At 68.4% G+C, this 54,758-nt stretch carries 57 protein-coding genes and 1 tRNA gene (2 of these 58 cut by a window edge); 37 read left to right on the top strand and 21 right to left on the bottom strand.

What is annotated here, in order from left to right:
- The 3 genes from tfpB to AC3A6R_RS08420 form a co-directional block, all read left to right on the top strand.
- A protein-coding gene (gene tfpB, locus AC3A6R_RS08430) for a type IV pilus assembly ATPase TfpB (protein ID WP_487859414.1) crosses the window boundary here: on the top strand, positions 1-168 show its end. It extends 1,623 nt beyond the left edge of the window; the window shows 168 of its 1,791 coding nt (coding positions 1,624-1,791); its start codon lies beyond the left edge, outside the window; the stop codon is at positions 166-168.
- A gap of 144 nt (positions 169-312) precedes the next feature.
- Positions 313-801, top strand: a complete 489-nt coding sequence (locus AC3A6R_RS08425; protein WP_487859415.1) for a tripartite tricarboxylate transporter TctB family protein — start codon at positions 313-315, stop codon at positions 799-801.
- Positions 802-817: 16 nt separating this feature from the next.
- Entirely contained in the window at positions 818-2,329 is a 1,512-nt protein-coding gene (locus AC3A6R_RS08420) for a tripartite tricarboxylate transporter permease (protein ID WP_487859416.1), read from the top strand.
- Between the two features lie 127 nt (positions 2,330-2,456).
- On the opposite strand, the gene AC3A6R_RS08415 is transcribed toward AC3A6R_RS08420, so the two are convergent.
- Positions 2,457-3,383, bottom strand: coding sequence for a LysR family transcriptional regulator (locus tag AC3A6R_RS08415; protein WP_487859417.1), 927 nt, complete (start codon positions 3,381-3,383; stop codon positions 2,457-2,459).
- A 96-nt stretch (positions 3,384-3,479) separates the two neighbouring features.
- On the opposite strand from AC3A6R_RS08415, the gene AC3A6R_RS08410 reads away from it, so the two are divergent.
- The 4 genes from AC3A6R_RS08410 (at position 3,480) to AC3A6R_RS08395 (ending at position 7,957) form a co-directional block, all read left to right on the top strand.
- Complete coding sequence (locus tag AC3A6R_RS08410) at positions 3,480-4,460, top strand: tripartite tricarboxylate transporter substrate binding protein (protein WP_487859418.1); 981 nt, start codon at positions 3,480-3,482, stop codon at positions 4,458-4,460.
- Positions 4,461-4,502: 42 nt separating this feature from the next.
- Positions 4,503-6,116, top strand: coding sequence for a gamma-glutamyltransferase family protein (locus AC3A6R_RS08405; RefSeq protein ID WP_487859419.1), 1,614 nt, complete (start codon positions 4,503-4,505; stop codon positions 6,114-6,116).
- Positions 6,117-6,218: 102 nt separating this feature from the next.
- On the top strand, positions 6,219-7,133 hold the full coding sequence (locus AC3A6R_RS08400; RefSeq protein ID WP_487864241.1) for a DMT family transporter: 915 nt from the start codon (positions 6,219-6,221) through the stop codon (positions 7,131-7,133).
- A 32-nt stretch (positions 7,134-7,165) separates the two neighbouring features.
- A complete protein-coding gene (locus AC3A6R_RS08395; protein ID WP_487859421.1) occupies positions 7,166-7,957 on the top strand; it encodes an SDR family oxidoreductase in 792 nt (263 codons plus the stop codon).
- 15 nt (positions 7,958-7,972) lie between these two features.
- On the opposite strand, the gene AC3A6R_RS08390 is transcribed toward AC3A6R_RS08395, so the two are convergent.
- The 7 genes from AC3A6R_RS08390 to cyoA are packed head-to-tail and all read right to left on the bottom strand — an operon-like array spanning position 7,973 to position 14,857.
- The gene (locus AC3A6R_RS08390) at positions 7,973-8,539 is read right to left on the bottom strand and encodes a response regulator transcription factor (RefSeq protein WP_487859422.1); all 567 of its coding nucleotides are present in this window, start codon (positions 8,537-8,539) and stop codon (positions 7,973-7,975) included.
- On the bottom strand, positions 8,536-9,927 hold the full coding sequence (locus tag AC3A6R_RS08385) for an ATP-binding protein (RefSeq protein WP_487859423.1): 1,392 nt from the start codon (positions 9,925-9,927) through the stop codon (positions 8,536-8,538). The genes AC3A6R_RS08390 and AC3A6R_RS08385 overlap by 4 nt, the downstream gene beginning before the upstream one ends.
- Positions 9,911-10,777 carry an SURF1 family protein gene (locus tag AC3A6R_RS08380; RefSeq protein ID WP_487859424.1) on the bottom strand — a complete coding sequence of 289 codons (867 nt, stop codon included), beginning with the start codon at positions 10,775-10,777 and terminating at the stop codon, positions 9,911-9,913. Before AC3A6R_RS08380 ends, AC3A6R_RS08385 begins: the two co-directional genes overlap by 17 nt.
- A 10-nt stretch (positions 10,778-10,787) precedes the next feature.
- On the bottom strand, positions 10,788-11,171 hold the full coding sequence (gene cyoD, locus AC3A6R_RS08375; RefSeq protein WP_487859425.1) for a cytochrome o ubiquinol oxidase subunit IV: 384 nt from the start codon (positions 11,169-11,171) through the stop codon (positions 10,788-10,790).
- Entirely contained in the window at positions 11,168-11,815 is a 648-nt protein-coding gene (gene cyoC, locus AC3A6R_RS08370) for a cytochrome o ubiquinol oxidase subunit III (RefSeq protein WP_487859426.1), read from the bottom strand. The genes cyoD and cyoC overlap by 4 nt, the downstream gene beginning before the upstream one ends.
- Positions 11,808-13,814 (bottom strand): cytochrome o ubiquinol oxidase subunit I, encoded by a 2,007-nt coding sequence (cyoB, locus tag AC3A6R_RS08365; protein ID WP_487864240.1) that lies wholly within the window; start codon positions 13,812-13,814, stop codon positions 11,808-11,810. Before cyoB ends, cyoC begins: the two co-directional genes overlap by 8 nt.
- Positions 13,815-13,816: 2 nt before the next feature.
- Positions 13,817-14,857 (bottom strand): ubiquinol oxidase subunit II, encoded by a 1,041-nt coding sequence (gene cyoA / locus AC3A6R_RS08360; RefSeq protein WP_487859428.1) that lies wholly within the window; start codon positions 14,855-14,857, stop codon positions 13,817-13,819.
- Positions 14,858-15,035: 178 nt separating this feature from the next.
- Here cyoA and AC3A6R_RS08355 point away from each other — a divergent pair, with 178 nt between their 5' ends.
- From AC3A6R_RS08355 to AC3A6R_RS08340, 4 genes are read left to right on the top strand one after another with little or no spacing between them, the layout of a single operon-like run.
- A complete protein-coding gene (locus AC3A6R_RS08355) occupies positions 15,036-16,379 on the top strand; it encodes an MFS transporter (RefSeq protein ID WP_487859429.1) in 1,344 nt (447 codons plus the stop codon).
- A gap of 31 nt (positions 16,380-16,410) precedes the next feature.
- A complete protein-coding gene (locus tag AC3A6R_RS08350; protein ID WP_487864239.1) occupies positions 16,411-17,097 on the top strand; it encodes an HAD family hydrolase in 687 nt (228 codons plus the stop codon).
- A 22-nt stretch (positions 17,098-17,119) separates the two neighbouring features.
- On the top strand, positions 17,120-17,539 hold the full coding sequence (locus AC3A6R_RS08345) for a group II truncated hemoglobin (RefSeq protein WP_487859431.1): 420 nt from the start codon (positions 17,120-17,122) through the stop codon (positions 17,537-17,539).
- 37 nt (positions 17,540-17,576) lie between these two features.
- Positions 17,577-18,800 carry an NAD(P)/FAD-dependent oxidoreductase gene (locus tag AC3A6R_RS08340; RefSeq protein ID WP_487859432.1) on the top strand — a complete coding sequence of 408 codons (1,224 nt, stop codon included), beginning with the start codon at positions 17,577-17,579 and terminating at the stop codon, positions 18,798-18,800.
- Positions 18,801-18,803: 3 nt separating this feature from the next.
- Here the strand turns inward: AC3A6R_RS08340 and AC3A6R_RS08335 are convergent, their stop codons facing one another.
- The gene (locus AC3A6R_RS08335; RefSeq protein WP_487859433.1) at positions 18,804-19,472 is read right to left on the bottom strand and encodes a Smr/MutS family protein; all 669 of its coding nucleotides are present in this window, start codon (positions 19,470-19,472) and stop codon (positions 18,804-18,806) included.
- The gene (gene radC / locus AC3A6R_RS08330) at positions 19,472-20,149 is read right to left on the bottom strand and encodes a RadC family protein (protein WP_487864238.1); all 678 of its coding nucleotides are present in this window, start codon (positions 20,147-20,149) and stop codon (positions 19,472-19,474) included. The genes AC3A6R_RS08335 and radC overlap by 1 nt, the downstream gene beginning before the upstream one ends.
- A 120-nt stretch (positions 20,150-20,269) precedes the next feature.
- Here radC and AC3A6R_RS08325 point away from each other — a divergent pair, with 120 nt between their 5' ends.
- The 6 genes from AC3A6R_RS08325 to shkS all read left to right on the top strand — a co-directional run bounded on the left by AC3A6R_RS08325 (position 20,270) and on the right by shkS (position 25,781).
- The gene (locus AC3A6R_RS08325) at positions 20,270-20,713 is read left to right on the top strand and encodes an FKBP-type peptidyl-prolyl cis-trans isomerase (protein ID WP_487859435.1); all 444 of its coding nucleotides are present in this window, start codon (positions 20,270-20,272) and stop codon (positions 20,711-20,713) included.
- Complete coding sequence (gene ispH / locus AC3A6R_RS08320; protein ID WP_487859436.1) at positions 20,710-21,684, top strand: 4-hydroxy-3-methylbut-2-enyl diphosphate reductase; 975 nt, start codon at positions 20,710-20,712, stop codon at positions 21,682-21,684. Before AC3A6R_RS08325 ends, ispH begins: the two co-directional genes overlap by 4 nt.
- 2 nt (positions 21,685-21,686) lie before the next feature.
- Complete coding sequence (locus tag AC3A6R_RS08315) at positions 21,687-22,655, top strand: threonine/serine dehydratase (protein ID WP_487864237.1); 969 nt, start codon at positions 21,687-21,689, stop codon at positions 22,653-22,655.
- A 9-nt stretch (positions 22,656-22,664) separates the two neighbouring features.
- A complete protein-coding gene (gene serS, locus AC3A6R_RS08310; RefSeq protein ID WP_487864236.1) occupies positions 22,665-23,996 on the top strand; it encodes a serine--tRNA ligase in 1,332 nt (443 codons plus the stop codon).
- A gap of 62 nt (positions 23,997-24,058) precedes the next feature.
- Positions 24,059-24,148: transfer RNA gene (locus AC3A6R_RS08305), tRNA-Ser, on the top strand.
- Positions 24,149-24,362: 214 nt separating this feature from the next.
- The gene (gene shkS / locus AC3A6R_RS08300; protein ID WP_487859501.1) at positions 24,363-25,781 is read left to right on the top strand and encodes a surface-behavior sensor histidine kinase ShkS; all 1,419 of its coding nucleotides are present in this window, start codon (positions 24,363-24,365) and stop codon (positions 25,779-25,781) included.
- Between the two features lie 73 nt (positions 25,782-25,854).
- Here the strand turns inward: shkS and AC3A6R_RS08295 are convergent, their stop codons facing one another.
- From AC3A6R_RS08295 to AC3A6R_RS08265, 7 genes are all read right to left on the bottom strand, one after another.
- Positions 25,855-26,460 carry a response regulator transcription factor gene (locus AC3A6R_RS08295; RefSeq protein ID WP_487859502.1) on the bottom strand — a complete coding sequence of 202 codons (606 nt, stop codon included), beginning with the start codon at positions 26,458-26,460 and terminating at the stop codon, positions 25,855-25,857.
- Between the two features lie 76 nt (positions 26,461-26,536).
- The gene (locus AC3A6R_RS08290) at positions 26,537-27,874 is read right to left on the bottom strand and encodes a tryptophan--tRNA ligase (RefSeq protein WP_487864235.1); all 1,338 of its coding nucleotides are present in this window, start codon (positions 27,872-27,874) and stop codon (positions 26,537-26,539) included.
- Positions 27,875-27,892: 18 nt separating this feature from the next.
- Complete coding sequence (locus AC3A6R_RS08285; RefSeq protein WP_487859504.1) at positions 27,893-28,564, bottom strand: site-2 protease family protein; 672 nt, start codon at positions 28,562-28,564, stop codon at positions 27,893-27,895.
- A 43-nt stretch (positions 28,565-28,607) separates the two neighbouring features.
- Positions 28,608-29,243: an L-threonylcarbamoyladenylate synthase gene (locus AC3A6R_RS08280; RefSeq protein ID WP_487859505.1), complete on the bottom strand. Its 636-nt coding sequence runs from the start codon at positions 29,241-29,243 to the stop codon at positions 28,608-28,610.
- 16 nt (positions 29,244-29,259) lie between these two features.
- Complete coding sequence (locus tag AC3A6R_RS08275) at positions 29,260-30,237, bottom strand: DMT family transporter (protein WP_487859506.1); 978 nt, start codon at positions 30,235-30,237, stop codon at positions 29,260-29,262.
- Positions 30,238-30,247: 10 nt separating this feature from the next.
- On the bottom strand, positions 30,248-31,105 hold the full coding sequence (locus AC3A6R_RS08270; protein WP_487859507.1) for a 3',5'-nucleoside bisphosphate phosphatase: 858 nt from the start codon (positions 31,103-31,105) through the stop codon (positions 30,248-30,250).
- 97 nt (positions 31,106-31,202) lie between these two features.
- The gene (locus tag AC3A6R_RS08265; protein WP_487864234.1) at positions 31,203-32,312 is read right to left on the bottom strand and encodes a transporter; all 1,110 of its coding nucleotides are present in this window, start codon (positions 32,310-32,312) and stop codon (positions 31,203-31,205) included.
- A gap of 150 nt (positions 32,313-32,462) precedes the next feature.
- Between AC3A6R_RS08265 and ppk2 the strand changes: the two genes are divergently transcribed.
- Both ppk2 and AC3A6R_RS08255 read left to right on the top strand, forming a co-directional pair.
- Positions 32,463-33,374 carry a polyphosphate kinase 2 gene (ppk2, locus tag AC3A6R_RS08260; protein WP_487859509.1) on the top strand — a complete coding sequence of 304 codons (912 nt, stop codon included), beginning with the start codon at positions 32,463-32,465 and terminating at the stop codon, positions 33,372-33,374.
- A gap of 67 nt (positions 33,375-33,441) precedes the next feature.
- Positions 33,442-34,512 (top strand): extracellular catalytic domain type 1 short-chain-length polyhydroxyalkanoate depolymerase, encoded by a 1,071-nt coding sequence (locus tag AC3A6R_RS08255; RefSeq protein WP_487864233.1) that lies wholly within the window; start codon positions 33,442-33,444, stop codon positions 34,510-34,512.
- Here the strand turns inward: AC3A6R_RS08255 and AC3A6R_RS08250 are convergent.
- Both AC3A6R_RS08250 and AC3A6R_RS08245 read right to left on the bottom strand, forming a co-directional pair.
- Positions 34,463-34,987: a ribonuclease toxin HepT-like protein gene (locus AC3A6R_RS08250; RefSeq protein ID WP_487859511.1), complete on the bottom strand. Its 525-nt coding sequence runs from the start codon at positions 34,985-34,987 to the stop codon at positions 34,463-34,465. The genes AC3A6R_RS08255 and AC3A6R_RS08250 overlap by 50 nt on opposite strands.
- On the bottom strand, positions 34,980-35,315 hold the full coding sequence (locus AC3A6R_RS08245; protein ID WP_487859512.1) for a hypothetical protein: 336 nt from the start codon (positions 35,313-35,315) through the stop codon (positions 34,980-34,982). The genes AC3A6R_RS08250 and AC3A6R_RS08245 overlap by 8 nt, the downstream gene beginning before the upstream one ends.
- A 194-nt stretch (positions 35,316-35,509) precedes the next feature.
- Here AC3A6R_RS08245 and urtA point away from each other — a divergent pair, with 194 nt between their 5' ends.
- The 6 genes from urtA to AC3A6R_RS08215 all read left to right on the top strand — a co-directional run bounded on the left by urtA (position 35,510) and on the right by AC3A6R_RS08215 (position 42,637).
- Positions 35,510-36,778 (top strand): urea ABC transporter substrate-binding protein, encoded by a 1,269-nt coding sequence (urtA, locus tag AC3A6R_RS08240; RefSeq protein ID WP_487859513.1) that lies wholly within the window; start codon positions 35,510-35,512, stop codon positions 36,776-36,778.
- Positions 36,779-36,967: 189 nt separating this feature from the next.
- The gene (urtB, locus tag AC3A6R_RS08235) at positions 36,968-38,515 is read left to right on the top strand and encodes an urea ABC transporter permease subunit UrtB (RefSeq protein WP_487864232.1); all 1,548 of its coding nucleotides are present in this window, start codon (positions 36,968-36,970) and stop codon (positions 38,513-38,515) included.
- The gene (gene urtC, locus AC3A6R_RS08230; RefSeq protein ID WP_487859515.1) at positions 38,512-39,726 is read left to right on the top strand and encodes an urea ABC transporter permease subunit UrtC; all 1,215 of its coding nucleotides are present in this window, start codon (positions 38,512-38,514) and stop codon (positions 39,724-39,726) included. Before urtB ends, urtC begins: the two co-directional genes overlap by 4 nt.
- Positions 39,723-40,601, top strand: a complete 879-nt coding sequence (urtD, locus tag AC3A6R_RS08225; protein WP_487859516.1) for an urea ABC transporter ATP-binding protein UrtD — start codon at positions 39,723-39,725, stop codon at positions 40,599-40,601. The genes urtC and urtD overlap by 4 nt, the downstream gene beginning before the upstream one ends.
- A gap of 12 nt (positions 40,602-40,613) precedes the next feature.
- Entirely contained in the window at positions 40,614-41,306 is a 693-nt protein-coding gene (gene urtE, locus AC3A6R_RS08220) for an urea ABC transporter ATP-binding subunit UrtE (protein WP_487864231.1), read from the top strand.
- A gap of 80 nt (positions 41,307-41,386) precedes the next feature.
- Entirely contained in the window at positions 41,387-42,637 is a 1,251-nt protein-coding gene (locus AC3A6R_RS08215; RefSeq protein ID WP_487864230.1) for an MFS transporter, read from the top strand.
- Between the two features lie 26 nt (positions 42,638-42,663).
- Here AC3A6R_RS08215 and AC3A6R_RS08210 read toward each other — a convergent pair whose 3' ends face one another.
- A complete protein-coding gene (locus AC3A6R_RS08210) occupies positions 42,664-43,521 on the bottom strand; it encodes a LysR family transcriptional regulator (RefSeq protein WP_487859519.1) in 858 nt (285 codons plus the stop codon).
- 92 nt (positions 43,522-43,613) lie between these two features.
- Here AC3A6R_RS08210 and AC3A6R_RS08205 point away from each other — a divergent pair, with 92 nt between their 5' ends.
- The 10 genes from AC3A6R_RS08205 to AC3A6R_RS08160 all read left to right on the top strand — a co-directional run bounded on the left by AC3A6R_RS08205 (position 43,614) and on the right by AC3A6R_RS08160 (position 52,204).
- Complete coding sequence (locus tag AC3A6R_RS08205; RefSeq protein ID WP_487859520.1) at positions 43,614-43,991, top strand: tautomerase family protein; 378 nt, start codon at positions 43,614-43,616, stop codon at positions 43,989-43,991.
- Between the two features lie 127 nt (positions 43,992-44,118).
- A complete protein-coding gene (locus tag AC3A6R_RS08200; RefSeq protein WP_487859521.1) occupies positions 44,119-45,129 on the top strand; it encodes an aldo/keto reductase in 1,011 nt (336 codons plus the stop codon).
- A gap of 61 nt (positions 45,130-45,190) precedes the next feature.
- The gene (locus AC3A6R_RS08195; protein ID WP_487859522.1) at positions 45,191-46,144 is read left to right on the top strand and encodes a VTT domain-containing protein; all 954 of its coding nucleotides are present in this window, start codon (positions 45,191-45,193) and stop codon (positions 46,142-46,144) included.
- The gene (locus AC3A6R_RS08190) at positions 46,141-47,508 is read left to right on the top strand and encodes a cache domain-containing protein (protein ID WP_487859523.1); all 1,368 of its coding nucleotides are present in this window, start codon (positions 46,141-46,143) and stop codon (positions 47,506-47,508) included. The genes AC3A6R_RS08195 and AC3A6R_RS08190 overlap by 4 nt, the downstream gene beginning before the upstream one ends.
- Positions 47,505-48,158, top strand: coding sequence for a response regulator (locus tag AC3A6R_RS08185; RefSeq protein WP_487859524.1), 654 nt, complete (start codon positions 47,505-47,507; stop codon positions 48,156-48,158). The genes AC3A6R_RS08190 and AC3A6R_RS08185 overlap by 4 nt, the downstream gene beginning before the upstream one ends.
- Positions 48,159-48,163: 5 nt before the next feature.
- Positions 48,164-48,772, top strand: a complete 609-nt coding sequence (locus tag AC3A6R_RS08180; RefSeq protein ID WP_487859525.1) for a DUF938 domain-containing protein — start codon at positions 48,164-48,166, stop codon at positions 48,770-48,772.
- A gap of 50 nt (positions 48,773-48,822) precedes the next feature.
- The gene (locus tag AC3A6R_RS08175; protein ID WP_487864229.1) at positions 48,823-49,305 is read left to right on the top strand and encodes a C40 family peptidase; all 483 of its coding nucleotides are present in this window, start codon (positions 48,823-48,825) and stop codon (positions 49,303-49,305) included.
- A gap of 67 nt (positions 49,306-49,372) precedes the next feature.
- Positions 49,373-49,795: a hypothetical protein gene (locus tag AC3A6R_RS08170; protein ID WP_487859527.1), complete on the top strand. Its 423-nt coding sequence runs from the start codon at positions 49,373-49,375 to the stop codon at positions 49,793-49,795.
- A gap of 124 nt (positions 49,796-49,919) precedes the next feature.
- Positions 49,920-51,986 (top strand): carbon starvation CstA family protein, encoded by a 2,067-nt coding sequence (locus tag AC3A6R_RS08165; protein ID WP_487864228.1) that lies wholly within the window; start codon positions 49,920-49,922, stop codon positions 51,984-51,986.
- An 11-nt stretch (positions 51,987-51,997) separates the two neighbouring features.
- The gene (locus AC3A6R_RS08160; protein ID WP_487859529.1) at positions 51,998-52,204 is read left to right on the top strand and encodes a YbdD/YjiX family protein; all 207 of its coding nucleotides are present in this window, start codon (positions 51,998-52,000) and stop codon (positions 52,202-52,204) included.
- A 14-nt stretch (positions 52,205-52,218) separates the two neighbouring features.
- Here AC3A6R_RS08160 and AC3A6R_RS08155 read toward each other — a convergent pair whose 3' ends face one another.
- Positions 52,219-53,868 carry an ankyrin repeat domain-containing protein gene (locus tag AC3A6R_RS08155; protein WP_487864227.1) on the bottom strand — a complete coding sequence of 550 codons (1,650 nt, stop codon included), beginning with the start codon at positions 53,866-53,868 and terminating at the stop codon, positions 52,219-52,221.
- A gap of 254 nt (positions 53,869-54,122) precedes the next feature.
- Between AC3A6R_RS08155 and AC3A6R_RS08150 the strand changes: the two genes are divergently transcribed.
- A complete protein-coding gene (locus AC3A6R_RS08150) occupies positions 54,123-54,548 on the top strand; it encodes a sel1 repeat family protein (RefSeq protein WP_487859531.1) in 426 nt (141 codons plus the stop codon).
- Between the two features lie 127 nt (positions 54,549-54,675).
- A protein-coding gene (locus tag AC3A6R_RS08145) for a DUF1161 domain-containing protein (protein WP_487864226.1) crosses the window boundary here: on the top strand, positions 54,676-54,758 show its start. The gene runs 271 nt beyond the window's last position; 83 of the gene's 354 nt are visible here — the first part of the coding sequence; the start codon lies at positions 54,676-54,678; the stop codon falls past the right edge of the window.

Raw genomic sequence — 54,758 nt, 5'->3', positions numbered from 1 at the left:
AGCGAAGAGTTCAAGGGCCTGGTCACCAAGGAGCCCAACCTCTCGGGCCTGCGCCGCCAGGCCGTCGTCGACGGCATGCGCCCGCTGCGCCTCGCGGGCGCGCTGCGCGTGGCCGAAGGCGTCACCACCATCGAGGAAGTGCTGAGCGCGACGCCACCGCTGGAGTAGGCCCACGCCGCGGTGTTTTCCGCGAGGGAGCCCGCATTGGTGATCTCGGGTTATCCCTAGCACTTTCGTTAGTGGAATCCACATCGAGCCGGTCTCCGGCGGACTCGACAATCCCGCATCGAAATCTGTTCGAGGAGACTGTTCGTGAAAATCAAGAGTCAGAAAGACTTTTTCTCGGGTGTGATGTTTACGGTCGTGGGTCTGGCGTTCGCATGGGGCGCCACAACCTACAGCGTAGGCACCGGCGCCCGCATGGGACCCGGCTACTTCCCGCTGATGCTGGGCATCCTGATGGCCGTCATCGGCCTGGGGATCATGTTCAGCGGCATGACCGTCGAAACCACCGACGGCGAGCCGATCGGCAAGTGGGCCTGGAAGCAGGTGGTGTTCATCCTGGGCGCCAACCTCGCCTTCGGCGTGCTGCTCGGCGGCCTGCCGACCTTCGGCGTTCCGGCCATGGGCATGATCATCGCGATCTACGCGCTCGTGCTCATCGCGAGCCTCGCGGGCCACGAGTACAAGCTGCCCACCGTGCTGATCCTGGCCACCGTGCTGGCCGTCGGCAGTTACGTGGCCTTCATCTGGGCGCTGAAGCTCCAGATCCAGGTCTGGCCGACCTTCATCACCGGTTGAGACGAAAGCTGCGCTCATGGAATTGTTTGACCACCTCTCGATGGGTTTTGGCGTTGCCTTTACCTTCACCAACCTGCTGTACTGCCTCGGCGGCTGTATTCTCGGCACGCTGATCGGCGTGCTGCCGGGCATCGGGCCCGTCGCGACCATCGCGATGCTGCTGCCCGCCACCTATGCGCTGCCGCCCGTGTCGGCGCTCATCATGCTGGCCGGCATCTACTACGGTGCACAGTACGGCGGCTCGACCACCGCGATTCTCGTGAACCTGCCGGGCGAATCGTCCTCGGTGGTGACCGTGATCGACGGCTACCAGATGGCGCGCAAGGGCCGCGCCGGTCCGGCGCTCGCCGCCGCCGGCCTGGGCTCGTTCTTCGCAGGCTGCGTGGGCACGCTGATCCTCGCGGCCTTCGCGCCGCCGCTGACCGAGCTGGCCTTCAAGTTCGGCCCGGCCGAGTACTTCTCGCTGATGGTGCTGGGCCTGATCGGTGCTGTGGTGCTGGCTTCGGGTTCGCTGCTCAAGGCCATCGGCATGATCGTGCTGGGCCTGCTGCTCGGCCTCGTCGGCACCGACGTCAACTCGGGCGTCGCGCGCTTCAGCTTCGACATCCCCGAACTCACCGACGGCATCGGCTTCGTGGCGATCGCCATGGGCGTGTTCGGCTACGGCGAAATCATCGCCAACCTCTCGCGCCCCGACGAGGACCGCGAGGTGTTCACCGCCAAGGTCTCGGGCCTGTTCCCGACCAAGGAAGACTTCAAGCGCATGGTTCCCGCAATCCTGCGTGGCACGGCGCTCGGTTCCTCGCTCGGCATCCTGCCGGGTGGCGGCGCGCTGCTGTCGGCCTTTGCGGCCTACACGATCGAGAAGAAGACCAAGCTGAAGCCGGGCGAAGTGCCTTTCGGCAAGGGCAACATCCGCGGCGTGGCAGCCCCCGAGGCAGCCAACAACGCCGGTGCGCAGACCTCCTTCATCCCGCTCTTGACGCTGGGCATTCCGCCCAACGCCGTGATGGCGCTGATGGTGGGCGCGATGACGATCCACAACATCCAGCCGGGCCCGCAGGTGATGACCAGCAACCCCGAGCTGTTCTGGGGCCTGATCGCCTCGATGTGGATCGGCAACGCGATGCTCGTGATCCTGAACCTGCCGCTGATCGGCCTGTGGATCAAGCTGCTCACGGTGCCGTACAAGTTCCTGTTCCCGGCGATCGTGCTGTTCTGCGCCATCGGCGTGTACTCCACGAACAACAACACCTGGGACATCTGGATGGTCGGCATCTTCGGCTTCGTGGGCTACACCTTCTTCAAGCTGGGTTGCGAGCCTGCGCCGCTGCTGCTGGGCTTCATCCTGGGGCCGATGATGGAAGAGAACCTGCGCCGCTCGCTGCTGCTGTCGCGCGGCGACTGGAGCGTGTTCGTCACGCGCCCGATCTCGCTCGGCCTGCTGCTCGCTGCGCTGCTGCTGCTGGTGATCGTGCTGCTGCCGGCCGTGAAGGCGAAACGCGAAGAAGCTTTCGTCGAGGATTGACCCACCCCCGAAGCGGCGCACTTCGTGTCGCCGCCTCCCCCTCGAGGGGGCAACACCTGCGGCCCGGCAAAGCCGGTTCCGCGGTGTTCGCGAACATGCAACGGCGCCTTCGGGCGCCGTTGCCATTTCAGGGCTTGTTCGCCCTCGGGGGCTTCATGTGCTGCCTTGCCATCGCCAGGAAGGCCATCGCCGCAGGCGTGAGCGGATGCTTGGCGAGCCGGATCGCAACGACCGGGTATTCGAGCACCGGCCGTGTGACGGCGACGGCGCGCAGGTTGCCGGGCATCAGCACCTCGACATAGCGCGGCAGCAGGGCGACGCCTGCACCGGCCTGCACCAGGCCGAAGGCGGTCGAGAGCATCGAGACGTGGTGCACCACGCGCGGGTACACGTTGGCCATGCTCGAGAGCTGGCTGCTCACGGCGCGCCATACGTTGGCGTCGGGGTTCACGTGGATGAACGGCAGCGACTCCAGGTGCCGCGCATCGACCACCACGCGCTGCGCGAGCGGATGGTCGTCGCGCACGAAGAGCGCCATGCGCTCGGTGAACAGGGGCTCGGTTGCGAGCTCCGAGTGCTTCTGCCCAATGTCGGAGCCGAAGCCGAGGTCGGCCTCCTGCGAGAGGATGCGCGAGATCATCTGCTCTGCCGTGCTGTCGAGCAGCGTGGCCGCCAGCGTCGGGTGCGCGCGCGAGAAGCGCTCGAGCAGCGGCGGCAGCAACGCGCCCGCGGTCAGGTGGCCGACCGCCAGCACCACGCGGCCTTCGCGCAGTTGCGATTGCGAACGGCAGGCCTCGACCGATTCGTCGACCAGCCGCAGCGCGCGCACCGCGGTCTCGGCCATGAGCTGGCCTGCGCCCGTGAGCTGCAGCCGCCGCCCGCGCACCACCAGCGGCTGCCCGAGTTCTTCCTCGATGCGCTTCACCAGGTGGCTGATCGCGGGCTGCGTGAGCTGCAGGCGCTCGGCCGCGCGCGTGAAGCTGCCCGATTCGGCCACGGCCGCGAGCGCCCGCAGCTGCTGCAGCGAAACGGCTTCGGTGGCGGATCGTGTCATTAGTTCAGCTCATAGTCGAATAACCAGGATTATCTGGCTTGATGCGTGGCGGCTGCATAGCATGGGAGGTTTTCCTCAACGCGCCAGAATCCGCCCATGAAAAGAATCCAGTTCCTCCAAGCCCTTGCTGCAACTGCTGCGTTCTGCATGGCCGCTCCGACGGCGGCCCTGGCACAGGCTTACCCGGCCAAGCCGGTGCGGCTGATCGTGCCGTTCCCCGCGGCCGGTGCCACCGACCTCTTCGCGCGCACGCTCGGCCAGAAGCTGGGCGAAAAGCTCGGCACCACGCTGGTCGTCGACAACAAGCCCGGCGCCGGCGGCGCCATCGGCTCCGACCTGGCCGCGAAGGCGCCGGCCGACGGCTACACGCTGCTGCTGGCCACCACCAGCACGCACGCGATCGGCCCCGCCATCACCCGCAAGCTGCCCTACGACACGGTGCGCGACTTCACGCCCATTGCGCACGTGGGCGACGCGCCGAGCATCATGCTGGTGCCGGTCGACTCGCCCGCGAAGAACGTGCGCGAGTGGATCGACCATGCCAAGAAGAACCCCGGCCAGCTCAACTATGCATCGAGCGGCAACGGCACGATCGTCCAGCTGACCGCGGAACTCTTCAAGTCGCAGGCCGGCGTGTTCGTGACGCACATCCCCTACAAGGGCACGGCGCTCGCCATTCCCGACCTGATCACCGGCAGTGTCGACGTGCTCTTCGATTCGCTGCCCACGGGCATGCCGCACGTGCGCGACGGACGGCTCCGCGCGCTCGGCGTAACTTCGCTCCAGCGAAGCCCGCTCGCCCCCGAGCTGCCCCCCATCGCGGACACGCTGCCGGGCTTCGAGTCGAACACCTGGTTCGGCTTGTACGGGCCGAAGGGGCTGCCGGCCGACCTGGTGGCGCGCATCAACAAGGCGGCCAACGAGGCCCTCGCCGATCCCGAACTGAAAGAGAAGCTCTCGCGCCTGGGCATTTCGCCCGCCGCGCCCGGCACGCCCGAGCAATTCTCGAAGCTGGTCGCGGGCGATGCGGCCAAGTGGAAGAAGATCGTCGTCGATCGCAAGATTTCCAACGACTGACAGCCTCGCTCCCCAACCGTTCGTCCCCCCAGAAGGCACATCATGCAATTCGATTACGCGAACCCCTACCTCACCACCCGCATCCCCGTCTTCGCGCGCAACGTGGTGTCGACCTCGCATCCGCTCGCGTCGCAGGCCGGCCTGCGTATGCTGCAGCAGGGTGGCAACGCGGTCGATGCGGCCATCGCCACGGCGGCGGTCATGACGCTGGTCGAGCCCGTGAGCAACGGCCTCGGCAGCGATGCCTTCTGCATCCTCTGGGATGGCAAGGAACTGCACGGCCTCAATGCATCGGGGCCCGCGCCCAAGGCCTGGACGCCCGAGTACTTCAAGGCCAAGTACGGCGCCGACGCCACCACGCCGCCGATGCGCGGCATCGACTCGGTCAGCGTGCCCGGCGCGGTGCGCGGCTGGGTGGCGCTCTCCGAGCGCTTCGGCAAGCTGCCGTTCGCCGACCTGCTGGCGCCAGCCATCGACATTGCCGAGCGGGGCTACCTCGTGCCGCCGGTGGTGCAGCAGAAGTGGGCGGCCGCCACGCCGGTGCTGGAAGGCCAGGCGGGTTTCGCGCAGGCCTTCATGCCGCGCGGCCGTGCGCCCGAGGTGGGCGAGCTGTTCCGCTTCGCGGCCGCGGCACGCGCGCTCAAGGCCATTGCACGCACCAAGGGCGAGGCCTACTACAACGGCGAGATCGCCGAGGCGCTCGCCAAGTTCTCGAAGGCGCAGGGCGGCGCGCTCACCGTGGCCGACCTTGCGGCCTACCAGCCCGAATGGGTCAAGCCGATCTCGCGCGACTATCGCGGCCACACGCTGCACGAGATCCCGCCGAACGGGCAGGGCATCGCGGCGCTGATCGCGCTCGGCATCCTCGAGAAGTTCGACATCGCCTCGCTACCCGTCGATTCGGTGGCCTCGCAGCATCTGCAGATCGAGGCCATGAAGCTGGCCTTCGCCGACGTGTACCGCTATGTCTCCGAGCCATCGTCGATGACGGTGACCCCCGAGCAAATGCTCGATGACGCGTACCTCGCCTCGCGTGCGAGACTCATCGACGTGAAGAAGGCACAGGATTTCAAGGCCGGCAACCCCGTAAAGGGCGGCACCATCTATCTCACGGCCGCCGACGAGCGCGGCATGATGGTGAGCTTCATCCAGAGCAACTTCATGGGCTTCGGCTCCGGCTGCGTCGAGCCCGAATTCGGCATCAGCCTGCAGAACCGCGGCCACGGCTTCAGCCTGAATGCCGAGAGCCCCAACGTGGTGGCGCCCGGCAAGCGGCCGTTCCACACCATCATCCCGGCCTTCCTCACGAAGGACGGCCAGCCCGTGATGAGCTTCGGCGTGATGGGCGGCAACATGCAGCCCCAAGGCCACATGCAGACGCTGGTGCGCATGCTCGACTACCGCCAGAGCCCCCAGGCGGCCTGCGACGCGCCGCGCTGGCGCTTCAACGCCGGGCTCGAGATCAACGTCGAGGCGGCAATGAACGCGGACACCGTGCAGGGCCTGCGCGGCCTCGGGCACCAGCTCGACGTGATCAACGACTCCTACCAGGACTTCGGCGCCGGCCAGTTCATCTGGCGTGCGGGTGACCCGTCCGTGGAGGGTTACGTGGCCGCGAGTGACGCGCGCCGCGACGGCGTGGCTGCCGGATATTAGCCCACCCCCGATGCGTCTCACTTCGTGTAGCCGCCTCCCCCTCAAGGGGGCAACACCAGCGGCCCGGCAAAGCCGGTTCCGCGGTGTTTCCCGCACGAACCATTGAACACCACCACTCAAAAGAGCCTCGTTCCGGGCCTCATCCTCGCGTCGCTCGGCGCGATCGCGTTCAGCGGCAAGGCCATCATCGTCAAGCTCGCGTACCGCTACGGCGTGGACGCGGTCACGCTGATCATGCTGCGCATGCTGTTCGCGCTGCCGCTCTTCGCGGTGATGGCGTGGTGGGCCGGGCGCGGCAAGCCGGCGCTCACGCGGCGCGACTGGCTCGGCGTGATCGGGCTCGGGTTCTCGGGCTACTACCTCGCGAGCTTTCTCGACTTTGCGGGGCTCGCCTACATCTCGGCCAGTTTCGAGCGGCTGATCCTGTACCTCAACCCGACGCTGGTGCTGCTGTTCGGCTGGCTCCTGTACCGCCGCCGCGCGACGCGGCCGCAGGTGCTCGGCATGGTCGTGAGCTATGCCGGCGTGCTGCTGGTGTTCGGCCACGAACTCTGGAGCGGCGGCGACGGCAAGGGCGGCGGCGCGGCGGCATGGGGCGCGTTCCTGGTGTTCCTGAGCGCGGTGAGCTATGCGGGCTACCTCGTCTACAGCGGCGAATTCGTCAAGCGGCTCGGATCGCTGCGGCTCGTGGGCCTGGCCACCACCGTGGCGTGCGTGTTGTGCATCGTCCAGTTCGTGCTCATGCGGCCAGTCAGCGTGGCGATGCAACTGGCGCCCGAGGTCATCTGGCTGTCGGTGCTCAATGCCACGCTGTGCACCGCGGTGCCGGTGCTGATGGTGATGATGGCCATCGAGCGCATCGGCCCCGCCATGGCCGCGCAAACGGGCATGATCGGGCCCTTGTCCACCATCCTCATGGGCGTGGTCATACTCGACGAGCCGTTCACCGCGTGGATCGCGGCCGGCACGGTGCTCGTGATCGCGGGCATCTTCGTTTTCACACGCAAGGGGCGCTAGGTTCGGCGTCCCTGCAGTTCAGGAGCAACGACATGGATCTGGGTATTGCAGGCAAGACCGCACTGGTGTGCGGCGCGAGCAAGGGTTTGGGCTACGGCTGCGCCGAGGCGCTGGTGCGCGAAGGCGTCAACGTGGTGATCGTGGCGCGCGGCGCCGAGGCGCTGGAAGCGGCCGCGAAGAAGCTCGATGCGGCCAAGGGCGCGGGTGGCGCGTTCGTCAAGCAGGTGGCGGCCGACATCACCACCGAGGCCGGCCGCGCCGCGGTGTTCGCGCTCGGCCACGACTTCGACATCGTGGTGACCAACGCCGGCGGACCGCCGCCCGGCGACTTCCGCAACTGGGACCGCGAGGCCTGGATCAAGGCGGTCGATGCCAACATGCTCACGCCGATCGAACTCATCAAGGCCACGGTGGACGGCATGGCCAGCCGCGGGTTCGGGCGCATCGTCAACATCACCTCGAGCTCGGTGAAGTCGCCGATCGACATCCTCGGCCTGTCGAACGGCGCACGCAGCGGCCTGACCGGCTTTGTGGCGGGCGTGGCGCGCACCGCCATCGCGGCCAAGGGCGTGACGATCAACAACCTGCTGCCGGGCTCGTTCGACACCGATCGCCTCAAGGGCACCATGGCCGGCACGGCGCAAAAGACCGGCCAGGACTTCGACACCGTCTGGGAAGCCCGCAAGAAGAACATTCCGGCGAAGCGCTTCGGCACACCCGCCGAGTTCGGCGCGATCTGCGCGTTCCTCTGCAGCATGCAGGCAGGCTACGTCACCGGACAGAACGTGCTCGCGGACGGCGGCGCGTACCCCGGAACCTACTGACGCGACGGCGTCGCGCTACTTGACCTGCTGCTTGCCGAGCTTGCGCGCGAGCGTGCGCCGGTGCATGCCGAGCCGCCGCGCGGTCTCGGAGATGTTGAAGCCGGTTTCGGCGAGCGTCTCGTGGATGCGTTCCCACTCGAGCGTCTTGATCGAGGTCGAGCGGTTCGTCAGCTCGACCTCCGTGGTGCCGGCGGCGCGACCGAACGCGGCCTCGATGTCGTCGGTGTTCGAGGGTTTGGCGAGGTAGTGGCAGGCGCCGAGCTTGATCGCCTCGACGGCGGTGGCGATGCTCGCGAAGCCCGTGAGCACGACGATGAGCATCTCGGGAGCGTGCCGGTGCAGCCGCTCCACGCACGCCAGGCCCGAGGCTTCGCCGTTGAGCTTGAGGTCAACCACCGCGTAGCCGTAGCCCGATGCATCGCCCTGCAGCAGCAGCTGTTCGACGTCTTCGAGACTGCTGGCCAGCGCCACCGAATAGCCGCGGCGCTCGAACGAACGGCCCAGTGTTCGGGCGAAGGCCGCGTCGTCCTCGACGATCAGCAGGCGGCGGCCGGCGTCGGCGGCGGTGTCTTCGTCGGTCATGGGGTCTTAGCGCCGCTGGCGGCGATGGCGTGTTCGAGCGTGGCGTCGTCCTCTTCGTCGAGCACCACGGCCGCGAGCGGCAGCGTGATGGTCACGACCGCGCCGCCTTCGGCCCGGTTGCGCGCCGCGACGCGGCCGCCCAGTGTGCGCGCGACGTTCGCGACCAGGAACAGTCCGAGCCCGCCGCCGGGCCGGTTCTTGCTCGACTGGTAGGGCTTGCCGAACTCCTTCAGGATCGCCGGCAGGAAACCCGGCCCCGTGTCGGTGACCGTGAGGATCAGCGCATCGGCATCGTGCGCCACTTCGAGGCGCAGCCAGTGCGGCGAGGCTTCGAGGGCATTGTCGAGCACGTTGCAGACCATCTGCTTGAGGGCCGAGTCGGAGACCATGGGCAGGTCCTGGCCGAAGCGGTTGTCGTACTCGAAGGCTTCCACCGGGCGCGTGGTGCGCCATTCATCGACCAGCTCGTCGAGGAAGGTGCTCACCGTGGTTTCTTCGGACGATTCGCCGCGCGTCTCGCCAGCCGACAGCAGGATGCCGCTCACGATGCTCTTGCAGCGCTGGATCTGGAGTTCCATCTCGGCCACCTCGGTCAGGAGTTCGGGGTCGGAGCTGAAATGCGGCAGTCGCCGCCAGTCTCCGAGGATCACCGCGAGCGTGGCAAGCGGCGTGCCCAGCTCGTGCGCGGCGCCCGAGGCCAGGAGCCCCATGCGCACGATGTGCTCTTCTTCGGCGGCGCGCTGGCGCAGGTCGGCCAGCCGCTGGTCGCGGGCGCGCAGGTTGCGGCTGATGCGCGTGATGAACACCACCAGCAGCGCCGCATTGAGCGCAAAGCACACGAGCATGCCCTGGACATACGGGCTCCAGAGGCCGCGGTCGTGGTCGAGCGGCAGCGCGAGCGGGCGCGAGAACAGCGCCAGGCCCGCGAAGCAGGCACCGGTGACCACGACGATGGTCCAGGTGGACCAGGCCTTGAGCAGCACCGCGCCCAGGATGACCTGCAGCAGGTACAGGAAGACGAAGGGGTTGGTGGCGCCGCCGCTCAGGTAGAGCTGCGCGGTGAGCGTGGCGACGTCGACCAGCAGCGCGAGGAACAGCTCGCCGTTGGTCACGCGGCGGATCTGGCGCGATCGCAGCAGGCTCACGCCGTTGAAGAGCGCCAGGCAGGTCAGCACCAGCAGCATCTGGTCGAGCGGCAGCCGGATGCCGAAGCCGTAGTGCACCACGAGGATCGTGACGACCTGTCCCACCACCGCGAACCAGCGCAGCTGGATCAGCTGCTGCATGTTCTGGTGGCCGGTGGCGTTGTCCAGGCTCGCGACGCCCGCGCGCAGCGGGTGCAGCTCGCCGGCCACCGCGCTGGTCGTCGCTTCAGTCGCGGGGGGCATCGGGGGCTCCGGGGCGGGCGCTGGGGTCGGCGGCATGGGCCGCATTTTCACCGTTCGCGGCCGGCAGGCCCCGGCCGCGCCGCCGGTCGTCGCGCCAGACGAACCACGCCGCGCCCGCCACCATCAGCGCCAGGCCGTACCAGGTGATCGCGTAGACCAGATGGCTGTTCGGAAAGGCGACGACCGTCAGGCCGCCAGCGGGCCAGCCGGCCGCAGCGCCGGGCGGGGCCTCTGCCGCCGCGGCATCGACGAAATAGGGCGCCACGTCGGAGAGACCGCGCGCCGCGGCGATGGCCTGCACGTCGCGCGAGAACCAGCGGTCGGCGGCGGGATCGTTGCGGCGCAGGAAGCCGCCGCCGGGCTCGGTGATGCGCAGCAGGCCGGTCACGCGGGTTTCGCCGCGCGGCTCGCTCGCGGCGCGGGCGGCGCGCGTGCGGGCCTCGGGCGGTACGAAGCCGCGGTTCACCAGCACCACGCCGTCGGCGGTCGCGAGCGGCGTCAGCACCCAGAAGCCGGCGCCGAGCCGGGTGCTGGCCTGCACCAGCGTCTCCTTGTCGTGGAGAAAGGTGCCGGCGATGCGCACATGCCGGTATTCGTCGTTGGCCGTATTCACTTGCGGCCACTGGCTGCGCGCAGGCGGCGGCGCGGCCGGGGCATGCACGCGCGCCTCGACGCGTGCGATGAGATCGAGCTTCCAGGCGCGGCGCTCGACTTGCCAGTTGCCGAGCGCCACGAAGCCCGCGAATGCCAGCGCCGCGAACACCATGGCGACGATCCGCGTGGCCGCAGGGCGCTGGCGGCCGGCCGGCATGGCGGCGGGGGTGGGGCGGTCTGGCGGCGTGGCGGTCACGGCATCGGCGTCAGGGCATGTTCTTCATGTCGTGCACCGACATCGGCATCATGTTGGCGTTCATGTGGTACATGACCCAGAGCGATCCGGCCAGCGTGATCACGACGAGCACGATCGTGAAGATCAGCGCCAGCATGTTCCAGCCGCTCTCGGACTTGGCGTCCATGTGCAGGAAGTAGACCATGTGGACCACGATCTGCACCGCGGCCAGGCCGAGGATCACGAACGAGGTGGTGCTGGGCTTGCCGAGCACGTTGCCCATGACCAGCCAGAACGGGATCGCGGTCAGGATCACGGCCAGCACGAAGCCGGTCATGTAGCCCTTGAAGGTGCTGTGGCTCGCCGGGCCGTCGTCGTCGTCGTGGTGGTCGTCGTGTGCGGAGGCTGTCGTCATGCCATCGATCCCATCAGGTACACAAAGGTGAAGACGCCGATCCAGATGACGTCCAGGAAGTGCCAGAACATCGACAGGCACATCACGCGGCGGCGGTTGGCGGCGCTGAAGCCGTGCTTCGGCAGCTGGAACAGCAGCACCACGAGCCAGATGAGGCCGAAGCTCACGTGCAGCCCGTGGGTACCGACCAGCGCGAAGAAAGCCGACAGGAAGGCGCTGCGCTGCGGGCCCGCGCCTTCGTGGATCAGGTGCGCGAATTCGTAGAGCTCCAGGCCGATGAAGCCCGCACCGAGCAGGCCGGTCACGGCGAGCCAGGCGAGCGTGCCGCGCATGCGCTTTTTCTGCATCTCGAGCACGGCGAACCCGTAGGTGATCGACGACAGCAGCAGCAGCGCGGTGTTGACCGCCACCAGCTGCAGGTCGAACAGGTCGGCGCCCGAAGGCCCGGCCGCATAGCTGCGGCCCAGCACGCCGTACACCGCGAACAGGCAGGCGAAGATCAGGCAGTCGCTCATCAGGTAGATCCAGAACCCGAGCAGGGTTGCGTTCTCCGGATGGTGGTCGTTGCCGACGTGGAACAGCTCGAACACGGGCGGCTTGCCCGTCTGGTCGCTATGGGCGTGGAGTGCGGTGGTGTCAGACATGGGCGGTGGCCAGCAGGCGCGTGCGTTCGGTCTCGGTGCGGACGACGTCTTCAGCGGGGATGTAGTAGTCGCGCTTGTAGTTGAAGGTATGGACGATCACGGCGGCCACCAGGGCGACGAATGCCACGCCGGCAAAGAGCCACATCTGCCAGATCAGCCCGAAACCGCAGGCCGCGGACAGGGCCGCGACGATGAAGCCGGCGCTGGTGTTCTTCGGCATGTGGATCGGCGTGTAGCCTTCGAGCGGGCGCGCATAGCCGCGGCGCTTCATGTCGGTCCAGGCATCGTTGTCATGGATGCGCGGCGTGAACGCGAAGTTGTAGGCCGGCGGGGGCGACGAGGTCGACCACTCGAGCGTGCGGCCGTTCCACGGGTCGCCGGTGGTGTCGCGCAGCGACTCGCGGCGGATGAAGCTCACCACCAGCTGGATCAGGAAGCAGGCGATGCCCAGCGCGATCAGCACCGCGCCGAAGGCGGCGACCTGGAACCAGATCTGCAGCGAAGTGTCCTCGAAGTGGCTCATGCGGCGCGTGACGCCCATCAGGCCGAGCACGTACAGCGGCATGAACGCGACCCAGAAGCCCACCAGCCAGAACCAGAACGAGCACTTGCCCCAGAACGCATCGAGCTTGTAGCCGAAGGCCTTCGGGAACCAGTAGGTGATGCCGGCCAGCATGCCGAACAGCACGCCGCCGATGATCACGTTGTGGAAGTGGGCGATCAGGAACAGGCTGTTGTGCAGCACGAAGTCGGCCGGCGGAACAGCGAGCAGCACGCCCGTCATGCCGCCCACCACGAAGGTGACCATGAAGCCGATGGTCCACATCATCGGCAGCTCGTAGCGGATGCGGCCGCGGTACATCGTGAACAGCCAGTTGAAGATCTTCGCGCCCGTGGGAATCGAGATGATCATCGTCGTGATGCCGAAGAACGAGTTCACGCTGGCGCCCGAGCCCATGGTGAAGAAGTGGTGCAGCCAGACGAGGTACGACAGGATGGTGATCACCACCGTGGCGTACACCATCGAGGCATAGCCGAACAGGCGCTTGCCCGAAAAGGTGGAGACCACTTCCGAGAAGATGCCGAAGGCCGGCAGGATCAGGATGTACACCTCGGGGTGGCCCCAGATCCAGATCAGGTTCACGTACATCATGGCGTTGCCGCCGAGGTCGTTCGTGAAGAAGTTGGTGCCGACATAGCGGTCGAGCGAGAGCAGGGCCAGCACGGCGGTCAGCACCGGGAAGGCGGCCACGATGAGCACGTTGGTGCACAGCGCCGTCCAGGTGAAGACCGGCATCTTCATCATCGTCATGCCGGGCGCGCGCATCTTCACGATGGTGACCAAGAGGTTCACCCCCGAGAGCAATGTGCCGACGCCCGCGATCTGCAATGACCAGATGTAGTAGTCGACCCCCACGTCGGGGCTGTAGAGGATGCCCGACAGCGGCGGGTAGGCGAGCCAGCCGGTCTTGGCGAACTCGCCGACGAACAGCGACGCCATCACGAGGCCGGCGCCGAAAGTGGTCATCCAGAAGCTGAAGTTGTTGAGGAACGGGAACGCCACGTCGCGCGCGCCGATCTGCAGCGGCACCACGAAGTTCATGAGGCCCGTCACCAGCGGCATCGCCACGAAGAAGATCATGATCACGCCGTGCGCGGTGAAGATCTGGTCGTAGTGGTGCGGCGGCAAATAGCCCATGTTGTCGCCAAAGGCCACGGCCTGCTGCGCCCGCATCATCAGGGCGTCGGCAAAGCCGCGCAGCAGCATCACCAGGCCCAGCACGATGTACATGATGCCGATCTTCTTGTGGTCGATGCTGGTGAACCAGTCGCGCCACAGCGTGCCCCAGAGCTTGAAGTAGGTGAGCGCCGCCACGATGGCGAGCCCGCCCAGCACCACGGCCGCGAAGGTGGCGAGCAGGATGGGCTCGTGCAGGGGAATCGCCTCCCAGCTGAGGCGGCCGAAGATCAGCTTCGTCAGGTCAAGGTTCTCGAACATCGTCATTCTTCGGTGGTGCACATCGCGGTGACGTACTTGCGCCGGGGCGCCGCGGTGAGGAGGTCATCGGCCTGCCAGGCCGCCTTGGTGGCGACGTTGAATGCGCCGGGCTTGCCGAGGCCGCCGCTCGCATCGATCGCCATCATTTCGTGCATGCACATCTTGTTGCGGTCGACGCACAGGTTGAGGATGGCGCCATACAGGTCGGGCGCGACGCTGCCGTAATGGCGCACCGGCTCGCGCTCGGTCGGGCGCTCGAGCGTCTGCTGGTATTTCTCGCGGTCGAGCTCGCCGTCCTTGCCGGCCTTGACCTTCTGCACCCACTGGTCGAAGCCCTCATCACTGAGTCCGTGGAACTTGAAACGCATGCCCGAGAAGCCCGCGCCGCTGTAGTTGGCAGAGAAGCCCTCGAACTCGCCGGGCTTGTTGATGACCGCATGCAGCTTGGTCTCCATGCCCGGCATGGCGTAGATCTGGCCCGCCAGCGCCGGGATGAAGAACGAATTCATCACGGTGGAGGCGGTGAGCTTGAAGCTGATCGGCCGGTCGACCGGAGCCGCCATCTCGTTGACCGTGGCGATGCCCTGCTCGGGATAGATGAAGAGCCACTTCCAGTCGAGCGCCACCACCTGCACCTCGAGCGGCTTGACGTCGGCGGGCACCGGGCGCCCGGCCTCAATGCGGTCGAGCGGGCGGTAGGGGTCGAGCGTGTGGGTGCTGATCCAGGTGATCGCGCCGAGCGCGATGATGATCAAAAGCGGCGCGGCCCAGATCGCGAGCTCGAGCTGCGTCGAGTGGTCCCAGTCGGGCGCGTACTCGGCCTCGGCCTCCTTGCTCGACTGGCGATAGCGCCAGGCAAAGTAGAGCGTCAGCGCGATCACCGGGACGATGATGATCAGCATCAGCACGGTGGACACGACGATGAGTCGGCCCTGCTGGTTGGCGATGTCGCCGGACGGGTTCAGCAGCACCGTGTTGCAGCCTGCGAGCAGGGCCAGCGGGAGCAACAGGAGCCATCGGCGAAGGGATTTGGAGGTAGGCATGCCGAAAGAAGGTAGTGCGTGGGCTGCGCAAGGAACCCACAATCTACGACCAAAGGCGGCGGCCGGCCATTGGACGTTTTGTCCTATGGCGGGAATGTCCGTTCGGTGAGACGCTTGGCGCCTTGGTTCCATGGTCTATCCCTGTCACTGTCCGTGACACACCCGAATAAAGAACGCAATGACGACGACGTCCAGCATCCGTCCGCACGGGGCGCAGCCCGCGCCGAACACGTCTGTAAACGATGCCCCGCAGGGTGATGGGCATTCACATATCGCGCCTGGCGAGATCGCCGTGGGCGTGGTCATCGGCCGGGCGTCGGAGTACTTCGACTTCTTCGTTTACGGCATCGCCTCCGTGCTGGTGTTCCCGGCGGTGTTCTTCCCGTTCGAGGCGCGCCTCGAGGGAACTCTCTACGCCTTCGTGGTCTTTTCTTTCGCGTTCATCGCACGGCCGTTCGGCACCATCATCTCGATGGCGATCCAGCGGCGCTTCGGGCGCGAGGCCAAGCTGACCATCGCGCTGTTCATGCTCGGCACCTCCACCGCCGGCATCGCCTTCCTGCCGGGTTACGCGAGCATCGGCTTCACCGCGATCGTGCTGCTCTCGATCTTCCGCTTTGCCCAGGGCCTCGCGCTCGGCGGTTCCTGGGACGGGCTGCCGTCGCTGCTCGCGCTCAATGCACCGAAGAACCGCCGCGGCTGGTACGCGATGCTGGGCCAGCTCGGCGCGCCGCTCGGCTTCTTCGTGGCCAGCGCACTGTTCGCTTTTCTGTACGGCAACCTCTCGCACAAGGACTTCCTCGACTGGGGCTGGCGCTACACCTTCTACGTGGCCTTCGCGATCAACGTCGTGGCGCTGTTTGCGCGGCTGCGGCTCGTGGCCGCCGACGAGTATTCGCGCCAGCTCGAGGAGCGCGAGCTCGAGCCCACTGGGGTGATGGAACTGCTGCGCTCGTCGCAGGGTACCAACCTGCTGATCGGCGCCTTCGCGGCGCTCGCGAGCTACGCGCTGTTCCACCTGATCACGGTATTCCCGCTGTCGTGGATCACGCTGTATTCCGACCAGTCGATCACCGAATTCCTCGTGGTGCAGATGATCGGCGCGGTGCTCGGCGCCGCTGGCATCGTGGCATCGGGCCTGATCGCCGACCGTGTGGGCCGGCGCTTCACGCTCGGCGGACTGGCCGCGCTGATCGCGGTGTTCAGCGGCTTCGCGCCCACCCTGCTCGACGGCGGCCGGATCGGGCAGGACATCTTCATCCTGCTGGGCTTCGTGCTGCTGGGCCTGTCGTACGGCCAGGCGGCCGGCGCCGTGAACTCGAACTTCGCGCCGAGGTACCGCTACACCGGCGCAGCGCTCACGGCCGACCTCGCATGGCTCATCGGTGCGGCCTTCGCGCCGCTCGTGGCGCTGGGCCTGTCGGCCAACTTCGGGCTCGCCTACGTCAGCGTCTACCTGCTGTCGGGCGCGGTCGGCACGCTGGCCGCGCTGGGGCTCGACCGGGCGCTGGCGCGCGACTGACGGCGGGCCGGCAGGGCCCTAAGATGCGGCCATGTTCGCCGCCGCCATCTTCGACATGGATGGGCTGCTGATCGATTCGGAGCGGCCCATCATGGCCGCCTGGATCGAGGCCGCCCGCACGCTCGACATCGAGCTTTCGCAGAGTCACTACCTCCAGTGCGTGGGACTGGCCACGGCAGAGTCGCAGCTGATCCTGCGCACGCTGCTCGGCGGCGACGAGGCCTACCTGCACGCCATCGACCATGTCCGCAAGTGCCTGCAGCTGGAGCGCGCGGACGGCGTTCCGCTTTTTCCCATCAAGCCCGGCGCGGCCGAATTCCTGGGCGCGCTGCGCGAGCAGGGCACGCGCTGCGCCGTGGCGTCGTCGTCGACCAGCGCGCAGATCCAGGCCTGCCTCGGCAGTCTCGGCGTGCTCGACCATTTCGACGCTTTCGCCGGCGGGGACGAGGTGGCGCGCGCCAAGCCCGACCCCGCGCTCTACCTGCTCGCGGCCGCACGCCTGGGCGTCGAACCGGCGCAATGCGTGGCCTTCGAGGACAGCGAGTACGGCGCTCGGGCCGCCTTGGCCGCGGGCCTGCGCGTCGTGATCGTGCCCGACCTCAAACATCCGCCGGCGGCCATTCTCGACCAGGCCCTGCATGTGCTCGACTCGCTGCATGGCGCGATGGCGCACCTGCCGCGTTGGTTTCCGCATCCCATGGCCCGGATGCCGGAATAGGCGAGGAGGGATACTCCCCGCCATGCAGATTCACGAAAAGCCCCCCTTCGACACCCCGTTCGAGTGGATCGGCGGCGAACCCAAGGTGCAGGCGCTGGTCGACCGCTTCTACGACCTCATGGAGCTCGAACCCGCATACGTCGAATTGCGCGCGGTGCATGGCACCCACCTCGACAACGCCCGCCAGCGCCTGTTCTGGTTCCTCTGCGGATGGCTCGGCGGGCCGCAGCACTACACCGACCGCTTCGGCCATCCGATGCTGCGCGCGCGGCACCTGCCGCAAAGCATCGGCGGCCACACCATCGGCATCAAGGAGCGCGACCAGTGGCTCGCCTGCATGGACCAGGCGATGGGCGAGACCGGCGTGCCCGAGGGCCTGCGCGCCAGGCTGCGCGACTCCTTCTTCCAGACCGCCGACTGGATGCGCAACCGCGGCGGCTGAAACGAGACAACCACTTCCGAAGAAAGACCTTCGTCCAATGAATTCCATCGTCATCATCGGCGGCGGCCATGCCGCGGCCCAGCTCTGCGCCGGACTCGCCGAAGCGGGGCAGGGCGCACGCGTGCACCTGGTCTGCGAAGAGGCTTGCGAGCCCTACCACCGCCCGCCGCTGTCCAAGGCCTTTCTCAAGAGCCACGAGGAAACCACCCAGCCGCACAAGGCGCTCGACTGGTACCGCGACGCCGGCATCACGCTGCACCTGGGCGACGCGGCCGTGGCCATCGACCGCGAGGCGCGCACCGTGGGGCTGCGCTCGGGCGCGGTGCTGCCCTGGGAACACCTGGTGCTGGCGACCGGCACGCGCGCGCGCCAGATGCCCGACCTGCAGCCGGGCCTCGAGAACGTGGTCAGCCTGCGCGCGGCCGACGAGGCGCATCGCCTGCGCGCGTGCCTGGCCGATGCCGAGCGGGTCACCGTCCTCGGCGGCGGCTTCATCGGGCTCGAGGTGGCCGCGACGGCCCGCGCGCTCGGCAAGCAGGTGCGGGTGATCGAAAGCGCGCCGCGGCTGCTCGGCCGCGCGGTGTCTCCCGAGCTCTCGGCCCACGTGCTCGCGACGCACCGCGCGGCCGGCATCGAGATCGTGCTCGGCGCGCGCACCGGGGCGTTCGAGGTCGAAGGCGACCGGCTGCTGTCGGTCCAGGTCAACGGCGAACGGCAGCCGGTGGACCTGCTGCTGCTCGGCATCGGCGCGGTGCCCGAGACCGCACTGGCGCAGGCGGCCGGCATCGAATGCGCCGACGGCATCGTGGTCGACGGCCACATGCAGACCAGCGCGCCCGGCGTGCTCGCGGTGGGCGACTGCACGCGCTTTCCCGACCGCCGCGCGGGCCGCGCGCTGCGGCTCGAATCGGTGCAGAACGCCAACGACCAGGCGCGTACGGCGGTGACCACGCTCACCGGCGCGCCGCGCCCGCACGACGCGGTGGCGTGGTTCTGGTCCGACCAGGGCGCGCTGCGCCTGCAGATGGCCGGCCTGATGCCCGCCGAAGGCACGCCGGGGCTCGCGAGCGTGCGCCGCGCGGGGCCCAAGCCCGAGGCGTTCTCGCTGTTCCATTACGTCGACGGCCAGCTGGTGTGCGTCGAATCGGTCAACGCCCCGGTCGACCACATGATGAGCCGCAAGCTGCTTGAGGCCGGCCGCAGCCCGGCGCCCGACGCGGTGGCCGATGCGGCCGTGCCGCTCAAGAACCACCTGGCCTGAGGCTCAGCGGCGCGCGGGGGCCAGCAGCACCACCAGCGCGCCGGCACCGCCTTCGGCCGGCTTGGCCTGCACGAAGGCCAGCACCTCGTTCTTCTGGATCAGCCAGCGCTGCGTCTTGGTCTTGAGCACCGGCTGCCGGCCCGGCGAGCCGAGCCCCTTGCCGTGCACCACGCGCACGCAGCGCAGCCCCTTCTTGTACGAACTGCGGATGAAGCCGCCGAGCGCCTCGCGCGCTTCGTCGCTGCGCAGGCCGTGCAGGTCGATCTGCGCCTGGATGCTCCAGTCGCCCTTGCGCAGCCGCGCCGTCACGTCGGTGCCGATGCCGGGGCGGCGAAAGCTCATCGCGTCGTCGACGTCGAGCAGGGTCGTCACGTCGAACTCGTCGGACAGCGATTCGCGCAGCACGCGCTGCTCGTCGAGCTGGTGCTGCACGGGGATCGGCGCGGGCGGCTCGGGCATGAGCGGCACCGCGGCCTTGCGCTTGAGAGGCTCGGTCGCGCCGATGGCGCGCGTGAACAGGTCTTTCTCGGCCGCGCGCCGGCGCTCCGCCGCGGCCTGCGCAGCCGCCTCGGCGGCCTCGCGCTCGCGGGTTTCCGCCAGCGCGCGCTGAACCTGCTTCAGGTCGGAGAGGTCCTTGATCGGCGCCTGGCCCGGCGGCTTGCGCGACGCCATCAGAGCACCCCCGCCTCGGCCATCGAGAAGCCCTGGCCGGTGCTGACGATCACATGGTCGAGCACGCGCACGTCGACCAGCGCGAGTGCGGCGCGCAGCGTCTGGGTGAGCGCCTCGTCGGCCCGCGATGGCTCGATGCTGCCGCTCGGGTGGTTGTGCGACAGCACCACGGCGGCCGCCTGGTGGTGCAGCGCGCGCACCACCACTTCGCGCGGATAGACGCTGGTCTGGGTCAGCGTGCCGCGGAACAGCTCCTCGAGCACGATCAGCCGGTGCTGCGCGTCGAGGAACAGCACGGCGAACACCTCGTAGGGCCGCGATCCGATGTGCATCTGCAGGTACTGCTTCACGCTGTCGGGTGAATCGAACACGGTGCGCTCCTTGAGGCGCTCGGCCATGGCGCGGCGCGCGAGTTCGAGCACCGCGATCAGCTCGGCGCGCTTGCTGTCGCCGCCCATGCCCTTCACGACCTTGAGGTCTGCGGCCCCGGTCTGGAGCAGGCCCGAAAGCCCGCCGAAGCGTTCGAGCAGTTCCTGGGCGAGCTGGAGCACGTTCTTGCCGGCCACCCCGGTGCGCAGCAGCAGCGCCAGCAGCTCGGCATCGGCCAGCGCCGCAGCACCGCGCGCGATGAGCTTCTCGCGCGGGCGGGCGTGGGCGGGGAGGTCCTTGAATGCCATCGGGAAAATCGGGTGAAACCTTGGGAAACCTTCGAAGAGCGGGTGGAAGCCCCGGCTCCTTAAAATGCGGTCCAGTTTATCGGGACACCCACCTTGTCTTTGCCCACCTCCGCCGCACCCATGTCCCATGTCGTGACTTCCGCCTCTTTCCTGACCCTGCACTACCGCCTCTCGGGTCCGGCAGGCGACATCATCAACACCTTCGCCGACAAGCCCGCCACGCTCTCGCTCGGCACCGGCGAGCTCTCGCCGGCCGTCGAGCAGCGGCTGATCGGCCTCGAGGAGGGCACGCACGCCACCTTCGAGCTGCCGGCCGGCGAGGCCTTCGGCGAGCGCAACCCCGAGATGCAGCAGTGGGTGGCGAGAAAGCTGCTCGCGCAGATGGGCGACCCCGATGAGCAGTACGCGGTCGGCGACGTGGTGCAGTTCCCCACGCCCGACGGCGTCGGCAGCTACGCGGGCGCGGTGGTCGAATCGAACGACACTGCGGTGCGCTTCGATTTCAACCATCCGCTGGCCGGCCAGCCCGTGACCTTCGAAGTGAAGCTGATCGGGGTGCTATGAGCGCAGTGCCAGCCATCTCGGAAGTCCTCCTCGCCGAGCCGCGCGGCTTCTGCGCCGGCGTCGACCGCGCGATCGAGATTGTCGAGCGCGCGATCGCCAAGTTCGGCGCGCCGATCTACGTGCGCCACGAGATCGTGCACAACACCTACGTCGTCAACGAGCTCAAGGCCAAGGGCGCGATCTTCATCGAAGACCTGGCCGAAGTGCCGCCGGGCGCCACGCTGGTGTTCAGCGCCCACGGCGTGAGCAAGGCGGTGCAGCAGGAGGCGCGCGACCGCGGCTTCGAGATCTTCGATGCCACGTGCCCCCTCGTGACCAAGGTGCACGTCGAAGTGGCCAAGCTCGCGAAGGAGGGTTACGAGTTCATCATGATCGGCCACAAGGGGCATCCCGAGGTCGAGGGCACGATGGGCCAGCTCTCGAGCGGCATCCACCTGGTCGAGGACGTGGCCGACGTGGCGCGCGTGTCGCCCGGCCAGGCCGAAAAGCTCGCGGTGGTGACGCAGACCACGCTCAGCGTGGACGACGCGGCCGAGATCGCGGCGGCCGTGCGCGCGCGCTTTCCGAACGTGCGCGAGCCCAAGCAGCAGGACATCTGCTACGCCACGCAGAACCGCCAGGACGCGGTCAAGATCATGAGCCCGCAGGTCGAGCTCGTGATCGTGGTCGGCAGCCCCACGAGCTCGAACAGCAACCGCCTGCGCGAACTCGCCCAGCGGCTCGGCACTGAGAGCTACATGGTCGACTCGGCCGACGAGCTGAAGCCAGAATGGTTCGAGGGCAAGACGCGCATCGGCCTCACGGCCGGCGCCTCGGCACCCGAGGTGCTGGTGCGCGACGTGATCGATCGCGTGCGCGCGTTCGGCGCGGTGTCGGTGCGCAAGATGGACGGCATCGAGGAAACCATCAAGTTCCCGCTCCCCAAGGGACTCAAGCTCGACGACATCCCGCCGCCGGGGCACATCTCCTGAACATGCAAGCAACAACGACAACCAACTGGCGCCTCGAAACCGAAGCCGCCGTCAGCCGGCTGCGCGCCGGCCCCGCCGGCTTCCTGCGCGAAACCCCGCTGTGGAAGCTGCCGGCCTCGGCGCTGGGCATTGAAGCCCCCGGTGCCGAGGTCTGGCTCAAGCTCGAGCACCTGCAGGTGAGCGGCAGCTTCAAGGCGCGCGGCATGATGAACCGGCTGCTGGCCAACGACATTCCCGACAGCGGCGTGGTCGTGGCCTCGGGCGGCAATGCCGGCATCGCCACCGCCGCGGCAGCCAAAGCGCTCGGCGTGCGCTGCCAGGTGTTCCTGCCGGGCGTCTCGCCCGAAGCCAAGCGTGCCCGCCTGAGGGCGCTCGGCGCCGAAGTGGTCGTGGTCGGCGAACTCTATCCCGACGCGCTGGCGGCCTGCCTCGCGCGGCAGCAGGAGACCGGAGCGCTGCTGACCCACGCCTACGACCAGCCCGAGGTCGTGGCCGGCGCCGGCACCCTCGGCCACGAGATCGAGGCCCAGGGCGGCCTGCCCGATGCCGTGCTCGTGAGCGTGGGCGGCGGCGGCCTGATCGGCGGCCTCGCCGGCTGGTTCGAGAAGCGCGCCCGCGTGGTGGCACTCGAGCCCGAAAAGGCGCCTACGCTGTACCGCGCGCGGCAAGCTGGCGAGCCGGTCGATGTCGACGTGGGCGGCATTGCCGCCGATTCGCTCGGCGCGCGCCGCATCGGCGCCATTTCCTGGGACATCACCCAGCAATTCGTACAGGACGCGCTGCTCGTTTCCGACGATGCCATCCGTGCCGCACAGCAGTGGCTCTGGAAGGAAATGAAGCTCGCGGTGGAACCCGCCGCCGCACTGCCGCTCGCGGCGCTGCAGACCGGCGCGTACCTGCCGCGCGAAGGCGAGAAGGTCTGCCTGATCGTCTGCGGCGCGAACGTCGATCCCGCGTCGCTCGCCACCTAAAATCGCCCGATGCTCGACATCACCCTGCTCCGCAAAGACCTGGCCTCCGCCGTCGCCGGTCTCGAAAAACGCAAGAAGAACCAGCCCTACCTCGACGTGGCGGCTTTCACCGCGCTCGAGGCCGAGCGCAAGACCCTGCAGACCCGCACCGAGGAAATCCAGGCCCGGCGCAACGCGCTGAACAAGCAGATCGGCCCGCTGAAGGCCAAGGGCGAATCGGTCGATGCGCTGATGACCGAGGTCAACGCGCTCAAGGCCGAGCAGGAATCGCAGTCGAAGCGGCTCGACGAGATCCAGCCCGAACTGCAGGCGCTGTTGCTGGCGGTGCCGAACCTGCCGCATGCCAGCGTGCCGGTGGGCGAGGACGAGAGCGGCAACGTCGAGCAGCGCCGCTGGAGCCCGCAAGGCGGCGCCGGTGCATCGGCCACGCCGCTGCCGTTCGCGCCCAAGGACCACGTCGACCTGGGCGCGCCGCTCGGGCTCGACTTCGAAACCGGCGCCAAGCTCGCCGGCTCGCGCTTCACGGTCATGAAGGGCCCGATCGCCCGGCTGCACCGCGCGCTCGCGCAGTTCATGCTCGACACGCAAACCGAGAAGCACGGCTACACCGAGTGCTACGTGCCCTACATCGTCAACGCCGCCACGCTCAGCGGCACCGGCCAGCTGCCCAAGTTCGAGGGCGACCTGTTCGCCGCCAAGAAGGGCGGCCAGGAGGGCGAGCCCGCGCCCGACCATTCGGCGCTCTATCTCATTCCCACCAGCGAAGTGCCGCTGACCAACTTCGTGCGCGACGAGGTCGTGGCCGAGTCGCAACTGCCGATCAGGCTCACCGCCCATACGCCGTGCTTCCGCTCCGAGGCCGGCAGCGCGGGGCGCGACACCCGCGGCATGATCCGCCAGCACCAGTTCGACAAGGTCGAGATGGTGCAGATCGTCCATCCCGAGAAGAGCTACGAGGCGCTCGAGCAGATGACGGGCCATGCCGAGGCCGTGCTGCAGGCGCTCGAGCTGCCGTACCGCGTGGTGCTGCTGTGCACCGGCGACATGGGCTTCGGCGCCACCAAGACCTATGACCTCGAGGTCTGGCTGCCCGCGCAGGACACCTACCGCGAGATCAGCTCGATCTCGAACTGCGAGGCCTTCCAGGCGCGGCGGCTGCAGGCCCGCTTCAAGAACGCACAGGGCAAGAACGAACTCGTCCACACGCTCAACGGCTCGGGCCTCGCGGTCGGCCGGACGCTGGTGGCGGTGCTCGAGAACCACCAGAACGAGGACGGCTCGGTCCGCGTGCCCGCGGCGCTGCGGCCGTACCTGGGCGGGGGCGAGGTGCTGCGGGCCTGAACGGCCAGGGCTTGAAAAAGCCCGCGATTTCTCTGCTAGAATCGCTGGCTCGACAAAACACCGGAGAGGTGGCAGAGTGGTCGAATGTACCTGACTCGAAATCAGGCGTACTAGCGATAGTACCGAGGGTTCGAATCCCTCCCTCTCCTCCAGAAATGGCCCCGCAAGGGGCTATTTTTTTGGCCGCAGCATCTCGCTTCAGCCGAAAGTTCACGTTGCTCGACCTGGTGCGCCGGTGCGGGCGAACTATCGCGCCGACACCTCTCGAGCGGCCTTCCGGCCGCCGTTAAGATCGCCTCCTCCCTGCGCCTCAGCGGCGGCCGTGGGCGACCCCAGATTTCCAACAACGAGGAGGCTCAGCGCCACATGGCCAATGCGTCGATCACGAGCCTGACACCGGTCCCGGGGTCGGCGGACGAAGCCGAGTCGTGGGTGCGCGGCGAGTTGATCCGCAGTTTGATGCGCTCGGCGCGCGGCTCCTACCTGGTGTCGGCAGCGCTGATGCCGGCGATGGTCGGTCTGAGCTGGCTCTACGTACCGCGCTGGGAACTGCTGACCTGGCTTGCCGCGGGCATCGTGGCCACGGCCTGTCGTGCCTGGGGCGCGAGGGTCTATGCCGTGCGCTACGCGGGCCGCAGCGCTGCGGCGCAGCTCCAGTTCACCGAGCGCTATGGCTTCGTCTGGAGCGCAAGTGCGGTCGTCTGGGGCCTGTCGATCCTGCTGTTCTTCGAGCGCATCCCGCAGGTCAACCAGTTCATGAGCTGGCTCATCGTGGCGGGCGTCGGCACCTTTCCGCTCAACGGCCTCGCGCTGCATCCGCCGCTGCTCAAGCGCTATGTGAACACGCTGTTCATCACCATGCTCGGCGCGGTGCTGGTCCGGCTGGTCGGCATCACGCTGGAGAATCCGCATTTCCAGTACGGCTACCTGATGCCGATCCTGCCGATGCTGCACTGGTTTCTGCTGCTGCGCGCCGGCCGCCACATCCACGAGACCGCACGCAACAGCCTCGAGCTGCTGTTCCACAACCACATCCTGATCAAGTCGCTCACGCAGCAGCGGCAGGCCGCGGTGTCGGCGGTGGCGATGAAGAACCGCTTTCTCGCGAGCGCCGCGCACGACATGCGCCAACCGGTGCTGGCCCTGTCGCTGTATGCCGACTGGCTGCGCAACGAGCCCGAGCTGGTGCTCGAACTCGCGCCGAAGATCGTTCGTGCGACGCACGCGGTCAATGCGCTGTTCGACTCGATGTTCGACCTGGCGCGCATCGACTCGGGCCAGGTGCGGCTGCACATCGAGCGGGTGGACGTGGCCGAGCTGCTGCACGACCTCGAACTGCAATACCGCCCGGTGGCCGAGAGCCGCGGGCTCGACTTCCGCGTGCACGTGACCGAAGGCAGCTTCCTGACCGATCCGATCCGCGTGCGCCGGATGATCGGCAACCTGCTCGCGAACGCGATCAAGTACACCACCCACGGCGGCGTGCTGCTGGCCTCGCGGCAGACGCGCGACGGCCTGCGCGTGGAGGTGTGGGACACCGGCATCGGGATTGCGCCCGAGCACCTGCGCGACGTGTTCCTGGAGTTCTACAAGGTGGCCGACCACGCCGGCACGTCGGACGGCTTCGGCCTCGGCCTGGCGATCGTCGCCCGGCTCTCGCATGTGCTGGGCCATCCGGTCAGCGTGCGCTCCCGGCTCGGCAGCGGCAGCGTGTTTCGCGTCGCGCTCCACGATGCCGACGAGGCCGTGGCCCAGGCGCGCGTCAGCGCCTCGGGCGGCGGCTGAGAGAAGAAGCGCGACAAGGCAGAAAAAAACCGCGCCGTGTGTGCGCGGTTCTTTTTAGGCCTGCCTGGCCCTTTCAGTTGGAGGAGGACAGCAGGCCGTTGGTGCGCGCGTAGTGCAGCGCCTGCGTGCGGCTCTTGACGCCCAGGCGCCGGAACAGGCGCCAGAGGTGCACCTTGACCGTGTGCTCGCTGATCTCGAGATCGGTGGCGATGTCGCGGTTGCTCATGCCCTTGTCGAGCATCGCGATCAGTTGCGTCTGGCGCTTGGAAAGTTTGCTGTTGTTGGCGAGCGCGGGCTCGTCGGCCTCTTCGGAGCCGGCCATCAGCAGGCCGCGCAGGGCGGCCGCCAGCTCGGCCGAGCTGGCCGACTTCTCGATGTAGGTGTCGGCGCCGGCTTCGATGCAGGCGTCCTCCATGTCCGCGGCCGGGGCCGCCGAATACACGGCGATCGGCACGTTCGGATAGACCTGCTTGACCGCGACCACGCCCGAGACGCCGTTGGTGTCGGGCAGCTTCAGGTCGAGGCAGAAGAGGGTCGGCGCACCGCGCTGCTGGACCGAGCCCGCGAGCTTGTCGAGCCGGTCTAGCTCGACGATGTTCTCGGCGGGCCGCAGGCGTCGCAACACCATCACGATCGCGTCGCGCATCAGGGGGTGGTCGTCGATGACATAAATGCTCATGTTTCTTCCTTAATGATCGCCCGTCGTCTTCTCTAGCGGTCGCTCCTCGGCGGGTGAACCGATGGAGTGATCTCTTTCAACTTCCACTGCTGCCAGCGGCCGCGGCCTCTGCCAGTGTGTCCAGTGCCTCGGTCGCTGCGCGCAACGCGTCGGCGTCGGCCGGCTCGAGCTGCCCGGCGAGCGCGGTCAGGGCCTCTGCGCGCTGCTGCTGCAGGGTGGCAATGGCGCGGCCGGCGTCTTGCGGCGACGCGAAGCCGCGGCTCTGGAGCAGGGCGACGCCCTGCGCGTCGAGCAGCTTGAAATAGAACAGGCCGTCGCGCTCGCGGTATTGCTTGAAGCTCGGCTTCGCGACCTTGGCCGCCTTGCGGGCACCGCCCTTGTCGCGGCCCGCCGCGAGATTGCGCAGCCCGACGGCATGGCGCAGCTCGGCCATGAACGGCCGCGAACGCTGGCGCGCCTTCTCGGCGCCGGCGAGCAGCACGCGCTCGATCTCGGCCGGGTCGTTCATCAGCGCCTCGTAGCGCGCGCGCAGCGGCGCCACTTCGCGGTCGATGCGCTCGAACAGCATCTGCTTGGCATCGCCCCAGGCGATGCCCTCGGCGTAGGCCTGGCGCAGAGCCTCGGTCTCGTCGGCGCTTGCAAACGCCTGGTAGATCTGGAACAGCGCCGAGCCTTCGGTGTCCTTGGGCTCGCCGGGTGCGCGCGAGTCGGTCACGATGCTCGCGATCTGCTTTTGCAGCTGGGCGCGCGGCGCGAACATCGGGATGGTGTTGCCGTAGCTCTTGCTCATCTTGCGGCCGTCGAGGCCGGGCAGGGTGGCGACTGCATCGTCGATCTCGGCCTCGGGCAGCGTGAAGTGCTCGCCGTACTGGTGGTTGAAGCGCTGCGCCATATCGCGCGCCATCTCGATGTGCTGCACCTGGTCGCGCCCCACGGGCACCTTGTGGGCGCTGAACATCAGGATGTCGGCGCCCATGAGCACCGGGTACATGAAGAGGCCGGCCGTGACGTCGGCATCGGGGTCTTCGCCCTTCGCGACGTTCTTGTCGAGCTGCGCCTTGTAGGCATGGGCGCGGTTGAGCACGCCCTTGCCGGTCACGCAGGTGAGAAACCAGGTCAGCTCGGTGATCTCGACGATGTCGGACTGGCGATAGAAGGTGACGCGCTCGGGGTCGAGCCCGCAGGCCAGCCAGCTCGCGGCGATCTCGAGCGTGGAGCGCTGGATCAGCGCGGGCTCCTGCACCTTGATGAGCGCGTGGTAGTCGGCCAGGAAGAAGAAGCTCTCCACGCCCGGCGCCACGCTCTGGCGCACCGAATGGCGGATCGAGCCGACGTAGTTGCCGAGATGCGGCGTGCCCGAGGGCGTGATGCCGGTGAGCACGCGCAGGGGACGAGCGGAGGAAGACGTGGCCATGGAGAAAAAAGAACGTAACTAGCGCAGCAAAGCCGTGAGCGGCGAAATCAGCAGGTTCAGCACGGCGTAGCCGACATCCATCAGCGGAAGCAGCCAGAAGGTGCTGACGATGCCCGCGAGCACCAGGCCCATCACGATGAAGAAGCCGAAGGGCTCGATGCGCGCGAGAAAGTTCTGTGCCGGCCCGTTGGGCAGCAGGCCCGCGAGCACGCGGCCGCCGTCGAGCGGAGGCAGCGGGAACAGATTGAAGGCCCACATCACGAGGTTGACCAGCACGCCGCCCTGCGCCATCTTGATGAAAAAGGTTTCATTGACGCCCGCGGCCAGCATCACCACCAAGAGCAGTGCCCAGAGGATGGCCTGCACGAAGTTCGATGCGGGGCCGGCGAGCGCGACCCAGATCATGTCGCGCTTCGGATGGCGCAGCCGCCCGAAGTTCACGGGCACCGGCTTGGCATAGCCGAACAGGAAGGCGCCCGAGGTCGCGAAATAGAGCATCAACGGCATCAGGATGGTCCCGATGGGATCGATGTGCTTGATCGGATTGAGTGTCACTCGGCCCATCACTTCGGCGGTGTTGTCGCCGAAATGGCGCGCTACATAGCCGTGTGCCGCCTCGTGCACCGTGATCGCGAAGACCACGGGCAGTGCGTAGATGAGAACGGTCTGAATCAGGTTGGAGATATCCACTGGGCGATTGTGTCAGACGGCGTGCGGGCTTCGGTGCCGCTCGTCAGAGGCCAAGCACCGCCAGCGCGCCGCGGCCCTGCCGCACGACGACCGGCTCGTCGCCCGCGCCCATGGGCGTGAGATCGACCACGGTGGTCGGCTGCGAAGGGCAGGCGCCCGCGTCGATGACGGCGGCGATCTGCTTCTCGAAGCGCTCGCGGATGGCCTGGGCATCGTTCATCGCCTCGGTCTCGCCGGCCGGGATCAGCGTGGTCGCCAGCAGCGGTGCGCCGTGCAGCGCGAGCAGCTCGCCAAGCACTTTGTGGTCGGGCACGCGCAGCCCGATGGTCTTGCGCTGCGGATGGCTCACGCGCCGCGGCACTTCCTTGGTGGCTTCGAGCAGGAAGGTGTAGGGCCCCGGTGTGGCCGCCTTCAGCAGCCGGTACTGCTTGTTGTCCACGCGCGCGTAGTTGGCCAGCTCGCTCAGGTCGCGGCAGATCAGCGTGAGATGGTGCTTCTCGTCGACCTGGCGGATGCGGCGCAGCGCATCGACCGCGTCCTTGTCGTCGAGGTGGCAGGCCAGCGCATAGCTCGAATCGGTGGGCACGGCCACGATCTCGCCGCGCTGGAGCAGTGTGGCGGCCTGCTTGAGCAGGCGCTGTTGCGGGTTGTCGGGGTGGACTTCGAAATATTGGGCCATGGGGTAAACCTCCTGATCAGGATTCCGCCGGTTCGATGGGCACGCGGCGTTCGCGCACGGTAAGCCAGGCGCCCGCTGCGCCGCAGATGGCGATCATCGCCATGCCGATCAGCGAGAAGCGGTCGGGCACGTGCGAGAAGACGAGCCAGCCGCCCAGCATAGCGAAGGCGATCTGCGCATAGAGGTAGGGCGTGAGCGTGGAGGCGGGCGCGCGCTGGTACGCGAGGATGAGGATGAAATGCCCCACGGTGCCCATGAAGCCCATGAGGCACAGCAGCGCCCACCAGTGCCACGACGGCAGGGCGGTCCAGACGAAGGGCAGCGCCAGCGAGGCGATCAGCGCGCCGACCCAGCCGGTATAGAAATGCATCGTGAGCGGGTTCTCGGTCTGCGCCAGCTTGCTCGTGAGCACCTGGAACCAGGCGTTGGTCAGTACCAGCCCGATCGGCAGCAGCACGGCCCAGCTGAAAGCGCCGCCGCCCGGGCGCAGGATGACCAGCGTGCCGATGAAGCCGCCGGCCACCAGCGTCCAGCGCAGCACCGAGACGCGCTCCTTGAGCGTGGTCGCCGCCAGCAGCGTGATCACGAGCGGCGCGATCAGTACGATCGAGGTGAACTCGGCCAGCGGCATGTAGCGCAGGCTCAGGAAGGCCAGCGTGCTCGACACCAGCAGCAGCGCGCCGCGCAGCAGCTGGTAGCGCGGATGCCGCGTGCGCAGCAGCGCCGTGCCGTGCAGCGGCAGCAGCACCGCCGTGGTGGCGACGGCCTGGAAGGCATAGCGGAACCACACGCCCATGAGGATCGGCACGGCCGCGGTCGAGGTCTTGGTGGCGGTGTCGAGCGTGGCGAAGCAGGCCACCGCCACGATGACCATGCCGATGCCCGCGAGGATGCGCTCCGACTCGAGGTCGCGCGTCTCGCGCGCGGCGGCACGGGCGTCGTCCAGCGCCGCGTTCGCCGCGCCGTCGGTGCCGGGCCCGGGGCTCTGGCTCACTGCGCGGCGCTCACTGCTGGATGCGGTCGCCGAGCAGTTCCCACACCGGCGTGAGCGCACCGGGCAACGGTGGCAGCTTGCCGAGGTCGCAGTGGCTTTCGTCGGGGCTGTGGAAATCGCTGCCGCGCGAGGCGGCGAAATCGAACTCGAGCGCCTTGTCGGCGTACTCGACGTATTCGGCCGTCGTATGGCTGCCGGTGACGACCTCGATCGCCCGCCCGCCGTGCGCCTTGAACTCGAGGAACAGCGCGTATTCCTCGTTCGCCGTGAACTTGTAGCGCCCCGGGTGCGCAATCACGGCCAGGCCCTTGGCCGCGGTGATCCAGTGCACCGCATCCTTCAGCGAGGCCCAGCGGTGCGGCACGTAGCCGGGCTTGCCTTCGGTCAGGAACTTGCGGAACACCTCGGGCGTGTCGCGGCAGTGGCCCTGCTCGACCAGGAAGCGCGCGAAGTGCGTGCGCGAGATCAGCTCGGGATTGCCGACGAACTTGAGCGCGCCTTCGTAGGCGCCATGGATGCCCACGCGCGCCAGGCCCTCGGCCATCTCCATCGCGCGCTTGCCGCGGCCGCCGCGCGTGTCGTAAAGGCCCTGCGTCATCGCGGCGTCGTCGGGGTCGAAACCCAGGCCCACGATGTGCACCGTCTCGTTGGCGAAGGTCACCGAGATCTCGGTGCCCGTGAGGTAGCGCATGCCGTTGGCGCGTGCCGCCGCAGCCGCGCGGTGCTGGCCGCCGACCTCGTCGTGGTCGGTGAGCGCCCACAACTCGACGCCGTTGGCAGCGGCGCGCGCGGCCAGCTCTTCGGGCGTCAGCGTGCCGTCCGAAACCACGGAATGGCAGTGCAGATCGGCGTTGAGAATGGAGGACACACCGGCATTCTAGAGGCTAAGGAATACCGACGCGGGCGCATGGATGCTGTCCTGATTGCTATTAAATAAATAGCATTACTGCCGCGCGAGGCGGGGCTCAGCGCTTCTTGCGGAAGGCCGCCCAGGCGGCCGCCGCGGTGAAGCTCGCAACGATCGCCACCACGATCCAGAACCCGTGCCGGTGCTCGGCCAGTGGAATGCCGCCGACGTTCATGCCGAACAGGCCGGCAAGGATGTTGATCGGCAGCGCGAGCACCGTCACCACGGTCAGCACGAAGAGGCTGCGGTTGTTGTCCTCGTTCACGTTGGCGGCGATCTCTTCCTGCAGCAGCTTGATGCGCTCCTGCAGCGTCTGCATGTCGCGCAGCACCACCGAGAACTCCTCGGTCGAGGCGCGCAGCGCCTGGGCATCGGCTTCGGCCATCCAGGCCGGCGGTCCCTGCAGCAGCCGGAACAGCGCCGCCGGCTCGGGCGCGAGCAGCCGCTGCAGCCGCACCAGCAGCCGGCGCAGCACGCCGAGCCGCGCGCGCTTGTGGTCGAGCCGGCCCGCGAGCAGCTCGTCTTCGATGCGGTCGATGCGCGTGGTCACGCCGCGCACGATCTTCACCAGCACGTCGGCCTGGGCGCGCAGCAGGTGCTCGAGCAGTTCGGTGCTCGAGCGCGGCGCGTCGCCGGCCTTGACCGCGGTGCGCAGCGCGTCGACCGAGCGCAGCGGCTTGGCGCGCGCCGTGACCACGAGGCGCGGGCCCACGCTGATCCAGAGCGTGGAAATGTCCGAGGGCTCGAAGCTGAACTCGAAGTGCACGTCGTTGATGACCGCGATCAGCGAATCGTCGGCGCGTTCGATGCGGGTGGAGGGCAGGCCCTCGTGCAGCGCTTCGTAGAAGGCGTCGGAAAGCCCCGCATGGCGCAGCAGCCAGCGCTCGGCCTGGGCGTGGCTCAAGTTGAAGTGCAGCCAAACAAAATTGTGCCCCCACGCTCGGCACTTCGTGTCCTCGCTGCCCCCCGAGGGGGTGCTCGCTTGCTTGGGGCGGCCCGGCGCTGCGCTCGGGCCGCCCTGCGAAACCTGCTCGAGCCAGAGGGCTGCCTGCGCCGAATCGATCGGCCGTGCTGATTCCGGCGCTCCGGCGTCGAACAGATAGCCGCAGATCAGCCCGGCTTCGTCGCCGCCGTACGAATGGGCGGCCAGGTCGTGGAGTGCCGGCAAGGTGCTTGTGCGTTGATGGGCGTCCCTGGATCGTCTTCGCCGAATATGACAACATCGTGTCGGCCGTCACGCAAACGTCATGCGCGGCGGGCAGCATGCGGCATGCCTTCGGGGCCTGCCTGTCATTTCCTCCACTCCTTCCACGATGCCATGAGCGCACTTCCAGACCACGAAGACCTGATGCAACGCATCGCCCGCGAGCTGATCGACAGCTACGACGAAGAGCTCGAGCTGGAGATAGAGGACCGCCACATCGACGAGCACGGCGCCGTCGCCGGTGCCACCGACAAGGCTGCGCGCCAGGCCTACTTCAAGGAACTGTTCCGGCTGCAGGGCGAGCTCGTCAAGCTGCAGGACTGGGTGCAGCACAGCCGGCAGAAGGTGGTGATCCTGTTCGAGGGCCGCGATGCCGCAGGCAAGGGCGGTGTCATCAAGCGCATCACCCAGCGCCTGAATCCGCGTGTGGCGCGCGTGGCCGCGCTGCCGGCACCCAACGACCGCGAACGCACCCAGTGGTACTTCCAGCGCTATGCCGCCCACCTGCCGGCGGCCGGCGAAATGGTGCTGTTCGACCGCAGCTGGTACAACCGCGCCGGCGTCGAGCGCGTGATGGGCTTCTGCACCGACGACGAGTACGAGGAATTCTTCCGCACCGTGCCCGAGTTCGAGAAGATGCTCGTGCGCTCGGGCATCAAGCTCATCAAATACTGGTTCTCCATCACGGACGACGAGCAGCACATGCGCTTTCTCGGCCGTATCCACGATCCGCTCAAGCAGTGGAAGCTGAGCCCCATGGACCTCGAGAGCCGCCGCCGCTGGGAGGAATACACCAAGGCGAAGGAGATCATGCTCGAGCGCACCCACATTCCCGAGGCGCCGTGGTGGGTGGTGCAGGCGGTCGACAAGAAGAAGGCGCGGCTCAACTGCATCAGCCACCTGCTGGGCCAGCTGCCCTACCAGGAAGTGCCGCATCCGCCGGTGGAACTGCCCGCACGCGAACGCCACGCCGACTACCTTCGGCAGCCGGTGCCGGCCAGCATGATCGTGCCCGAGATCTACTGAGGCCTCACCGCCTCGGGGCGGCCCGGCCTCCGGTTGGGCGACCGGCGCTTTGCCCTCACACTGCGTCATGGCCCGCCGCACCGCCCCCTCCCTCTTTGCCCGCGCCTACGAGCGCAATCTCAAGGCACTCACGAAGCTCGCGCTCGGCAGCGGCCGGCGCGTGGCGGGCCCGATCCAGCGCGCGGCGGCTGAGCGGCGCAAGCCACCGCCTGGCAAGGGCGACTGGATCGGCGGCATGGCGCTTGGGCCCGGCGGCGCCCGCGCCTATCACCTTTTCCGGCCCGCCGGGCTGAACCTGCAGCCCGGCGAGAAGCTGCCGCTAATGGTGATGCTGCACGGCTGCGGGCAGAGCGGGCGCGACTTCGCGGCCAGCACGCGGATGAACGCACTGGCGCTGCGGCACCGCTTCCTCGTGCTCTATCCCGAGCAAGACCGGCTGGCGCATCCGCAAGGCTGCTGGAACTGGTACGAGCGCCGCTCCGGCAAGGCCGACGCCGAAGCCGCCACGCTGATGGCCGCGGTCGACCAGGCCTGCATGCTCTATCCCGTCGACCGTGCGCGCGTCGCCCTGGTCGGGCTCTCGGCCGGCGCCAGCATGGCCGCGCTGCTGGCCACGCGCTATCCGCTGCGGTTCCGCGCTGTCGTCATGCACTCGGGCGTGGCGCCCGGCGCCGCCACCTCGTCGGCCACGGCGCTCGGCGCCATGCGCGGCAAGAACGTGCCGCCGATGCCGGCCACTGCCGTCGGCAAGGCGCTGGGCGCCGCGGCGGTGTTCGCGACCCTGCCGCCGATGCTCGTGCTGCATGGCGACGCCGACACGGTGGTGGCGCCCAGCAATGCGGTCGACAGCGCGTCCGTCTGGGCCACGGCCCTCGGCGCCAAACCCGGGCTCGCGCGCGTGGTGCAGCGCGGCAAGCGCCGCACGATGCGCCTGACCGATTTCACGCGCAAGGGCCGCACGCTCGTCAGGCTGTGCGAGATCGCGGGGCTCGGGCACTCGTGGAGCGGCGGTGCATCGAAGCAGCCGTTCAGCGATCCCGAGGGGCCCGATGCGACGCGCATGGCGTGGGCGTTTGCCTGTGCGCAGTTCAAGGCCGGGGCGGAGACGCGCCCGGTGCGTCGCCAGGGCCTTGGATGAGTGAGGTCGCGAAGAGGTCGAGATCGTTGATCGTGTGCTGGATCGCTGTCCTTGCTTCGGGTAAGAATTCCAGGATGCGGGCTGGCTTGAGGTCTCCTGCGTAGTTCGATCTGATGACATGGCGCATCCTCAGCATCGATTCGAGACCGGAATAGGCTTCCTCGCTCAGGATGGCGCTCCGTACGCCCGGAACCTCCACGGCGGCAATCTCGAGCAGTTGCTTGTGCCAAGCCTCTGTCTTGCGAAGCTCGTCGCCAAGCTGCTCCGTCACTTGTTTCAGCAGATTCTCTGCCTGCGAGTACATGCCCTGAAGGTGCGAGGCCATTGCCAGTGCGTGGCCACGCTCCGAATAGAAGGCAGACGCTTCCAAGCGGGTCTTCTCGAATACTCGGTGGTCCTCTTCCATCGCATTGAGTTCCGCCACGAGGCGCCCCAATGCTCTTTTGACGATCGCCGCAATCGCTTGCTCACTCATTCGTGACTCCAACCTTCATGAATTCAAGCATCTCGGCATCCACTGCGTCTGCCATCACCACGTCGACCTCGACCTCCTTGATCCAATCTCTTGCCGTGCGCCAAATTTCGAGATCGCTGCGGCCGGCGGAATCTTCCACGAGCAGATCGATATCGGAGTTCGGGTCGAAGTAGGCGTCGGGTTTTGCGAACGAACCAATCGGCGTGACGACCAGGCCTTGCGATCGCAATACGCGAAGCGCACCCTCGACTTGCGGCCGAAGGCGGGCCCGGAGCGCGTCGCTGCGTTCCTTTCGAAGGTCCTTCAGTGGTCTGTACAGGCCGGACATAGGTGTTGATCGTAGAGCCAAACCCCTCAATCCCAAAAACGCCGGGATGGCTGAGCCTGCGATGTCAGGTGGTCCAGCAGCCCCGCGTGTACGCCACCCGGCGTATTTCACCCGCGCGGCCCATTCCGCAGACTCGCTCCCATGCCGGCCATGCGCCGGCAACAGGTCCACACCACCCCGGAGCAGGAGTCCACATGCAACGTCGTTTCACCCTCAAGGCGCTCACCGCCGCCGTCGCCCTGGCCAGCATTGCCGCTGCGCCGGCCTTTGCCGCCGACACCATCAAGGTCGGCGTGCTGCACTCGCTGTCGGGCACCATGGCCATTTCGGAAACCGTGCTGAAGGACACGGTGCTGATGGCCATCGACGACATCAACAAGAAGGGCGGCGTGCTCGGCAAGCAGCTCGAGCCCGTGGTGGTCGACCCGGCCTCCAACTGGCCCCTGTTCGCCGAAAAGACCAAGCAGCTGCTCGGCCAGGACAAGGTTTCGGTGATCTTCGGCTGCTGGACCTCGGTCTCGCGCAAGTCGGTGCTGCCGGTGGTCGAGGAAATGAACGGCCTCCTGTTCTACCCCGTGCAGTACGAGGGCGAAGAGCTCTCGAAGAACGTGTTCTACACCGGCGCCGCGCCCAACCAGCAGGCGATCCCGGCCGTTGACTACCTCATGAGCAAGGAAGGCGGCGGTGCCAAGCGCTGGGTGCTGCTGGGCACCGACTACGTGTACCCGCGCACCACCAACAAGATCCTGCGCGCCTACCTCAAGAGCAAGGGCGTGAAGGACTCCGACATCGACGAGAAGTACACCCCCTTCGGCCACAGCGACTACCAGACCATCGTCGCCGACATCAAGAAGTTCTCGGCCGGTGGCAAGACGGCGGTGGTGTCGACCATCAACGGCGACTCCAACGTGCCGTTCTACAAGGAACTGGGCAACGCGGGGCTCAAGGCCAAGGACGTGCCGGTCGTCGCCTTCTCGGTCGGTGAAGAGGAACTGCGCGGCGTGGACACCAAGCCGCTGGTCGGCCACCTGGCCGCATGGAACTACTTCATGTCGATCAAGAACCCGACCAACACCGCCTTCATCAAGCAGTGGGGCGACTACGCCAAGGCCAAGAACATCGCGGGCCACAAGGACAAGCCGCTCACCAACGACCCGATGGAAGCCACCTGGATCGGCATCCACATGTGGAAGCAGGCGGTCGAGAAGGCCAAGTCGACCGACACCGACAAGGTGATCGCCGCGATGGCCGGCCAGACCTTCACGGCGCCGTCGGGCATCGTCTCGAAGATGGACGAGAAGAACCATCACCTGCACAAGAGCGTGTTCATCGGCGAGATCAAGGCCGACGGCCAGTTCAGCGTGGTGTGGAAGACGCCGGGCCCGGTGAAGGCCAAGCCGTGGAGCCCGTACATCGAAGGCAACGACAAGAAGCCCGATCAGCCCGCCGGCAAGTCGATGTAACTCGTCGCAAGTCCCTCGCCTTGCTCCCTCTCCCTCTGGGAGAGGGTTGGGGTGAGGGCAACGGCGGTCCACTGGTCGCCGCGCTCGCTGCACGGCCGCTGGCCCTCACCCCAACCCTCTCCCCAAGGGGAGAGGGGGCAACACGAATCCATGATGCTTCGACGATCCCTTCACTGCGCCTTCGCCGCCATGCTCCTCGCAGCGTCGGCCGTCCACGCGCTGACCGCCGACGAAGCCCGCGCCATCGCCTCGGGCGATTCCGAATCCCGCATCGCCGCGCTCAACCAGGCCGTGCTCACGGCCGACGACAAGACGGTTGCCTTCCTCCAGGCCATGTCGGAAGACGCGGTCAAGTACACCGAAGACAAGGTCTTCGTGATGAAGGACGACAAGGGCCACGACCCCGTGACCGGCGCCGAACTGCCGGTGCCGGACACGGCCGAGGACGTGGTCAACAACAACCTGATGCGCGGGGCACTCGATGCCGCGCAGGCCGCGCTCCGGCTCACGAGCCAGGACGACGCGGTGCGCGCCGAAGCCGCAGCGGCGCTCTTCAAGGAGCCCGAGGAATCGCGCGTTCCGATGATCGAGAAGGCGCTCGCGGCGGAGGTCAACCCGGCGATCAAGGCACAGCTCGAACTCGTGCGCGCCGCCAGCATGCTCGGCAGCGCCGACAAGGCCCGCCGCCTTGCCGCGGCCAAGGACCTGGGCGCCCACAGCAGCCCCGATACCAAGCTGTTGCTGAACCAGCGCCTGGCCGATGAAACCGATCCCGATGTGAAGGCGGCGATCACCGCATCGATCGCACGGATCGACGGTGCGCTCGTCTGGGGCGACCGCATCAACGCGGTGTTCAGCGGCATCAGCCTGGGCTCGGTGCTGCTGCTCGCGGCGCTGGGCCTGGCCATCACCTACGGCCTGATGGGCGTCATCAACATGGCGCACGGCGAGCTGATGATGATCGGCGCCTACGCCACCTACGTGATGCAGGGCATCTTCCAGCGCTACCTGCCCGAGGCCGCGTTTGGTTGGTACCTGGTCGCAGCCATTCCCGTGTCGTTCCTGGCGTCGGCGCTGGTCGGCGCCGTGCTCGAGCGCGGCGTGATCCGCTTCCTCTACGGCCGCCCGCTCGAGACGCTGCTGGCCACCTGGGGCATCAGCCTGATGCTGCAGCAGCTCGTGCGCTCGATCTTCGGCGCGCAGAACGTCGGCGTCGAGAACCCCGTCTGGATGAGCGGCGGCTTCACCATGCTGAGCAACGTGACGCTGCCATGGAACCGCATCGGCATCATCGTCTTCGCGGTGCTGGTGCTGCTGGCCATGGGCTGGCTGATCGGCCGCACGCGCCTGGGCCTGTTCGTGCGCGGCGTCACGCAGAATCGGCCGATCGCCTCGTGCATGGGCGTGAACACGGCGCGTATCGACACCTATGCCTTCGCGCTCGGCTCGGGCATCGCGGGCCTCGCGGGCTGCGCGCTGAGCCAGATCGGCAACGTCGGCCCCGACCTCGGCCAGAGCTACATCGTCGACAGCTTCATGGTGGTCGTGATGGGCGGCGTCGGCCAGCTCGCGGGCACCGTGTATGCGGCGCTGGGCCTGGGCATCCTCAACAAGTTCATCGAAGGCTGGGCCGGCGCGGTGCTCGCGAAGATCGCGGTGCTTGTCTTCATCATCATCTTCATTCAAAAGAGACCTCAGGGCATCTTCGCGATGAAGGGCCGGAGCGCAGAAGCATGAGCAAGGTCACGTTGCCAACCAAAGGGCCGCTGCTGAGCGGCAAGGGCTGGACGGCCTTCTTCGTCGCGCTGATCGTGGTGTGCGCGGTGGCGCCGGTGCTCAACATGTGGGTGCCGCCCGAAAGCCCGCTGCACATGAGCGACTACGCCGTGGCGCTGGTGGGCAAGATCATGTGCTACGCGATTGCCGCGCTGGCGATGGACCTGATCTGGGGCTACACCGGCATCCTGTCGCTCGGCCATGGCCTGTTCTTCGCGCTCGGCGGCTACATGATGGGCATGTACCTCATGCGCCAGATCGGACGCGACGGCAACTACAAGAGCGAGCTTCCCGACTTCATGGTGTTCCTCGACTGGAAGGAGCTGCCCTGGCACTGGACCTTCAGCGGCAGCTTCCCGATGACGCTGCTGCTCATCGTCGCGGTGCCCGGCCTGATCGCGTTCGTGTTCGGCTTCTTCGCGTTCCGCTCACGCATCAAGGGCGTGTATTTTTCGATCATCACGCAGGCCATGACTTTCGCGGCGATGCTGCTGTTCTTCCGCAACGAGACTGGCTTCGGGGGCAACAACGGTTTTACCGACTTCAAGCGCATCCTGGGCATCCCGATCGCCACGCAGGAGATGCGCATGACCTTGTTCGCACTCACGGGCCTCACGCTGCTGGGCTTCTTCCTGTTCGCCAAATGGCTCATCGCCAGCAAGTTCGGCCGCGTGCTGCAGGCGATCCGCGACGCTGAGACGCGCGTGATGTTCTCGGGCTACAACCCGCTGCCCTACAAGCTCACGATCTGGGTCATCTCGGCCGTCATGTGCGGCGTGGCCGGCGCGCTGTACGTGCCGCAGGTCGGCATCATCAACCCGGGCGAGATGAGCGCCGCCAACTCCATCGAGATCGCGATCTGGGCCGCGGTGGGCGGGCGCGCGACGCTGATCGGCCCGATCATCGGCGCCTTCATCGTCAATGGCGCCAAGAGCTGGCTCACGGTGGCGTATCCCGAGTACTGGCTCTACTTTCTCGGCGCGCTGTTCATTGCCGTGACGCTGTTCCTGCCGAACGGCATCGTCGGGCTGGTGAAGAGGTGGCTGTCGCGGGAGAAGGCGCCAGCGGACTCGCCCGTGCAGCAAGCACGACGCGCTGTGGCGGCAGAGCAGGGCGTCGAGCCCGACGCGATGGTGCCGCTGCCCGTGGATGCGAAAGGAGCGCGCGCATGACGCCCGACCTGATGGAAGCCGGCGCCGAGCGCGCGGCGCGCGCAGCCGGCCTGCACGTGGCCACCGGCCAGACCGAATCGGGCGGCCGCGCCGCCGACTTCGGCCGCATCGCCACACCCGGCGAGGTCGACGTGACGCACGGCCGCATCCTCTACCTCGAAGACGTGAGCGTGAGCTTCGACGGCTTCAAGGCGATCAACAAGCTGTCGCTCGACATCGCGCCGGGCGAACTGCGCTGCATCATCGGCCCGAACGGCGCCGGCAAGACGACGATGATGGACATCATCACCGGCAAGACGCGGCCCGACGAGGGCACGGTCTTCTTCGGCAGCACGATCGACCTGCTGCGCCACCGCGAGGCCGACATCGCCCAACTGGGCATCGGCCGCAAGTTCCAGAAGCCGACGGTGTTCGAGCATCTCACCGTGTTCGAGAACCTCGAACTCGCGCTCAAGACCGACAAGGGCGTGCGCGCGTCGATGCTGTTCAGGCTCGATTCGGCGCAGAGCGACCGGCTCGCCGAGGTGCTGCAGACCATTCACCTGGCCGACAGCGTGTCGCGCCTCGCGGGCAACCTGAGCCACGGCCAGAAGCAGTGGCTCGAGATCGGCATGCTGCTGATGCAGGACCCGAAGCTGCTGCTGCTCGACGAACCCGTGGCCGGCATGACCGACGAGGAAACCGCGCGCACCGCGGAGCTGTTCCTCACTCTCAAGGGCAAGCACTCGCTGATGGTGGTGGAGCACGACATGAGCTTCATCCGCACCATCTCCGAGATCGTGACCGTGCTGTGCGACGGCGCGGTGCTGGCGCAGGGCACGCTCGACGAGGTGCAGGCCGACGAGCGGGTGATCGAGGTCTATCTGGGCCGCTGAGGAAACCAACGCATGCTGACAGTCAAGAACATCCACCAGTACTACGGCGGCTCGCACATCCTGCGCGACCTGAGCTTCGAGGCCACGCTCGGCAAGGTCACCGTGCTGCTGGGCCGCAACGGCGTGGGCAAGACCACGCTGCTCAAGTCGCTGATGGGGCTGGTGCCGATCAAGAGCGGCAGCATCGCGCTCGAAGGCCGGCCGATCCACAAGGCCACGCCCTACGAACGGGCCCGCGCCGGCATCGGCTTCGTGCCGCAGGGCCGCGAGATCTTCGCGCGGCTCACGGTCGAGGAGAACCTGCGCATGGGCCTGGCCTACAAGCGCGGCAGCACACCGATTCCGCCGGAACTGTTCGAACTGTTCCCCGTGCTCAAGCAGATGATCCACCGCAGGGGCGGTGACCTTTCGGGCGGGCAGCAGCAGCAACTGGCGATTGCGCGCGCGCTGGCGCCCCGGCCCAAGCTGCTGATCCTCGACGAGCCGACCGAAGGCATTCAGCCCAGCATCATCAAGGACATCGGCCGCGTGATCCGCATGCTGGCCGACCGCGGCGACATGGCCATCGTGCTCTGCGAGCAGTACTACGACTTCGCGCAGGAACTGGCCGACGATTACCTGGTGATGGAACGCGGCGAAGTCATTGCGCGCGGTCTCGGCAAAGACATGGAAGCGCAAGGCGTGCGCCAGCTCGTGGCAATCTGAAGGCGCAGCCGGCGAGATTTAAGGGTTTACCCTAAAATCGACCGTTGCCCGTCGCCGCCGGGCGACCCAGGAGCCCGGCCTTGAATGCCTCCCCCACCGCGCCAGACGGCGCCGACACCCCCGACATTTCCGTTCCTTGCGCTGCATCGCCCGCGGGCTTCGTGCGCGCCGTGCTCGCGCTCGGCGTCGGCGGCTTCGCCATCGGCACCGGCGAGTTCGTGATCATGGGCCTGTTGCCGGAGGTTGCAGGCGACATCGGGGTCAGCATTCCGCAGGCCGGGCATGTCATCAGCGCATATGCGCTCGGCGTCGTGGTCGGCGCGCCGGTGCTCGCGGTGCTGGCGGCCGGATGGGGCCGACGGGCGCTGCTGATCGCGCTGATGGCGGTGTTCGCCCTCGGCAACTTCGCGACCGCGATCGCGCCGGGCTATCTGTCGCTCAACCTGCTGCGCTTCGCGACCGGTCTGCCGCACGGCACCTACTTCGGTGTGGCCGCGCTCGTGGCCGCCACGCTCGCGCCGCCAGGGCGGCGGGCGCGTGCGGTGGGCCTCGTGATGCTGGGCCTCACGGGCGCGACGCTGGTCGGCGTGCCGATCGCGGCGTGGCTCGGCCAGCTGTTCGGCTGGCGCGCCGCCTTCGTGTTCGTCGGCGCGATCGCGCTGGTGGCGGTGGTGCTGCTGCGCCGTGACATCCCCGACATCGCGCCGAGCGCCGGTGCCAGCCCCTGGCGCGAGCTCGGTGCGCTCAAGCGCAAGCAGGTGTGGCTCACGCTCGGCATCGGCGCCATCGGCTTCGGCGGCATGTTCGCGGTGTTCAGCTACATCAAGCCCACGCTGACCGAAGTGGCGGGCCTGCCGCTCGGCGGCGTGCCTTTCGTGCTGGCGCTGTTTGGCCTCGGCATGGTCACGGGCAACCTCGTGGGCGCGCGCCTGGCCGACAAGTCGCTCATGCGCACCATCGGCGGGCTGCTCGCGTGGTCGGCACTGGTGCTCGCCACGTTCTCGTTCGCAGCGCACCATGTGGTGACCGCCGCGATCAACGTGTTCCTGATCGGCACCGTGGTCGCCATCGGCCCGGCGCTGCAGATCCGCCTGATGGATGTGGCCGGCGATGCGCAGACGCTCGCGGCCGCGCTCAATCATTCGGCCTTCAACATGGCCAATGCGCTTGGCGCCTGGCTCGGCGGCGTCGCCATTTCGGCCGGCCTGGGCTGGACCTCGACCGGCTGGGTCGGCGCGCTGCTCGCGCTCGCGGGGCTGGGCGTGTTCGGCTGGGCGCTGGCCAGCGCGCGGGCAGACATGCGAGCGCGCGCTGTCGCCTGCGAAGGCTGACCGAGGCCAGCCGGTGCGCCGGCGCCTCAATCGCGCACGGCGCTGCGGAAGCCTGCCGCGAGGGCGTCGAGCGCCTCGCGCGGCCGCCCCTCCTTGATTCGGGTGTGCAGCAGCACCGGCAACCGCGGCAGCGGCGGCAGTCCGAGCCGGGGACCGACATCGACCGCGTCGTCCGGCAGCATGCGCGGCGCGAGCGCCGCGATGCCGAGGCCGCCCACCACGGCCGCGGCCACCGCCGCGACGCCGCCGCCGACGAAGATCTCGGTCCAGGGCTCGCCGGCCGCGTCGAGCAGTTGCGCCGCCAGCGCACGCACACCACAGGGCTCGGCCATGGTGGCGATCGGCAGCGGCTCGCCCGGGCGGTGCTTCCAGTCCGGTGCTGCGAACCAGCCGAAACGCTCCTCGGCCAGTTGCTCGCCGTCGCTGCGGCCCGCATGCAGGCGCACGATCACCGTGTCGAGCTCGCGCCGGTCGAAGGCCTGGAGCAGGTCGCCCGACGAAGCGATGCGGATCTCGATGAGCAGCTGCGCATCGTGTGCGTTCATGCGCGCGATCAGCGCCGGCAGTTCCGGGCCCGCCACATGGTCGCTGATGCCGATCGTGAGCCGCTGCCGCGCGCCCGCGAACTCGGCCAGTGCACGGTCGTGCAGCGCCATGAGTTCGCGTGCGCGCTCGAGAAAGACCGCGCCCCGCGCCGAAAGCCGCACATAGCGCGGCGTGCGCTCCACGAGCCGCCAGCCCAGCCGATCCTCGAGCCGGCGCAGCTTCAAGCTCACGGCGGCCTGGGTCGTTCCCATCATGTCGGCGGCGCGCGTGAAGCTGCCGAGTTCGGCGATGCGCACGAATGCCTGCACGGCATCGAGATCGAGCGGGCGTTCCATCATTTCGAAGCATTGTTGCTGATATCAGCGCCAGCGGCTTCCCGCGGCGGGGCCTGCGTCCTAAGGTTGTTCCTCCGAAACGACGAAGGAACCCCATGCCACTGATCCACATCGCGATGCGCGCCGGCAAGCCCGAGAGCTACCGCCAAGCGATCTTCGACAGCCTCTACATGGCCCTGCGCGACACGCTCGACGTGCCCGACGACGACCAGTTCATGACGATTTCGGAGCACGAGGCTGCCAACTTCCGGCGAGGCAATGCCTACGGCTTCGAGCGCAGCGACGACCTGGTCTACATCCGCATCACCGTCTTCGCGACCCGCACCGCGCAGCAGAAGAAGGCGCTCTACCAGCGCATCGCGCAGTTGCTCGGCGAGCGCCCCGGCATCCGGCCCGAGGATGTGTTCGTGAGCGTGGCGGATGCCCCGGCCGAGAACTGGTCGGTGGGCGGCGGGCTGGCGCAGTTCGCCTGACGTGGGCCCCTGAGAGAGTGGTCGGATTGGGCCGACGCCTGCGCGGTTTCGAGCCAATGACTAAGATGCCCGGCTTGCGTTCTCGTCATCATCCGCGTCTCACCTTTCAGCGAACGAGGCTTCCGCCATGACCCTTCCGATCACCCGCCTCGGCCGCACCGGCCTGACCGTTTCGCGCCTCGCCCTCGGCACGATGACCTTCGGCCTGCAGACCGACGAAGCAGTGTCGCACCGCATCCTCGACAAGGCGGCCGAAGGCGGCATCAACTTTCTCGACACCGCGGACGTCTACCCGCTCGGCGGCACCGTCGAGACCACCGGGCGCACCGAGGAGATCATCGGCAACTGGCTCGAAAAGCAGGGGCCTGGAGGTCGCCGCCGCTTCGTGGTCGCCACCAAGGCCGTCAACAAGGTCGGCCCCAATCCCTGGGACCAGGGCGCCTCGCGCAAGCACCTGCTCGATGCCATCGACCTCTCGCTGAAGCGGCTCAAGACGGACCACGTCGACCTGTACCAGCTGCACATGGACGACCGCGAGACGCCGCTCGAAGAGAGCCTCGAGGCGCTCGACCTGATCGTCAAGTCGGGCCGCGCGCGCTACATCGGCGTGTCGAATTTCCTGGCCTACCGGCTGGCCCGTGCCCTCGGCAAGTCCGACCTGCACCGGTTCACGCGCTTCGTGTCGGTGCAGCCGCGCTACAGCCTGCTGTTCCGCGAGATCGAGCGCGAGTTGCTGCCGCTCGCGGGCGAAGAGGGGCTGGGCGTGATTCCCTACAACCCGCTGGCCGGCGGCCTGCTCACCGGCAAGTACAAGCCCGGCGCCAAGCCGGAAGAGAACACCCGCTTCACGCTCGGCACGGCCGGCGGCATGTACCAGGACCGCTACTGGAACGAGCGCAGCTTCGACACCGTGACGCAGCTGCACAAGCTCGCCGACGAAGCCGGCGTGCCGCTCGCCACGCTCGCCGTGGCCTGGGTCATGGCCAACCCGCTCGTCACCGCACCGCTGCTCGGTGCGAGCCGGCCCGAGCAGCTCGACGCCACGCTCGCTGCGGCCGACTACAAGCTCGACCCCGCGCTGAAGCAAAAGCTCGACGAACTGACCGCCGACTACCGCAAGGGCGACGCGCCGCGGTAGGCCCCGACCCCGTGCACCGAAGAAGAAGCGATCACTGCATCGACGCGCTCGCGCGGCGGCCATGGCACAGCTGATGTCGCTGTTGGTGCAGAACGCGATCGCGGTCGTGTTCGTCGCCAGCCTGGCCGCGCGGCTCGGCCTGCCGGTGCCCGCGGCCGCGGTGCTGGTGGTGTCGGGCGCGCTGCTGGCAGCCGGCGACGTGCCGGTTGCTGGCGTGGTGCTGGCGGCGGTGCTGGCCAACCTGCTCGGCGACGGTGCATGGTTCTATGCCGGCCGCCGCTTCGGCTACCGCTTCATGCGCCTCTTGTGCCGCATCTCGCTGTCGCCCGATTCGTGCGTGCGGCGCGGCGAATCGCTGATCACGCGCTGGGGCGGCCTCTCGCTCGTGGCCGCCAAGTTCGTGCCCGGCGTCTCGGTGGTGGCACCGCCGATGGCGGGCGCGCTCGGCATGTCGGTGGCGCGCTTCATCGGCTACGACACCGGTGCCGCGCTGATCTGGACCGGCGTGTTCCTCGGCCTGGGCTGGTTCTTCCGCGACCAGATCCAGGAGGTGCTGGCCCTGCTCGCGCAGGCCGGCGGCATTGCCACGCTGGCGCTCGTGGGGGCGCTGGCCGTGGTGCTGGTGCTGCGCTACTGGCGCCGGCGCGCCGTGCTTCTCCTCACCCGCATGCCGCGCATCAGCGTGGACGAGCTGCACCGGCTGCTCGCGGGCGATGCGCCGCCGCTGGTGGTCGACGTGCGCGGCGACGCAGGCCTGAAGGTCGATCCGCGCCGCATCCCTGGCGCGCTGTCGTACACGCTCAAGGCGCTGCAGCAGCGCCAGCTCGACCTGCCGCTCGATGGCCAGCGCGACGTGGTGGTGTACTGCAACTGCCCCAACGAGGTGTCCGCGGCGCTGGCCGCACGCGTGCTGCTGGCGCGCGGTGCGCGGCGCGCATGGCCGCTCACGGGCGGGCTCGACGCGTGGGTGGCCTCGGGGCATCCGACGAGCCTGCATGGAGGGCGCGGTGAATGAACCTCCGCACCAAGATCGTCGCGCTGGCCGTCGCACCGCTGGTGGTGGCGCTGGTGCTCGTCGCGCTGGCGGTGCGGCACCAGGAGCGCGACCTCGCACGGCGCGAGCGCGCGCTGATCGAGAAGAGCTACATGGACCAGCGGCGCAGCGAACTGCGCAGCTACGTCGACCTGGCCGTGAGCACCGTGCGGCCGCTCTACGATGCGGGACTCGATGACGAAGCGACCCGCGACGAGGCGCTGCGCCGCCTGGCCGCGCTGGACTACGGCGATGACGGCTATTTCTTCGTCTACGACATGCAGGGCCGTTCGCTCATGCATTCGCGCCAACCCGAACTCGTGGGCCAGAACCTCTGGGACCTGCGCGACGCCCGCGGGCGCTTCACCCTCCGCGATCTGATCGCCGGCGCGCGCGCGGGCGGCGGCTATGTCGAATACGAATGGCGCAAGCCTTCGAGCGAGCAGATGACGGCCAAGCTCGGCTACGTCACAGCGCTGCCGCGCTGGAACTGGATGCTCGGCACCGGGCTGTACCTCGACGACATCGATGCGACCATGCGGGCGCTCGACCGCCAGGTGAGCGCCAACGTGACGGCCACGTTGCTCTGGATCGCCGGCATTGCGGCGCTCGGCCTCGGCGTGGTGAGCGCCGCCGGGCTGCTGCTCAACCTCAGCGAGCACCGCGTGGCCGAGGCCAAGCTGCGGCTGCTTGCGCGGCGCGTGGTGCAGTCGCAGGAAGAAGAGCGCGGGCATCTGGCGCGCGAACTGCACGACGGCACGAGCCAGACGCTGGTGTCGGCCAAGCTGCTGATCGAATCGGCGGTCGATGCGCTCGACCGCGACCACCGGCCGGCCCCGCCTGCGCTCGGCAAGGCCCTGCAGCGGCTCAACGATTCGCTGCGCGAGGTGCGCCGCATCTCGCACCGGCTGCGCCCCGCGCTGCTCGACACACTGGGCCTGCCGGCCGCGCTCGAACGCCTGGGCGACGAGTTTGCGGAGGAGGGCGCGGTCGACGCCTCGATCATGATCGAGGGCGAGGCCTTCGCGCTCTCGCCAGAGGCCAAGACCGCGCTGTTCCGCGTGACGCAGGAGGCGCTGACCAACGTGCGCAAGCATGCACAGGCAAAGCGCGTGCACATCGCGCTGGGCTTCTCCGAGCACGGCGTGCGGCTCGCGATCGGCGACGACGGCATCGGCTTCGACGTGGCGGCCATGCAGCTCGATCCGAGGCGCGGCATCGGCCTGCGCAACATGCGCGAGCGCATGGAATCGATCGGCGGCACGCTGCAAATCGATTCGGCCCGCGGCCAGACATCCATCGTGGCCGAGGTGCCGGCCGCGAGCGCAAAGGCGGAGAGCCCATGACGAACAACAAAGACGCCGCCCCGATCCGCCTGTTCCTGGTCGACGACCATCCATTGGTGCGCGACGGCCTGCGCGCGCGGCTCGGTGCCATCCCGAGCCTCACGATCATCGGCGAGGCGGGCAGCGCCGCCGAGGCGCTGGCGCAGCTCGCGTCGCTCGCGCCTCACCTGGTGCTGATGGACGTCGGCATGAAGGACATGAACGGCATCGAGCTCGCCGAGCGGGTGCTCGCGCAGTGCGAACCGGCACCACACATCGTGATGCTGAGCATGTACGACAACCCCGAGTACGTGCAGAAGGCGCTGCAGGCGGGCGCGCGCGGCTACGTGCTGAAGGACGCGCCGGCGGCCGAGATCGTCGCCGCCATCGAGGCCGTGTCGGCCGGTGGCACCTTCTTGAGCCCGGCGGTGTCGAAGAAGCTGTTCCGCAACCAGGCGCCGCGCCCGCTGCTCACTCCGCGCGAGAGCGAGATCCTCGCGGCGCTGGGTCGCGGCGAATCGAGCAAGCAGATCGCGCGCGACCTGGGCCTGAGCGTGCGCACGGTGGAGGCGCATCGGCAGAGCATCAAGCGGCGCCTCGGCATCGAAGGGCAGGCCGAGCTCATCAAGTACGCGGTCGAGCATGCGCGCGGGTTCGAGCGTGGAGAATGATGCGGATGACCCACGACCTTCCTTCCAGCCCCGCCGCCGAGCGCAACAAACAGCCGATCCTCGATGTGCTCGTGCGCATCCTCGGCAGCGAGGGCACCGCGCTCGAGATCGCGTCCGGCACCGGCCAGCATGCCGCATGGTTCGCGGCCGCCTTGCCCGGCTGGACGTGGCAGCCGACCGAGGCCGATGCGCGCATGCTGCCAGCGCTCGCGCGGCGGGTCGATGCGGCCGGGCTCGCGAACCTGCGTGCGCCGCTGCGGCTCGACGTCACCGCGCCGCACTGGCCGCTGGAAGAACGCTTCGATGCAATCTACTGCGCGAACATGCTGCACATCGCGCCGTGGAGCGCATGCGAAGGGCTGATGCAGGGCACTGCACGGCACCTGCGACCGGGCGGCGTTCTGGTCACCTATGGGCCTTACCTCGAAGACGACGTCCCGACCGCGCCGGGCAACCTCGCGTTCGACGAAGACCTGCGTGCGCGCAATGCGGCCTGGGGCCTGCGGCGGCTCGGCGACGTGGCCGCCGAGGCGCAGCGCGCCGGCCTCGTGCTGCGCGAGCGCCACGCCATGCCGGCGAACAACCTGCTGCTCGTCTTCGGCGGGGACAACTAGCCACGAGCGCCTAGTACAGTCGGGCCCACGTCCACGAGCCCTGCACGACCATGCCCTTCTGGATACCTCGCCTCCTGGCCACCGCCTGCTGCCTGCTCGCGCTCGGTTGCGCGAGCCCGCCGCGGCCGCCGTCGTCCGCTGCGTACCCGGCCTCGCTGCTTTCCGCCGAGCAATCGAACGGTGTCGCGATCCATGCGCTGGGCCTGGTCGGCACCCCCTACCGCTACGGCGGCAACACACCCGAAGGCGGCTTCGATTGCAGCGGGCTGATCGGCTATGTCTACCGCCACAGCGCGGGCCAGGCGATGCCACGCACCGTGGCGCGGCTCGCGGGCTTCGGCCGCCCGGTGGCTGCGTCCGACATGCGCTCGGGCGATCTGGTGCTGTTCGGCGCCGCCACGCCGTCGCACGCTGGGATCTACGTGGGCAATGGCCAGTTCGTGCATGCGCCCTCGACGGGCGGCGAAGTGCGGCTCGACCGGATGGACGGCGTCTACTGGTCGCGCCAGCCGGTGCAGGTGCGCCGGCTCTGAGCCGCAGGGTGTGTCAGACCCGTGTGGCATGCTGCACGGTGCCACCGAAACCTCGCGGAGAACTGCCATGAAGAAATACCTCGTCCTTGCGATTTTGGGCCTTGCCGGCATCCTTCCGGCGTTTGCGCAGCGCGGCCCGGCCTACGAGAACGACCGCCGCTACTGCGCGAGCGGCCGTTCGGGTGTGGACTTCAACACCTGCATGTGGCGCGCGCAGCGCGAGCGCGAGGGGCGCCGCCAGGACCGGCGCGAGCAGCACGCCTATGACAGGGAGCAGCGCGCCTACGAGCGGGAGCAGCGGCGCGAATACGAGCGCCGCGATCGTCGGGGCCCTCCGCCCCCGCCGGCCTACCGCCAGTGGGACGAAGGCCCGCGGGGCCAGGCGCCGCGGCTCAGCGACATGCAGCAGCGCGCGCTCGACAACTGCAACCTGCTGGCGCCGCGCGACCAGCCGCGGTGCCGTGCGACGGTGATGTCGACGGTGCGCTGAGGCCCGCCGAGACTAAGTGTTTTCCACTACGTAAAGCCACGCAGGCGGACCACGCGGTCCGACGGATGCGCGGCAGCGTCGCTGCGGCAAGACTCCCGGGTTCGATTCCCGAGGAGACATCCGCATGCACAGCATCCGCCGCCACCTGGTGTGGCTCGCCGTGGCGTTGGTCGGCGCGTTCGCGCTGGGCACCGTCGCCCTGACGCGTGGCGAAAGCGTCAACGCCCTCTGGGTGGTGACCGCCGCGATCTGCACCTACCTGATCGCCTACCGCTACTACAGCCTGTTCATCGCCGACAAGGTGCTGGGCCTCGACGCCACGCGCAAGACGCCGGCGCACCGCCACAACGACGGGCTCGACTACGTGCCCACCGACAAGAACGTGCTGTTCGGCCACCACTTCGCGGCCATCGCGGGCGCCGGTCCGCTGGTGGGCCCGGTGCTCGCCGCGCAGATGGGCTACCTGCCGGGGCTTCTGTGGGTGCTCGCGGGCGTGGTGTTCGCGGGCGCGGTGCAGGACTTCATCGTGCTCTTCATCTCGACGCGCCGCGACGGGCGCTCGCTCGGCGACCTCGTCAAGCAGGAGATGGGCGTGGTGCCGGGGATGATCGCGCTGTTCGGCACCTTCATGATCATGATCATCATCCTCGCGGTGCTGGCGCTGATCGTGGTGAAGGCGCTGGCCGAATCGCCGTGGGGCGCCTTCACGGTGGCGGCCACCGTGCCGGTGGCGCTCTTCATGGGCGTGTACCTGCGCTACATCCGCCCGGGGCGCATCGGCGAGGTGTCGCTGATCGGCTTCGTGCTGCTGATGCTCGCGATCTTCGGCGGCCAGGCCGTGAGCCAGGACCCGGCCTGGGCAGCGCGCTTCACCTTCGACGGCAAGGCGCTCACCTGGATGCTCGTGGGCTACGGCTTCGTGGCCGCGAGCCTGCCGGTGTGGCTGCTGCTCGCGCCGCGCGACTACCTGTCGACCTTCCTGAAGATCGGCACCATCATCGCGCTGGCGCTGGGCATCGTGTTCGTGATGCCGACGCTGCAGATGCCGCCGCTCACGCAGTTCGCCGACGGCGGCGGGCCGGTGTGGTCGGGCAGCCTGTTCCCGTTCCTGTTCATCACCATCGCCTGCGGCGCGGTGTCGGGCTTCCATGCGCTGATCTCCTCGGGCACCACGCCCAAGATGCTCGACAACGAGCGCCATGCGCGCTTCATCGGCTACGGCGGCATGCTGGCCGAATCGTTCGTCGCGGTGATGGCGCTGGTGGCGGCCTCGTGCATCGAGCCCGGCATCTACTTCGCGATGAACAGCCCCGCGGCGCTCGTGGGCAGCACCGTCGAGCAGGCGGCGCAGACGATCTCGAGCTGGGGCTTCGTGGTCACGCCCGAGATGCTGGTGCAGACCGCGAAGGACGTGGGCGAGACCACGATCCTCGGCCGGGCGGGCGGCGCGCCGACGCTGGCCGTGGGCATGGCGCGCATCCTGCACCAGGTCATCGGCGGGCCCGCCATGATGGCCTTCTGGTACCACTTCGCGATCCTGTTCGAGGCGCTCTTCATCCTCACCGCGGTGGACGCCGGAACCCGCGCGGGCCGCTTCATGCTGCAGGACCTGCTCGGCAGCTTCGTGCCCGCGCTCAAGCGCACAGATTCGCTGCCGGCCAACCTGTTCGCCACCGCGCTGTGCGTGGCGGCCTGGGGCTACTTCCTCTACCAGGGCGTGGTCGATCCGCTCGGCGGCATCAACACGCTGTGGCCGCTGTTCGGCATCTCGAACCAGATGCTGGCCGCGGTGGCGCTGCTGCTCGGCGTGGTGGTGCTGTTCCGCATGAAGCGCGAGCGCTATGCGTGGGTCGCGATCGCGCCGGCCGTGTGGCTGCTGGCCTGCACGCTCACGGCGGGGTGGCAGAAGATCTTCTCGCCCGACCCGAAGATCGGCTTCCTCTCGCATGCCACGAAGTACACGGAAGGTCTGGCCAACGGCGTGCTGGTCGCGCCCGCGAAGACGCCCGAGGCCATGGCGCGCATCGTCTTCAACGACCGGCTCGACGCCGCGCTCTGCGCGCTCTTCATGTTCGTGGTGCTCAGCGTGCTGGTCTACAGCATCAAGGCCTGCCTCGCGGCGCGCGCGGCCCACCGGCCGACCGCGCAGGAAACGCCGTTCGAGCCCTTCGCCGCACCTGCGGCGCGCTGAGGGGCAATGCCATGGGGCTGGCCTTGCCGGAAGCGGGACGCTATTTCGCGCGCTCGCTCAAGCAGTCGCTGCGGCTCATGGTCGGGCTGCCCGACTACGACGCCTACCTGAGCCACATGGCGGCCACCCATCCGGACCGGCCGCCGATGAGCTACGAGGAGTTCTTTCGCGAACGGCTCGAGGCGCGGTACGGGGCGGGCAAGGGGCGCTGCTGCTAGCGCCCCCTCGGCTGCTAGCGCCCCGCGAGCAGCACCTCGGTCACCTCGTCCGAGAACCACTTGAGCCGCCCGTCCATGATCACGCCGTCCGAGCCGCCGGGATCGGGCTGCGCAGCGGGCAGGCCATGCGCGACCATCGCCTCGGCGCAGCCGGCCCAGTCGCCGTCGTCGGTCGGCCGGTTGATCGAGGCCCATGACAGCGAGCCGCTCGCGTCGTCGCCGAAGCCGTGCCGCTCGGTCCAGCTGGCGCCATGCGCGAGCAGGAAGCGCGTGAGCGCCGCATCGCCGCGGAACACCGCCTGGTTGAGCGCCGAGCCCTCCCAGTCGCCGCCCGGGGTGGCGATCGGCCAGCCGAGTTCGACCATGCACTGAACGGCCGCGCCGCAGCCGGGCTGGGCGGCCAGTTCGGGCAGCAGGCGCAGCTGCGCGGGCGAGAGGCTGGCGGGCCACTGCGGATGCTGCGCCTGCAGGCGCCGTGCCGTCGCCGCATCGCCGCGCGCGCAGGCCGCGACGAACTGCTCGTCGGGGGGCAGCGGCGCATCGCCGCCCGCACGTTCTGCGAGCAGCCGCGCCACGTCGGTGAGGCCGAAGCGCAGCGCGAGCGTGCGCGCATCGACGCCCTCGGGCGTGCGCGCCGAGGGGGCGGCGCCGGCGTCGAGCAGCGCCTCGATGTGCGCGGCCGAGCGCCGCCGCCGCAGCGCCCACAGCAGGGGGCGTCCCCAGTCGCTGGTCGGTGCGCCCGGCGCCGCTTCGTTCGGGTCGGCGCCATGGGCGAGCAGCAGTTGCAGCGATTCGAGCCGGTCGAGGTCGAGCACGCGATAGAGCGCGTTGGTGCCGGCCACGCGCGCGCCCGCCGCGAGCAGCAGGCGCGTGCAGGCGGGTTCCTCGAGCGAGTGGTAGAGCGATTCGCCGTCGTTCGGATCGGCGCCGGCCTCGAGCAGCAGCCGCGTGATTTCCGCGTCGCGGTTCAGCCCGGCCGCGCCGTACAGCGCCGACAGCCGGATGCCTTCGGCAGGTTCCGCGAGCGAGGCGGGCGGCCAGCGGCTGCCGATGGACTGGTTCGGATCGGCGCCGGCGTCGAGCAGCAGCTTGGCGCAGGTGCGCAGGCCGTCCCGGAAGCGCGGCAACTGCAAGAGGCTGGAGAACGCCACCGCATGGAGCGGCGGCAGCGCAAGCGGGCCGCCGGCCCGCCGGACCCAGCCGGAGTCGCGCGCGATCGTCTCGCGCAGCAGCTCGGCATTGCCGACGGTGCAGGCGAGCCATGGATCGCTGCTGCGCACCAGGTCAGGGCTTTCGTCGACGAGCCGTGCGGCCACGGCCGGCCGGGCCAGGTTGTTGCCGCCCGCGATCTCGCCCGCATAGGCCGTGCGCAGCCACAGCAGCACCGCGCGGGCGGGGTCGTTCGCCACTGCGGCGCGGGCCTGCACGAAGCCCTGCAGGTCCGCCCACGACGCGAAGCCGTACTCGCGCGCCAGGCACGACTGTGCGTCGTGCAGGCGCAGGCCGAGTGCGGAAATGGCTGCGTCGTCTCTTCGGGCGGCGACGGGCAATGCGCCGCGGAAGCGGGAGAAGGCGGCGGGGTCGCCCTGGCGCAAGGCGGCAAGCAGTTGCTTGGCTTGCTTCTTGAGATGGCCGATGTCGGGCCGTGCGGGAATGCGTTTCACATGAACCTCCGTGCATGAAGCGCCGACGACCCGCAATCCGGCTGCACAAAGGCGCTGACTGGTCAGCAAGCAGATGAAGCAAGTGGGTTCCACCCTTCCCGCGGGTCCGGGCGCGGCTTGCAACCGCGGACGCGATGTTAGCGCAATGGGCTCAGGCGGAGGCTGAGGCCGGCTGCGCGAAATCCAGTTTCCCGCGGCGCGCGCCTGCTGCCACGATGCAAGCCATTGCAACAACACAACAATGGAGCTCATCGATGGCATCCCGAATCTCCGGCATCGCAAGCCGCTCGCTGCGCTGGCGCATACCTCTTCTTTTTTCCGCCGCGCTGTGCGCCGTGGCAACGTCCGCGGCGCAGCCGGCGGGGCGCGATGTCGTCGTGCTGCATGCCGAGCAGCGCTTCCAGCTCGCGCTCGAGGCGCAGGCGGCGCGCGACTACACGGCCATGCTCCGCGAACTGCGCCAGGCGGCAGGCGAAGGCCACGCCGAGGCGCAGGAGATGCTCGGCATGGTGCTGCTCACCGGCGCCACGCTGTATGGCCCGGGCATCCGCGCGAACCGCTGCGAAGCGCGCAGCTGGATGCTGCGCGCCGCATCGCAGGGCAGCGAAACAGCGAAGGTGCAGCTCGTGTTCCTCAATCGGCTGCGTCAGTCGCCGGCCGGCCGGAACGCCTGCGAATGAATCGAGGCGCCGGGCGCGGATTGCCGCGCTTTCCGGCAGGTGTACGGGGATGTGTCCGGCAGCAAAGCGGGCGGTGAGCGGGCTAGACTCTCCGCGTGAGAACCGTTCGCCACGAGGCATTCCCATCATGAAACCCTGGACGATTTCCCTCGCACTCGCACTCGCACTCGCGTTCGCCTTCGCGGGCGCGGCCCACGGCGCTGAAGGCTG

Source organism: Variovorax sp. Soil_C_19, from assembly GCF_057657255.1.
The sequence above is the reverse complement of the archived record's forward strand: the minus strand, read 5'-3'. Positions and strand labels throughout refer to the sequence as shown.

Coding starts and splice junctions, on each gene's coding strand:
- AC3A6R_RS08420 (WP_487859416.1), top strand. CDS start 818: ATGGAATTGTTTGACCACCTCTCGATGGGTTTTGGCGTTGCCTTTACC.
- AC3A6R_RS08415 (WP_487859417.1), bottom strand. CDS start 3,383: ATGACACGATCCGCCACCGAAGCCGTTTCGCTGCAGCAGCTGCGGGCG.
- AC3A6R_RS08410 (WP_487859418.1), top strand. CDS start 3,480: ATGAAAAGAATCCAGTTCCTCCAAGCCCTTGCTGCAACTGCTGCGTTC.
- AC3A6R_RS08405 (WP_487859419.1), top strand. CDS start 4,503: ATGCAATTCGATTACGCGAACCCCTACCTCACCACCCGCATCCCCGTC.
- AC3A6R_RS08395 (WP_487859421.1), top strand. CDS start 7,166: ATGGATCTGGGTATTGCAGGCAAGACCGCACTGGTGTGCGGCGCGAGC.
- AC3A6R_RS08390 (WP_487859422.1), bottom strand. CDS start 8,539: ATGACCGACGAAGACACCGCCGCCGACGCCGGCCGCCGCCTGCTGATC.
- AC3A6R_RS08385 (WP_487859423.1), bottom strand. CDS start 9,927: ATGCCCCCCGCGACTGAAGCGACGACCAGCGCGGTGGCCGGCGAGCTG.
- cyoD (WP_487859425.1), bottom strand. CDS start 11,171: ATGACGACAGCCTCCGCACACGACGACCACCACGACGACGACGACGGC.
- cyoC (WP_487859426.1), bottom strand. CDS start 11,815: ATGTCTGACACCACCGCACTCCACGCCCATAGCGACCAGACGGGCAAG.
- cyoB (WP_487864240.1), bottom strand. CDS start 13,814: ATGTTCGAGAACCTTGACCTGACGAAGCTGATCTTCGGCCGCCTCAGC.
- cyoA (WP_487859428.1), bottom strand. CDS start 14,857: ATGCCTACCTCCAAATCCCTTCGCCGATGGCTCCTGTTGCTCCCGCTG.
- AC3A6R_RS08355 (WP_487859429.1), top strand. CDS start 15,036: ATGACGACGACGTCCAGCATCCGTCCGCACGGGGCGCAGCCCGCGCCG.
- AC3A6R_RS08350 (WP_487864239.1), top strand. CDS start 16,411: ATGTTCGCCGCCGCCATCTTCGACATGGATGGGCTGCTGATCGATTCG.
- AC3A6R_RS08345 (WP_487859431.1), top strand. CDS start 17,120: ATGCAGATTCACGAAAAGCCCCCCTTCGACACCCCGTTCGAGTGGATC.
- AC3A6R_RS08340 (WP_487859432.1), top strand. CDS start 17,577: ATGAATTCCATCGTCATCATCGGCGGCGGCCATGCCGCGGCCCAGCTC.
- AC3A6R_RS08335 (WP_487859433.1), bottom strand. CDS start 19,472: ATGGCGTCGCGCAAGCCGCCGGGCCAGGCGCCGATCAAGGACCTCTCC.
- radC (WP_487864238.1), bottom strand. CDS start 20,149: ATGGCATTCAAGGACCTCCCCGCCCACGCCCGCCCGCGCGAGAAGCTC.
- AC3A6R_RS08325 (WP_487859435.1), top strand. CDS start 20,270: ATGTCCCATGTCGTGACTTCCGCCTCTTTCCTGACCCTGCACTACCGC.
- ispH (WP_487859436.1), top strand. CDS start 20,710: ATGAGCGCAGTGCCAGCCATCTCGGAAGTCCTCCTCGCCGAGCCGCGC.
- AC3A6R_RS08315 (WP_487864237.1), top strand. CDS start 21,687: ATGCAAGCAACAACGACAACCAACTGGCGCCTCGAAACCGAAGCCGCC.
- serS (WP_487864236.1), top strand. CDS start 22,665: ATGCTCGACATCACCCTGCTCCGCAAAGACCTGGCCTCCGCCGTCGCC.
- shkS (WP_487859501.1), top strand. CDS start 24,363: ATGGCCAATGCGTCGATCACGAGCCTGACACCGGTCCCGGGGTCGGCG.
- AC3A6R_RS08295 (WP_487859502.1), bottom strand. CDS start 26,460: ATGAGCATTTATGTCATCGACGACCACCCCCTGATGCGCGACGCGATC.
- AC3A6R_RS08290 (WP_487864235.1), bottom strand. CDS start 27,874: ATGGCCACGTCTTCCTCCGCTCGTCCCCTGCGCGTGCTCACCGGCATC.
- AC3A6R_RS08280 (WP_487859505.1), bottom strand. CDS start 29,243: ATGGCCCAATATTTCGAAGTCCACCCCGACAACCCGCAACAGCGCCTG.
- ppk2 (WP_487859509.1), top strand. CDS start 32,463: ATGAGCGCACTTCCAGACCACGAAGACCTGATGCAACGCATCGCCCGC.
- AC3A6R_RS08255 (WP_487864233.1), top strand. CDS start 33,442: ATGGCCCGCCGCACCGCCCCCTCCCTCTTTGCCCGCGCCTACGAGCGC.
- AC3A6R_RS08250 (WP_487859511.1), bottom strand. CDS start 34,987: ATGAGTGAGCAAGCGATTGCGGCGATCGTCAAAAGAGCATTGGGGCGC.
- AC3A6R_RS08245 (WP_487859512.1), bottom strand. CDS start 35,315: ATGTCCGGCCTGTACAGACCACTGAAGGACCTTCGAAAGGAACGCAGC.
- urtA (WP_487859513.1), top strand. CDS start 35,510: ATGCAACGTCGTTTCACCCTCAAGGCGCTCACCGCCGCCGTCGCCCTG.
- urtB (WP_487864232.1), top strand. CDS start 36,968: ATGCTCCTCGCAGCGTCGGCCGTCCACGCGCTGACCGCCGACGAAGCC.
- urtC (WP_487859515.1), top strand. CDS start 38,512: ATGAGCAAGGTCACGTTGCCAACCAAAGGGCCGCTGCTGAGCGGCAAG.
- urtD (WP_487859516.1), top strand. CDS start 39,723: ATGACGCCCGACCTGATGGAAGCCGGCGCCGAGCGCGCGGCGCGCGCA.
- urtE (WP_487864231.1), top strand. CDS start 40,614: ATGCTGACAGTCAAGAACATCCACCAGTACTACGGCGGCTCGCACATC.
- AC3A6R_RS08210 (WP_487859519.1), bottom strand. CDS start 43,521: ATGATGGAACGCCCGCTCGATCTCGATGCCGTGCAGGCATTCGTGCGC.
- AC3A6R_RS08205 (WP_487859520.1), top strand. CDS start 43,614: ATGCCACTGATCCACATCGCGATGCGCGCCGGCAAGCCCGAGAGCTAC.
- AC3A6R_RS08200 (WP_487859521.1), top strand. CDS start 44,119: ATGACCCTTCCGATCACCCGCCTCGGCCGCACCGGCCTGACCGTTTCG.
- AC3A6R_RS08195 (WP_487859522.1), top strand. CDS start 45,191: ATGGCACAGCTGATGTCGCTGTTGGTGCAGAACGCGATCGCGGTCGTG.
- AC3A6R_RS08190 (WP_487859523.1), top strand. CDS start 46,141: ATGAACCTCCGCACCAAGATCGTCGCGCTGGCCGTCGCACCGCTGGTG.
- AC3A6R_RS08185 (WP_487859524.1), top strand. CDS start 47,505: ATGACGAACAACAAAGACGCCGCCCCGATCCGCCTGTTCCTGGTCGAC.
- AC3A6R_RS08180 (WP_487859525.1), top strand. CDS start 48,164: ATGACCCACGACCTTCCTTCCAGCCCCGCCGCCGAGCGCAACAAACAG.
- AC3A6R_RS08175 (WP_487864229.1), top strand. CDS start 48,823: ATGCCCTTCTGGATACCTCGCCTCCTGGCCACCGCCTGCTGCCTGCTC.
- AC3A6R_RS08170 (WP_487859527.1), top strand. CDS start 49,373: ATGAAGAAATACCTCGTCCTTGCGATTTTGGGCCTTGCCGGCATCCTT.
- AC3A6R_RS08165 (WP_487864228.1), top strand. CDS start 49,920: ATGCACAGCATCCGCCGCCACCTGGTGTGGCTCGCCGTGGCGTTGGTC.
- AC3A6R_RS08160 (WP_487859529.1), top strand. CDS start 51,998: ATGGGGCTGGCCTTGCCGGAAGCGGGACGCTATTTCGCGCGCTCGCTC.
- AC3A6R_RS08150 (WP_487859531.1), top strand. CDS start 54,123: ATGGCATCCCGAATCTCCGGCATCGCAAGCCGCTCGCTGCGCTGGCGC.